This window comes from Kurthia huakuii LAM0618 (assembly GCF_000505545.1).
Classification (GTDB): domain Bacteria; phylum Bacillota; class Bacilli; order Bacillales_A; family Planococcaceae; genus Kurthia; species Kurthia huakuii.
Window position 1 is genome coordinate 228,648 of sequence record NZ_AYTB01000008.1, and the last position, 57,671, is coordinate 286,318.

Annotated in this window: 60 protein-coding genes, 1 riboswitch and 1 other annotated feature (1 of these 62 only partly in view); of the genes, 12 read left to right on the forward strand and 48 right to left on the reverse strand. The window is 40.8% G+C overall.

Annotated elements, in window-relative coordinates; translation table 11 throughout:
* Positions 1–353: 353 nt before the first annotated feature.
* From V514_RS0105525 to phaQ, 3 genes are all read right to left on the reverse strand, one after another.
* Positions 354–1,643, reverse strand: a complete 1,290-nt coding sequence (locus tag V514_RS0105525; RefSeq protein WP_029498847.1) for a dicarboxylate/amino acid:cation symporter — start codon at positions 1,641–1,643, stop codon at positions 354–356.
* 249 nt (positions 1,644–1,892) lie between these two features.
* Positions 1,893–2,414: a PhaP protein gene (locus V514_RS0105530; protein WP_029498849.1), complete on the reverse strand. Its 522-nt coding sequence runs from the start codon at positions 2,412–2,414 to the stop codon at positions 1,893–1,895.
* A gap of 64 nt (positions 2,415–2,478) precedes the next feature.
* Complete coding sequence (phaQ, locus tag V514_RS0105535) at positions 2,479–2,877, reverse strand: poly-beta-hydroxybutyrate-responsive repressor (RefSeq protein WP_029498851.1); 399 nt, start codon at positions 2,875–2,877, stop codon at positions 2,479–2,481.
* A 172-nt stretch (positions 2,878–3,049) separates the two neighbouring features.
* Here phaQ and V514_RS0105540 point away from each other — a divergent pair, with 172 nt between their 5' ends.
* Both V514_RS0105540 and phaC read left to right on the forward strand, forming a co-directional pair.
* Positions 3,050–3,562 carry a PhaR gene (locus V514_RS0105540; protein ID WP_029498853.1) on the forward strand — a complete coding sequence of 171 codons (513 nt, stop codon included), beginning with the start codon at positions 3,050–3,052 and terminating at the stop codon, positions 3,560–3,562.
* 139 nt (positions 3,563–3,701) lie between these two features.
* On the forward strand, positions 3,702–4,808 hold the full coding sequence (phaC, locus tag V514_RS0105545; RefSeq protein WP_235073128.1) for a class III poly(R)-hydroxyalkanoic acid synthase subunit PhaC: 1,107 nt from the start codon (positions 3,702–3,704) through the stop codon (positions 4,806–4,808).
* A 151-nt stretch (positions 4,809–4,959) separates the two neighbouring features.
* On the opposite strand, the gene V514_RS0105550 is transcribed toward phaC, so the two are convergent.
* Positions 4,960–5,994: a DctP family TRAP transporter solute-binding subunit gene (locus tag V514_RS0105550; RefSeq protein ID WP_029498855.1), complete on the reverse strand. Its 1,035-nt coding sequence runs from the start codon at positions 5,992–5,994 to the stop codon at positions 4,960–4,962.
* 104 nt (positions 5,995–6,098) lie between these two features.
* Here V514_RS0105550 and V514_RS0105555 point away from each other — a divergent pair, with 104 nt between their 5' ends.
* Positions 6,099–7,676, forward strand: coding sequence for an ATP-binding protein (locus V514_RS0105555; protein ID WP_035944432.1), 1,578 nt, complete (start codon positions 6,099–6,101; stop codon positions 7,674–7,676).
* 9 nt (positions 7,677–7,685) lie between these two features.
* On the forward strand, positions 7,686–8,357 hold the full coding sequence (locus V514_RS0105560) for a response regulator (RefSeq protein ID WP_029498857.1): 672 nt from the start codon (positions 7,686–7,688) through the stop codon (positions 8,355–8,357).
* 501 nt (positions 8,358–8,858) lie between these two features.
* On the opposite strand, the gene V514_RS0105565 is transcribed toward V514_RS0105560, so the two are convergent.
* The 4 genes from V514_RS0105565 to V514_RS0105580 are packed head-to-tail and all read right to left on the reverse strand — an operon-like array spanning position 8,859 to position 12,171.
* Positions 8,859–10,160: an NAD(P)-binding domain-containing protein gene (locus tag V514_RS0105565; RefSeq protein ID WP_029498858.1), complete on the reverse strand. Its 1,302-nt coding sequence runs from the start codon at positions 10,158–10,160 to the stop codon at positions 8,859–8,861.
* Positions 10,161–10,163: 3 nt separating this feature from the next.
* The gene (arsC, locus tag V514_RS0105570; RefSeq protein WP_029498860.1) at positions 10,164–10,577 is read right to left on the reverse strand and encodes an arsenate reductase (thioredoxin); all 414 of its coding nucleotides are present in this window, start codon (positions 10,575–10,577) and stop codon (positions 10,164–10,166) included.
* An 11-nt stretch (positions 10,578–10,588) separates the two neighbouring features.
* Positions 10,589–11,875, reverse strand: a complete 1,287-nt coding sequence (locus tag V514_RS0105575) for an arsenic transporter (RefSeq protein WP_035944327.1) — start codon at positions 11,873–11,875, stop codon at positions 10,589–10,591.
* Entirely contained in the window at positions 11,866–12,171 is a 306-nt protein-coding gene (locus V514_RS0105580) for an ArsR/SmtB family transcription factor (protein ID WP_029498863.1), read from the reverse strand. The genes V514_RS0105575 and V514_RS0105580 overlap by 10 nt, the downstream gene beginning before the upstream one ends.
* A gap of 276 nt (positions 12,172–12,447) precedes the next feature.
* On the opposite strand from V514_RS0105580, the gene V514_RS0105585 reads away from it, so the two are divergent.
* Genes V514_RS0105585 through V514_RS0105600 form a run of 4 tightly spaced genes read left to right on the forward strand, consistent with a single transcriptional unit; the run spans position 12,448 to position 16,369 of the window.
* On the forward strand, positions 12,448–13,491 hold the full coding sequence (locus V514_RS0105585) for an iron-siderophore ABC transporter substrate-binding protein (protein WP_029498864.1): 1,044 nt from the start codon (positions 12,448–12,450) through the stop codon (positions 13,489–13,491).
* A complete protein-coding gene (locus V514_RS0105590) occupies positions 13,491–14,522 on the forward strand; it encodes a FecCD family ABC transporter permease (protein WP_029498866.1) in 1,032 nt (343 codons plus the stop codon). The genes V514_RS0105585 and V514_RS0105590 overlap by 1 nt, the downstream gene beginning before the upstream one ends.
* A complete protein-coding gene (locus V514_RS0105595; RefSeq protein WP_029498868.1) occupies positions 14,519–15,550 on the forward strand; it encodes a FecCD family ABC transporter permease in 1,032 nt (343 codons plus the stop codon). Before V514_RS0105590 ends, V514_RS0105595 begins: the two co-directional genes overlap by 4 nt.
* Entirely contained in the window at positions 15,551–16,369 is an 819-nt protein-coding gene (locus V514_RS0105600) for an ABC transporter ATP-binding protein (protein ID WP_029498870.1), read from the forward strand. It abuts the gene before it with no gap.
* A 144-nt stretch (positions 16,370–16,513) separates the two neighbouring features.
* Here the strand turns inward: V514_RS0105600 and V514_RS0105605 are convergent, their stop codons facing one another.
* The 6 genes from V514_RS0105605 to V514_RS0105630 all read right to left on the reverse strand — a co-directional run bounded on the left by V514_RS0105605 (position 16,514) and on the right by V514_RS0105630 (position 19,004).
* Complete coding sequence (locus V514_RS0105605) at positions 16,514–16,864, reverse strand: hypothetical protein (RefSeq protein WP_029498871.1); 351 nt, start codon at positions 16,862–16,864, stop codon at positions 16,514–16,516.
* The gene (locus tag V514_RS0105610; RefSeq protein ID WP_029498872.1) at positions 16,854–17,135 is read right to left on the reverse strand and encodes a type II toxin-antitoxin system RelB/DinJ family antitoxin; all 282 of its coding nucleotides are present in this window, start codon (positions 17,133–17,135) and stop codon (positions 16,854–16,856) included. Before V514_RS0105610 ends, V514_RS0105605 begins: the two co-directional genes overlap by 11 nt.
* 248 nt (positions 17,136–17,383) lie before the next feature.
* Entirely contained in the window at positions 17,384–17,617 is a 234-nt protein-coding gene (locus V514_RS0105615) for a hypothetical protein (RefSeq protein WP_029498873.1), read from the reverse strand.
* Positions 17,618–17,622: 5 nt separating this feature from the next.
* The gene (locus V514_RS18825) at positions 17,623–18,081 is read right to left on the reverse strand and encodes a GrpB family protein (protein ID WP_327059461.1); all 459 of its coding nucleotides are present in this window, start codon (positions 18,079–18,081) and stop codon (positions 17,623–17,625) included.
* A gap of 339 nt (positions 18,082–18,420) precedes the next feature.
* Positions 18,421–18,804 carry a hypothetical protein gene (locus V514_RS0105625; protein WP_029498874.1) on the reverse strand — a complete coding sequence of 128 codons (384 nt, stop codon included), beginning with the start codon at positions 18,802–18,804 and terminating at the stop codon, positions 18,421–18,423.
* Positions 18,801–19,004, reverse strand: a complete 204-nt coding sequence (locus V514_RS0105630; protein ID WP_029498875.1) for a helix-turn-helix transcriptional regulator — start codon at positions 19,002–19,004, stop codon at positions 18,801–18,803. The genes V514_RS0105625 and V514_RS0105630 overlap by 4 nt, the downstream gene beginning before the upstream one ends.
* Positions 19,005–19,497: 493 nt before the next feature.
* Between V514_RS0105630 and tnpB the strand changes: the two genes are divergently transcribed.
* A complete protein-coding gene (tnpB, locus tag V514_RS0105635; protein WP_029498876.1) occupies positions 19,498–20,643 on the forward strand; it encodes an IS200/IS605 family element RNA-guided endonuclease TnpB in 1,146 nt (381 codons plus the stop codon).
* Between the two features lie 309 nt (positions 20,644–20,952).
* Here the strand turns inward: tnpB and V514_RS0105640 are convergent, their stop codons facing one another.
* From V514_RS0105640 to V514_RS19655, 8 genes are all read right to left on the reverse strand, one after another.
* Complete coding sequence (locus V514_RS0105640; RefSeq protein WP_029498877.1) at positions 20,953–21,642, reverse strand: ZinT/AdcA family metal-binding protein; 690 nt, start codon at positions 21,640–21,642, stop codon at positions 20,953–20,955.
* Positions 21,643–21,779: 137 nt separating this feature from the next.
* Positions 21,780–22,907 carry an IS4 family transposase gene (locus V514_RS0105645; protein ID WP_029498878.1) on the reverse strand — a complete coding sequence of 376 codons (1,128 nt, stop codon included), beginning with the start codon at positions 22,905–22,907 and terminating at the stop codon, positions 21,780–21,782.
* 278 nt (positions 22,908–23,185) lie between these two features.
* Entirely contained in the window at positions 23,186–23,455 is a 270-nt protein-coding gene (rpsN, locus tag V514_RS0105650) for a 30S ribosomal protein S14 (RefSeq protein ID WP_029498879.1), read from the reverse strand.
* Positions 23,455–24,354: a CobW family GTP-binding protein gene (locus V514_RS0105655; protein ID WP_029498880.1), complete on the reverse strand. Its 900-nt coding sequence runs from the start codon at positions 24,352–24,354 to the stop codon at positions 23,455–23,457. Before V514_RS0105655 ends, rpsN begins: the two co-directional genes overlap by 1 nt.
* Positions 24,347–25,537, reverse strand: coding sequence for a GTP-binding protein (locus V514_RS0105660; protein ID WP_029498881.1), 1,191 nt, complete (start codon positions 25,535–25,537; stop codon positions 24,347–24,349). The genes V514_RS0105655 and V514_RS0105660 overlap by 8 nt, the downstream gene beginning before the upstream one ends.
* A gap of 60 nt (positions 25,538–25,597) precedes the next feature.
* Entirely contained in the window at positions 25,598–25,747 is a 150-nt protein-coding gene (rpmG, locus tag V514_RS0105665) for a 50S ribosomal protein L33 (RefSeq protein ID WP_029498883.1), read from the reverse strand.
* A gap of 96 nt (positions 25,748–25,843) precedes the next feature.
* Positions 25,844–26,035 carry a hypothetical protein gene (locus V514_RS0105670; RefSeq protein ID WP_029498884.1) on the reverse strand — a complete coding sequence of 64 codons (192 nt, stop codon included), beginning with the start codon at positions 26,033–26,035 and terminating at the stop codon, positions 25,844–25,846.
* 69 nt (positions 26,036–26,104) lie between these two features.
* A complete protein-coding gene (locus V514_RS19655) occupies positions 26,105–26,497 on the reverse strand; it encodes a LysR substrate-binding domain-containing protein (protein WP_051392433.1) in 393 nt (130 codons plus the stop codon).
* Here V514_RS19655 and V514_RS0105680 point away from each other — a divergent pair.
* On the forward strand, positions 26,382–27,071 hold the full coding sequence (locus tag V514_RS0105680; protein WP_029498887.1) for a DUF2332 family protein: 690 nt from the start codon (positions 26,382–26,384) through the stop codon (positions 27,069–27,071). The two genes, V514_RS19655 and V514_RS0105680, sit on opposite strands and share 116 nt — an antisense overlap.
* A 150-nt stretch (positions 27,072–27,221) precedes the next feature.
* Here the strand turns inward: V514_RS0105680 and V514_RS0105685 are convergent, their stop codons facing one another.
* From V514_RS0105685 to V514_RS0105695, 4 genes are all read right to left on the reverse strand, one after another.
* On the reverse strand, positions 27,222–27,413 hold the full coding sequence (locus tag V514_RS0105685) for a hypothetical protein (RefSeq protein ID WP_029498889.1): 192 nt from the start codon (positions 27,411–27,413) through the stop codon (positions 27,222–27,224).
* Between the two features lie 54 nt (positions 27,414–27,467).
* Positions 27,468–28,001 carry a Na+/H+ antiporter NhaC family protein gene (locus V514_RS20600; RefSeq protein ID WP_235073131.1) on the reverse strand — a complete coding sequence of 178 codons (534 nt, stop codon included), beginning with the start codon at positions 27,999–28,001 and terminating at the stop codon, positions 27,468–27,470.
* Positions 27,938–28,786, reverse strand: coding sequence for a Na+/H+ antiporter NhaC family protein (locus V514_RS20605; RefSeq protein ID WP_235073133.1), 849 nt, complete (start codon positions 28,784–28,786; stop codon positions 27,938–27,940). The genes V514_RS20600 and V514_RS20605 overlap by 64 nt, the downstream gene beginning before the upstream one ends.
* A 112-nt stretch (positions 28,787–28,898) precedes the next feature.
* Positions 28,899–29,813 (reverse strand): NADP-dependent oxidoreductase, encoded by a 915-nt coding sequence (locus tag V514_RS0105695; protein ID WP_029498894.1) that lies wholly within the window; start codon positions 29,811–29,813, stop codon positions 28,899–28,901.
* 378 nt (positions 29,814–30,191) lie between these two features.
* Here V514_RS0105695 and V514_RS0105700 point away from each other — a divergent pair, with 378 nt between their 5' ends.
* Positions 30,192–31,373 (forward strand): hypothetical protein, encoded by a 1,182-nt coding sequence (locus V514_RS0105700; RefSeq protein WP_035944439.1) that lies wholly within the window; start codon positions 30,192–30,194, stop codon positions 31,371–31,373.
* A 54-nt stretch (positions 31,374–31,427) separates the two neighbouring features.
* On the opposite strand, the gene V514_RS0105705 is transcribed toward V514_RS0105700, so the two are convergent.
* The 17 genes from V514_RS0105705 to V514_RS0105785 all read right to left on the reverse strand — a co-directional run bounded on the left by V514_RS0105705 (position 31,428) and on the right by V514_RS0105785 (position 48,738).
* Positions 31,428–31,856, reverse strand: a complete 429-nt coding sequence (locus V514_RS0105705; RefSeq protein WP_029498897.1) for a GatB/YqeY domain-containing protein — start codon at positions 31,854–31,856, stop codon at positions 31,428–31,430.
* 12 nt (positions 31,857–31,868) lie between these two features.
* The gene (locus V514_RS0105710; protein ID WP_407636643.1) at positions 31,869–33,176 is read right to left on the reverse strand and encodes an MFS transporter; all 1,308 of its coding nucleotides are present in this window, start codon (positions 33,174–33,176) and stop codon (positions 31,869–31,871) included.
* A gap of 58 nt (positions 33,177–33,234) precedes the next feature.
* A complete protein-coding gene (locus V514_RS0105715; RefSeq protein ID WP_029498900.1) occupies positions 33,235–33,822 on the reverse strand; it encodes an anthranilate synthase component II in 588 nt (195 codons plus the stop codon).
* Positions 33,819–35,216, reverse strand: a complete 1,398-nt coding sequence (trpE, locus tag V514_RS0105720; protein WP_029498902.1) for an anthranilate synthase component I — start codon at positions 35,214–35,216, stop codon at positions 33,819–33,821. Before trpE ends, V514_RS0105715 begins: the two co-directional genes overlap by 4 nt.
* Positions 35,217–35,301: 85 nt before the next feature.
* Positions 35,302–35,513 (reverse strand) — a binding site (T-box leader).
* Between the two features lie 43 nt (positions 35,514–35,556).
* Positions 35,557–36,315: a hypothetical protein gene (locus V514_RS0105725; protein WP_029498903.1), complete on the reverse strand. Its 759-nt coding sequence runs from the start codon at positions 36,313–36,315 to the stop codon at positions 35,557–35,559.
* Positions 36,316–36,328: 13 nt separating this feature from the next.
* Complete coding sequence (locus V514_RS0105730; protein ID WP_029498904.1) at positions 36,329–37,813, reverse strand: S8 family peptidase; 1,485 nt, start codon at positions 37,811–37,813, stop codon at positions 36,329–36,331.
* A gap of 55 nt (positions 37,814–37,868) precedes the next feature.
* A complete protein-coding gene (locus tag V514_RS0105735) occupies positions 37,869–38,582 on the reverse strand; it encodes an ECF transporter S component (RefSeq protein ID WP_029498905.1) in 714 nt (237 codons plus the stop codon).
* Positions 38,572–40,245, reverse strand: a complete 1,674-nt coding sequence (locus tag V514_RS0105740) for an ABC transporter ATP-binding protein (protein ID WP_029498906.1) — start codon at positions 40,243–40,245, stop codon at positions 38,572–38,574. The genes V514_RS0105735 and V514_RS0105740 overlap by 11 nt, the downstream gene beginning before the upstream one ends.
* Positions 40,182–41,099 carry an energy-coupling factor transporter transmembrane component T gene (locus tag V514_RS0105745; protein ID WP_029498907.1) on the reverse strand — a complete coding sequence of 306 codons (918 nt, stop codon included), beginning with the start codon at positions 41,097–41,099 and terminating at the stop codon, positions 40,182–40,184. The genes V514_RS0105740 and V514_RS0105745 overlap by 64 nt, the downstream gene beginning before the upstream one ends.
* 8 nt (positions 41,100–41,107) lie before the next feature.
* On the reverse strand, positions 41,108–42,091 hold the full coding sequence (locus V514_RS19660) for a DUF4430 domain-containing protein (RefSeq protein WP_029498908.1): 984 nt from the start codon (positions 42,089–42,091) through the stop codon (positions 41,108–41,110).
* Between the two features lie 63 nt (positions 42,092–42,154).
* Entirely contained in the window at positions 42,155–43,705 is a 1,551-nt protein-coding gene (locus V514_RS19665) for an Ig-like domain-containing protein (RefSeq protein ID WP_029498909.1), read from the reverse strand.
* A gap of 108 nt (positions 43,706–43,813) precedes the next feature.
* Positions 43,814–43,998: riboswitch (cobalamin riboswitch) on the reverse strand.
* Between the two features lie 134 nt (positions 43,999–44,132).
* Positions 44,133–44,285, reverse strand: coding sequence for a hypothetical protein (locus V514_RS0105760; protein WP_029498911.1), 153 nt, complete (start codon positions 44,283–44,285; stop codon positions 44,133–44,135).
* 174 nt (positions 44,286–44,459) lie between these two features.
* A complete protein-coding gene (locus tag V514_RS0105765) occupies positions 44,460–44,918 on the reverse strand; it encodes a threonine/serine exporter family protein (protein WP_029498912.1) in 459 nt (152 codons plus the stop codon).
* A gap of 12 nt (positions 44,919–44,930) precedes the next feature.
* The gene (locus V514_RS0105770) at positions 44,931–45,677 is read right to left on the reverse strand and encodes a threonine/serine exporter family protein (RefSeq protein ID WP_029498914.1); all 747 of its coding nucleotides are present in this window, start codon (positions 45,675–45,677) and stop codon (positions 44,931–44,933) included.
* Between the two features lie 86 nt (positions 45,678–45,763).
* The gene (locus V514_RS0105775) at positions 45,764–46,528 is read right to left on the reverse strand and encodes an SDR family NAD(P)-dependent oxidoreductase (RefSeq protein WP_029498915.1); all 765 of its coding nucleotides are present in this window, start codon (positions 46,526–46,528) and stop codon (positions 45,764–45,766) included.
* A gap of 12 nt (positions 46,529–46,540) precedes the next feature.
* Positions 46,541–47,563 carry a CaiB/BaiF CoA transferase family protein gene (locus V514_RS0105780; RefSeq protein WP_029498916.1) on the reverse strand — a complete coding sequence of 341 codons (1,023 nt, stop codon included), beginning with the start codon at positions 47,561–47,563 and terminating at the stop codon, positions 46,541–46,543.
* A gap of 8 nt (positions 47,564–47,571) precedes the next feature.
* Positions 47,572–48,738 carry an acyl-CoA dehydrogenase family protein gene (locus V514_RS0105785; protein ID WP_029498917.1) on the reverse strand — a complete coding sequence of 389 codons (1,167 nt, stop codon included), beginning with the start codon at positions 48,736–48,738 and terminating at the stop codon, positions 47,572–47,574.
* 156 nt (positions 48,739–48,894) lie between these two features.
* On the opposite strand from V514_RS0105785, the gene V514_RS18845 reads away from it, so the two are divergent.
* On the forward strand, positions 48,895–50,952 hold the full coding sequence (locus V514_RS18845) for a sigma-54-dependent Fis family transcriptional regulator (protein WP_029498919.1): 2,058 nt from the start codon (positions 48,895–48,897) through the stop codon (positions 50,950–50,952).
* A gap of 19 nt (positions 50,953–50,971) precedes the next feature.
* Here V514_RS18845 and V514_RS0105795 read toward each other — a convergent pair whose 3' ends face one another.
* From V514_RS0105795 to V514_RS18855, 5 genes are all read right to left on the reverse strand, one after another.
* Positions 50,972–51,172 carry a hypothetical protein gene (locus V514_RS0105795; RefSeq protein WP_029498920.1) on the reverse strand — a complete coding sequence of 67 codons (201 nt, stop codon included), beginning with the start codon at positions 51,170–51,172 and terminating at the stop codon, positions 50,972–50,974.
* Between the two features lie 142 nt (positions 51,173–51,314).
* Positions 51,315–51,572, reverse strand: a complete 258-nt coding sequence (locus tag V514_RS0105800) for a hypothetical protein (protein WP_029498921.1) — start codon at positions 51,570–51,572, stop codon at positions 51,315–51,317.
* A gap of 64 nt (positions 51,573–51,636) precedes the next feature.
* On the reverse strand, positions 51,637–52,380 hold the full coding sequence (locus V514_RS0105805) for a tyrosine-protein phosphatase (protein WP_029498923.1): 744 nt from the start codon (positions 52,378–52,380) through the stop codon (positions 51,637–51,639).
* Between the two features lie 67 nt (positions 52,381–52,447).
* Positions 52,448–52,840 carry a response regulator gene (locus V514_RS18850; protein WP_029498924.1) on the reverse strand — a complete coding sequence of 131 codons (393 nt, stop codon included), beginning with the start codon at positions 52,838–52,840 and terminating at the stop codon, positions 52,448–52,450.
* Positions 52,841–53,151: 311 nt separating this feature from the next.
* A protein-coding gene (locus tag V514_RS18855) for a metallophosphoesterase (RefSeq protein ID WP_029498926.1) crosses the window boundary here: on the reverse strand, positions 53,152–57,671 show its 3' portion. 124 nt of this gene lie beyond the right edge of the window; only the last 4,520 of its 4,644 coding nucleotides appear in the window; the start codon falls outside the window, past its right edge; the stop codon is at positions 53,152–53,154.

Here is a 57,671-nt window from a genome sequence, read left to right on the forward strand (position 1 = left end):
TTCAACTTTATATAAAATGCGACACGTTGCAATCTACCGACTAGTAGTTGTCTATAGAAATGGCCTATTATCGCCCAAAATGGGATGAAAATCGGTTTGTAACGGGCATTTTTTGTCCGATTTCGGGTAGTGCGTAATACAAAAATGTAGTAATTATCGTGATTCATGTAGTAATCATCTGTGATAAAAGGACACTGGTGCGTAAGATTATTATTTTCGTAAGCTGATACACCTAGTGCTGTCGCATAGTTAGAAATATGTTGTATCGAAAACACGCTTTTCGACGTCATAGCTAATTTGTCATAAGCAAAGAAAAAAACCTTCCGCCATTTTGCGAAAGGTTTTTTGTGTAGCTATACGTGCTCGTGACGCAAGCGTTTTTCTTCTTTTAATTCAGCGACGAGGACATCATGCTGTTTCGGGTCGTATTCGCCTTCCCATTTTGCGACAACGATTGTTGCAACAGAGTTTCCAATAATGTTTGTAATCGCACGCGCTTCTGACATAAAGCGATCGACACCGATAAGTAGGGCAATCCCTGCAACCGGAATCATCGGGAATGCAGCGAGTGTGGCGGCTAAGGTAATGAAGCCCGAGCCGGTTACGCCAGCAGCACCTTTTGATGTAACCATTAAAATAAGTAGTAAATAGATTTGTTGCCAAATGGATAATTGAACGTCGTATACTTGCGCGATAAACATCGCAGCCATTGATAAGTAGATGGCCGTACCATCTAAGTTAAATGAATAACCGGTTGGAACAACAAGACCAACGACTTGTTTCGAACAACCGAAACGCTCTAATTTTTTCATAATAAGTGGTAATGCCGATTCTGATGAAGATGTTCCTAATACAATTAATAATTCATCTTTAATATACGCAAGGAATTTGAAAATATTCACTTTGGCATAACGTAGCACTAACCCTAAAATGATAATAACGAATAAAGCCATCGTAATGTAAACACCGAGCATTAGTTTACCGAGGTTCCATAATGATTCCATACCGAAATTACCGATCGTGTAAGCCATCGCACCAAATGCAGCAAGTGGTGAGAATTTCATGACCATGCCGACAATTTTGAAAAAGATTTGCGATGCTTGTTCACAAAGTGTAATGACGGGTTTGACCGGGTCGCCAATAGAAGCGGCCGCAAGACCAAAGAATACCGCACAAACGAGTACAGGAAGTAATTCACCATTGGCGATCGCACCAAAGAAGTTTTCCGGTAAGATGTTCATAATGAATGCTTGAATGCCGTGATCTTGGTTTTCAGCTGCCGTTGTGTATTGACTAATATCGGCACTATTGTCTAGCGCGGATTTATCAATGCCTTCACCTGGTTTAATAAGGTGTACGACGATAAAACCAATTGCGAGTGAAATCGTTGACATGACTTCAAAATAAATTAATGCCTTTAAGCCGATACTACCGACTTTTTTCATATCACCCATGCTACCAATACCTGTTACAACTGTTAAGAAGATGATTGGTGCGATGAGCATTTTAATCAATTTAATGAAAATATCTGCTAAAATTTTCAGCTGTGCGCCAAAGCTAGGGAAGATTGCCCCTACAAGAATCCCTAGAATAATCGCCAGCACAACTTGAACCGTTAAATTGCGTAAGTTGAACTTTTTCATCCTTAAAACCCCTTTGTATGTATTTAATAAAACGCTTACAAGTCATAATGTAGTACGAATTGGTAATGTTGTGAATATTGTGGTCATAATGGTTTTTTTGGTCTTTTTGGTCTTTAGACTTTTTGGAAAATAGATTTATAGTATGAACGACAAAAAACCCTCACTAACAAATAGATTTCATTCGTTAGCGAGGTTATATAATAGAAGAAAATAAAAAGAACCTGTATCATAACAGGTTCTAATAAATGCTTATTTTACGATAGGAACCGCTGGAATTGCCGGGATTGAATCAAGTAAATTTTTGTGGTTTTCTTTTAATTTTGCTGTTAAGCCTTCAATGTTTGTTAATGCTTTTTGGCGCTCTGATTTTTGTTCAGTAAGCGTTGCATTGATTGCTTTTTCCCATTCTGTTTGTGCGTTGCGGATGTAATCTACTACCGCTTGGTTTGGTTTCCAAGATAATTCTTGCGCTTGTTCTGTTACTTCTTTTAATGTATCGAACCAGGCAGATAATTGTGCAGATTGTGCAGGTGTTGTAATTGCTTCAAATGATGTAGCAACTTGTTTGTGCCAATCTTTAATTGCTTGGTTTGATTGCTCTTCAACGTTTTTGTATGTTGTAAGCGCTTGTTCGAATGCTGATTTTTGTGTTTCAAATGCTTCTACTGCGCGTTTTTCAGTATCCTCTTGTACGGTGTTGATTGCTTTTACACTGTTTAACCAGTTGTCCCAAATAATATCTACGCTTTTTGTTAATAGTTCGTTTGCCATGTGTAATTTCCTCCCTAATAGTGATCATGTTTTTGTGTCAAGCATGAGCGGGGAGTCTTGGCTGCTAATCATTGATGTCATCCGCTTCATCCGTCTTTTTATTAGCTGGCGTGCTAGCGAAAAGGAACGGATTGTACAATTTGAAGAAGTTCGTTAAGAGTTTTTGGTATTCGTCAAATGAACCGGCCCACAAATCTAAGTAACTTAGACCTTCTTCTGTAATGGCGTAAATACGTTTTGCTGGTCCATTTTCATCGGTATTCCACTCGGAAGTGACAAGCTCGTCTTTCTCGAGTTGCCGTAAAATACGGTAAAAATTCCCTCGATCAACGGAATCAATACCAAATGTCGTCAGCTTTTCCATTAGTTCGTAGCCATACGCGTTAATATCACGCAGATGGAGTAAGATTACCGGCACTAAAATATTTTTTGGTGCGCCAATTTGTGGTTTTTTTGAGTTCACTGCTATCACCTATCTTCAAATTACTTATAAGTGTAATTTACACCTATGTGCAATTTGTGTCAAGTGTTTTAAAAAACTTTTCCCAATCAGTAAAAATAATTGAAATAATTGAATATTATGGTAAAGTGAAAAATGTAAAACGATTTTATTGATAGATAGAGGAGGAATTTACGTGACGAATCAACCATTTGATGCGTTCGGTATTTGGAAAGAGATGTACGACCGTACAGAGAGCGCCTTTCGCGACTCGATCCAATCAACGCTTGAACAACCCGCATTCGCAGAAGGGTTAGGCCAAGTACAGAAGCAATATTTACAATATCAAGGGCTAGTGAATGGCATGACAGAAGCCTACTTAAAACAGGTGAATGTCCCAACACGCGATGAGATTGCAAGCATTGCTTCACTAGTTATTAATGTGGAATCGAAATTAATTGATTTAGAAGATCAATTAGATGTGCAAGATGAAGTTAGCGATACACAGGCAAAAGAAATAAAACAATTAAAAACGACTGTAAATCGTCTAGATAAGAAGTTAGATACGGTCATTGAATTGTTAACAAAACAGTTAGAGGCTGCGGCGACACCAGCAGCACCTCAAAAGCCGGCGACACCAGCACCGAATGCACAAGTAAAAACAGTCGCAACACCTGCTGCTAAAAACACACCGCAAGCAAAAAAATAACACCCTATTACAAATGGTTGTGACATTTTCTTCAACTTAGAACTGCGCCTAGAATAAATGAAACCATTTTGGATATCCTTCGTATTTCCGCCATAGGATATTGAAACATACTACTTATTTTTATATTGGAGGTTTTGTTGTGAGTAATGGAATACCGACAGCACCGTTTGATCAATGGATCGAAGCGATGAAATTACCGAAAGAAGCCGTAGTGCCACAGGATTTGAAGAAAATGAAACGTTTTACTGAGGTTGTTACGACTGAATCAGAGCCACAAGTAGGCCAAACACCGAAAGAAGTCATCTGGACAAAAAATAAAGCGAAATTGTATCATTATGCGCCACATACGAAAAAAACGAATAAGGTGCCAATTTTATTCATTTATGCGTTAATTAACCGCGCGTATATTTTAGATTTATATCCAGGAAACAGCTTAATCGAATATTTAGTGAATGATGGGCATGATGTTTACCTACTTGATTGGGGTACAGCAGGGCATGAAGATCGCCACATGAAGCTTGACGATTATATCGTCGATTACATTCCGCGCGCCGCGAAAAAAGTTTTAAAAGATGCGGACGCGAAAGAATTAACAATTTACGGCTATTGCATGGGTGGTACGATGTCAACGATTTTCACATCACTTTACAATGACATTTTACCAATCAAAAACCTTGTATTAATGACATCGCCAATCGATTTTGAAGATGCGGGGCTTTATACAAACTGGTTAAATAAAAATACATTCCAATTAGATAAAATGGTCGATACATTAGGCAATATCCCATTTGAAATGATTGATTATGGCAACCGTTTACTAAGTCCAATCTCAAACTCTGTTGGGACGTATGTAGGGCTTGCTAGTCGTATTGAAAATGACAATGCCGTGTTAACATGGAAATTGATGCAAAAATGGTTAAATGACGGCGTGCCATTCCCAGGGGAAGCATATCGTCAATGGATTCGCGATTTCTATCAAGACAATAAACTCGTTAAAGGTGAATTAGCCGTACGCGGGCAAGAAGTGAAGCTTTCAAACATTAAAGCGAACTTATTAAACATCTGTGCAACACGCGATAATATCGTACAGCCAGATCAAATTAAGGCGCTAAATGAGCAAGTATCAAGTAAAGTAAACACACTTCACGAAGTACCAACAGGTCATGTATCGGTTTGTACGGGCCGCTATGCACAAAAGGAAATCTATCCTTATGTTAGTAAATGGCTAAAAGATCACTCGAAATAATAAAAAAGCGTCCGAGTCACTGCGATGGCTCAGGCGCTTTTCTTTTTTTCTTATTAGTTATTTGGTTATTGCAAAAAAAAGAGAACTTGGAATAATCCAGCTCTCTTTTTTAAATTCATAAAAATCAAATACTTCTTCACTTCATATTTTTTCAATGTACTTGTTGTTCAATATCCGTCAAAATCTTATGATAGCTTTGGGTATGAAAATCATCATAGAGTGGTTGCAAGGTTTTCTGCCAACGTGCTTTTTCCTGTGCTGATAGCGCGTGAAAATACGTGCCATACGCCACCATTTTTTCATAATCATCCTCATTCATTTTGCGCGCCATGCGTTCATTCCAGGCACTTGCTTGCTCCATTGAAGCGGCAATAATCCCTTTAGATTCCGCCGACAAACCATCCCAAAATGATTTATTCATCAATACACCATAGCCGAGAATGCCGTGATTCGATAACGTAATATACGGCTCCTTTTTATAAAAACTTTTTGAATAAATATTTGATAATGTATTTTCTTGTATATCAATGCCATCTTGTTCAAGAAGGGTATTCACTGCATCAAATGACACGTCTTGCGGGGTAGCACCGAGTAGCTTCGCTTGCATCTCAAGTATCGAACTCGACATTGTGCGCATTTGTTTGTCATTGAAGTCTGCAGGCGAGAGAAGCGGGGACTCTTTTGCAATCATCTGTTTAAATCCATTTTGCCAAAAACCGAGCCCTTTCATTCCTTTTGCTTCAAGCGTTTCGAGTAGTTCCTCACCAACTGCCCCGTGTAATACGCGTTCGATTTCCGCTTCGTCTTTAAATAAAAATGGTAAATCGAGCACGCTCCATTCCGGTACATCATTAGAAATCTTTGAATACGTGGGCGCAATCATTTGAACATCATTGCGCTGTAGAGCGGCCATTTCATTTTCATCGTTATACAGCATGCCGTTCGGATAAAGCTCGACATGAATTTGACCGCCTGATTTTTCTTCGACTAATTCTTTAAAATACAACGCCGTCCGACCCTTTGGCGTATTTTCTGCGACGACATGACTAAAGTGAATTGTTAATTGTTCATCGAGGCCTTGTTGTTCACTATCTATATAAGGCGTATGCTGTGCTAAATTAGGTAACATAAACATACCGATAGCAAGCATTAAAATGGCCAATGCCGAGATGATATAGGTACGCATAAATTCCGCTCCTTTCATTCCAGTGGTTATTTTACCATATGAAACGTGCTAAAATAGAGTCGTTTAGGGAGGGGCTGTAGAACGTGGAACGTAAACGAGTATCAATGACCGGCAAAATTACGGCCTTAACGTTTTTTATTATTGTTTTTTCATTTTTAATTTCAGGGTTGTTTGTGATTAATAATATTTTAAATTCAGAAGAAGAACGCATTACAGAACAAGCGATGCTCGTCGCGCAAACAGTCGGTAAGCTACCAGAGTTGCCGGTAGTACTTGAGGCGCAACAGTTAACGAATAAGCAAAAGGCTGCTACATTAAAAAAGACCGTGCGTGATGTGCGAACGACGAATAAAGCAGACTATATTGTGGTGCTCACGATGGACCGCGTGCGCTTGAGTCACCCAAAAGAAGCGCTAATTGGCGTAAAATCGCAATCGAATGATTTAGATGATGCCTTTACCGAACATTATTATACGACGACAGCGAAAGGCGATTTAGGGACCGTTGTGCGCGCATTTGTACCTGTGATGAATAACAAGCATGAACAAGTAGGCGTTGTGCTCGTTGGGTATCAACTGCCGACATTTGTGGATATTGTTGCGAACTTGCGTAATGAAATTATGTTTGCGACGTGTTTATCATTATTGTTTGGGACATGGGGGGCCTTTTTATTAAGTCGCCGGATGAAGCGGGAGTTATTAGATTATGAGCCACATGAAATTGCGAAACTGTATATTGAGCGTTCGGAAACATTTAATGCGATGCATGAAGGGGTTATTGCGATTGACAATCATTTTATTGTGACGATTTTTAATACGAAGGCCAAGCAAATTCTCGGTGTAACCGACGATGATTTACTCGGTCAAAATATATATGATATTTTACCGGACTCGCGCTTACCGGAAATTTTAGATTTTAATCAGCCCATTTACAATAAGGAGTTATTAATTAATCAACATACGATTTTATCCAACCGTGTGCCAATTGCAGTTGAAGGGGAGACAGTAGGGGCGATTGCGATTTTCCAAGATCGTACCGATGTAAAAAAGCTCGCCGAGGAATTAACGGGCGTGAAAGAATTTGTTCAAGCACTACGCATTCAAAATCATGAACATAAAAATAAAATGCATACCGTTGCAGGGTTGATGCAGTTAGGAAATTACCGCGAAGCATTGCAATACATTCAAGGTGTCAAGGAAGAGCAAGACCAATTGCAAACTTTCTTGCATGAGCGCATTCAAAATCAAAATTTAGCTGGTTTATTATTAAGTAAAGTGAATCACGGGAAAGAGCTCGGCATTATTGTTGAAATTGATGACCAGAGCTCACTTGAATATTTACCGCAAGCACTCGATTTCCAAGATTTTGTCGTGTTACTTGGCAACTTGATTGAAAATAGCTTTGATGCATTGCAGTTATCGCCGAGTGACGACAAGGAATTGCTGATTAGCATTGACCAAAACGATCAAGTGCTAACGATTTTAGTCGAAGATAACGGCATCGGTATGAGTGAAGCACAACTTGCGCGTATTTTTGATAACGGTTTTACGACGAAAAATTCACAAAATCATGGCATTGGTTTATATTTAATTCAAGATATTATAAAAAAAGCACAGGGCACGATTGAGGTGGAGAGTACACCAAATGCTGGCACAAGTATTGTCGTGACGTTTGAAATGTAGGGGGTAACCATGTTACGCGTATTATTAGTAGAAGATGATCCGATGGTTCGACAAGTGAATCAGCAATTTATTGAGAAAGTGAAAGGCTTTCAAGTCATCGATACCGCAAAAGATGGTGTTGAAGGGGTAGAGAAGGCGAGTGCATTACAGCCTGACCTCGTGTTTATCGATGTTTATATGCCAAAGCAAGATGGCGTTGAGAGCTTACGGCAAATTCGTGAAAGACAAGTGCCGGTTGATGTTATTGCCGTGACAGCTGCCAATGACCGCGACACGATTGAGAAACTTGTCCATCTTGGCGTATTTGATTATATTATGAAACCTTTTTCGTTTGAACGCATGAAAGAGGCGCTTGAAAATTATGCGACGTATAAACAACAATTTGCGGCAAAAGAAGCATTGTCGCAGCAAGAATTAGACCAGTTGCTACATAAATCACATACCGTGGCCTTATCGAAGGAATTGCCAAAAGGGCTTAACAAAGCAACACTTGAGAAAATTGTGACGTATATCGGCACACAGGAAGCGGCGATTTCTGCAGAGGAAGTAGCGCATGGTGTCGGATTAGCGCGTGTGACCGCACGTCGTTATTTAGATTTTTTAGAAAAGCAAAAACTTGTCGTCATTGAAATTCAATATGGTGGTATTGGGCGGCCGGTGAATCAATATCGCTTGCTGTAATTTTAGTATTTTTTTGATATGAAGTGCTAAAAAATACGGCATTTTAACTTTTTAAGCGCATAAAATTATTATTTATATGATGAAGTACAAATCTTTAATTCTGTATGTAGAAGCGGCATTAAAGGATCCCAAAAAGACTCGATTACGGGTCTTTTTTTATTTATTGGATTTGTAATGGCACCGGCGTCGTGCTATAGAACTATTGCTATTTGTACAGTGAAACATCATCACCATACATCGCGAGTGAATGTGTTAAGAAGCTCCAATTATAAGGAATATTAGTGGCGGCATTGTACGAAGCGGAAATTTGGCGTATGTACATAAAAAACGGAAATTTCTCGTCATGCACTGTTATTTACATAACTTCCTCTAATATATATTATGTAAACTACATTCAAAAGACAATTCGTAGTATGTATATCGGCCGCTCCCCGTTCATTATTAGTCATCGCACAAAAAAACAAGGAATCACAAATGTGATTCCTTGTTTCACTTTAACATTTAACAGCATCCACCCGCTCCGCTATTACAGACACCTGTTTGAGGCAATGTAAGTTGCACAGCAGCGGCCGCCTCAAAATCTCCGGCTAAATAAGCGACAACAGACCTTACTTGCTCATAACCTGTTGCCATTAAGAATGTCGGTGCTCGGCCATATGATTTGGCGCCTACAATGTAAAAATGAGGCTCTGGTTGACGCAGTTCTTTTTCGCCGTGCGCTTCTACTGTACCACAACTATGCAAATTCGGATCAATCAATCCCGCAAGCGCTGGCACAGCCTCGGTAATCGCATCCGCTTCGTAGCGCAGTTCCTGATGCATCTCAAACTTCGGCCGACTTCCGGTATTAACAATTAGACGATCAAAGCCGCGTAACTTTTTCTTACCATCCTTTAACGTAATACCTTCCGAGTCGTTATAAAGTGACTCCACCATAAAATCGGTCACTACTTCAATCGTCTGTTGCTGAATTAGTTGCGCCATTTGAAGTCCTAGCTCCCCACGTGCCGCTAGTTCATCTTGTGCTCCCCCACCTAATGCATCTTCTACACGTTTTTTTCGTAAAACCCATGTAATGGTCGTTTGTGGATAGCGCTCTTTTAACGCCACAAGCTGTAAAATCGACTGAATAGCTGAATGACCGCCACCAATAACCGCTATAGCTTGATTGGCATAGGTCGTTTCGTTTGCGGCGATATTTGGAATATGATAATCAATACGTGGTGCTAATGCCTGTTCAGCCGGTAATAATACACCATGACTTGCGGCTGGATTTGGCTGACCCCATGTGCCAGTCGCATCAATTACGGCACTTGCTTTCATCGTTTTTAAGCCCGTTGGTGTTTGAACAAATAATTGAAAGACTTGACTATCGCGTTTCGTAGATTTCATACGGTCCATTCTCTGACGCGTAATCGCAATTACTTCATGATGCGTATACAGTTTATCGCTAAATAATGCCGCAAGTGGTGCCAAGTAGTCCTCGACAAGCGCCTTCCCTGTTGGCAGTACATCAGGGTCAGGTGCTACCCATGACGTTTGCTGTAACAATGCTTGTGCCGCCGCATCTATATTGTATTGCCACGGAGAAAAAAGACGCACATGTGCCCACGATTGCACGTTTGCCGCAAGCTCCCCCTTTTCGACAATAAAAAATGGTAATTGATGTGCTGTTAAATGCGCTGCTGCCGCTAAACCAATAGGACCTGAACCGATAATAGCGACTGGCAACGTAGTATCGCAACACCCCGATGAAGGGTCACAGCACGCAGTCGGTTGATTTAAAATTGTTAATTGTTTCATATACTACACTCCTGTTTTTGCAAATTGTTGAATACGTCGTTGAATCGCATCGCGCACTTGTTGGAAAATGAGCCATTGTTCCGCTTCGCTGCCGGTTGCTTTCGCCGGGTCGTCAAAACCCCAATGAACACGCGTCACATGCGCAGGTGTGACCGGGCATTTATCCGCCGCATCCCCGCACAATGTCACAATAAGTGTTGCTTGCTGTAAAATCGCCTCGTCAATGACCGATGATTGCTGCGCCGAAATATCAATGCCAACCTCTGCCATTGCCTTAACAGCCTTTGGGTTTAAACCGTGTGCTTCAATCCCGGCACTTTCAACGTGCCAATCCGGTAAATACCGCTTCGCAAAGCCCTCTGCCATTTGTGAACGGCATGAATTTCCGGTACATAAAAAATAAATTGTTTGTGTCATCCCTGTGCTCCTTAAAACCATTTTAATGATAGATAAAGTCCGATTAATGTAATGAAAAGAATCGGCACCGTTAATAAAATCCCTGTTTTAAAATACGTGCCCCATGAAATTTTGATGCCTTTTAGTGACAAGACATACAGCCACACTAATGTTGCGAGCGAACCAATCGGCGTAATTTTCGGACCTAAATCCGAGCCGATAACATTCGCATAAATGAGTGCCTCCCGCGTGACGCCGGTCGTATGCGTTTCGGCAATGGCGAGCGCATTAACCATGACAGTCGGTAAATTATTCATAATCGATGACAAAATCGCTGCTAAAAAGCCCATGATGACGGTCGTTATGAATAAACCATGCGTTGCGGCCCATTCGATAAACGTAGCCAATGCCTCGGTCAGCCCGGCATTCCCAAGACCATAAACGACAACATACATGCCAATTGAAAAGACGACGATATTCCACGGTGCCCCTTTTATAACAGCTGTTGTTTGAACAACGGAACTTTTCGTTGCTAGTAGGAAGAAAATAATGGCGATGCTTCCAGCAATAAACGAGACGGGAATCGCTAACGCTTCACTACTAAAGTAGCCAATCACAAGCACAATTAGTACGAGCCATGATAATTTAAATAACTTCGGATCACGTATCGCAGCGCGTGGCTCTTTTAACATCGACGCATCATATGTACGCGGAATATTTTTTCTGAAATAGAGTAATAACACGACAATGGTTGCGATAATCGAGAATAAATTTGGCAACAGCATACGCAGCGCATATTCCATAAAGCCAATGCCAAAGAAATCGGCGGATACAATGTTGACAAGATTACTAATGACAAATGGCAGCGACGTCGTATCGGCGATAAAACCGCTTGCCATAATAAACGGGAAAATCATTTTTTCACTAAAGTTTAAATGACGTACCATCGCAAGAACGATTGGCGTTAAAATAAGCGCCGCGCCGTCATTCGCAAATAATGCCGCGACAACCGCCCCGAGTAAGCTCACAAGCACAAACATTTTGATGCCGTTCCCTTTTGCGATACGTGCCATATGAAGTGCCGCCCATTCAAATAGCCCGATTTCATCTAAAATTAACGAAATAATAATGATGGCGACAAATGATAGCGTGGCGTTCCACGTAATACCAACAACCGTCCACACATCATTCATCGTCACTACACCGGCTATGAGTGCAAGAAGTGCCCCTGCCGTTGCCGACCAGCCAATATTCAATCCCTTTGGCTGCCAAATAACAAAAATGAGTGTCACAATAAAAATACTACTCGCTAACAGCATGATGAACCCTCACAATGACAGCGGTTATCACCCGGTAATTGCGCGATGACCGCTTGTACGACCGGTGATAGGGACTCAGATAAGCGATAATACTTCCATGTGCCCTCTTTGCGTTCTAATACAATGCCCGCTTCTTTTAATTTTTTCAGTTGTTGACTAACCGCGGGCTGTGAAATGCCTAATACATCGACAAAATCACACACACATACTTCGCCGTCTGTTAAACAAGCGAGTAATTTTAAGCGATTCGCATCAGCGACTGCCTTTAATTGACGTTCCAATTGTAAAATGTCCATAAAACCCTTCTCTCTAAATAAGTATTCGCTTATATAGTAGCGCTATTATCGCCATTTGTAAATAAGTGATTCCTTATATAATGAAAAAAAGGATGGATATTTGCTGTTTTATATGGCTGTATTCGCTGTAGATAAATGGATATGTGCTTAAAAATAGTAAAAATACAACGATTTTAGCGTGCCACACAGCATTGACATGATCTTCTTCGCACTATATATTTCATTTAGTGAGAATTATTCTCAACTAAAATACATAAATAAGAGAGGTTAATACAGATGAAAAAATCGACGAAATCATGGCTTCTATTCATGATGGCTGCCCTATTTGCGCTTGTGTTAGGTGCTTGTTCATCAAATGAAGCACCTAAATCAGCGGATGACGCCAACAAAACCGCTTCAGATAGTCAATATCCAATCAAAATTAAACACGCACTTGGCACGACAACGATTGACAAAAAGCCACAACGTATCGCAACAATCGCTTGGGGAAACCAAGATGTGGCGCTCGCATTAGGTACGGTGCCAGTGGGCTTCTCTGCCGCAAACTACGGCATTAAAGATAATGACACAGGGATGCTTCCTTGGACACAACAAAAAGCGGCTGAGCTTGGTGAAAACAAGCCAACGATTTATCAAGATACCGACGGCTTAGATTTTGAAGCGATTGCTGATTCACAACCAGATGTTATTTTGGCCGCTTATTCAGGTTTAACACAAGAAGATTACGATAAATTAAGTGAAATTGCCCCCGTTGTTGCGTATCAAGCACAACCGTGGGTAACATCATGGCGCGATATGATTAAATATGATGCGCTGGCAATGGGCATGGAAAAAGAAGGTGCGCAATTAATTAAAGATACCGAAAAAACAATCCAAGATGCCGTCGCAAAATATCCAGCTATTCAAGGCAAACAAGCTGCTTTTGTTGCCTTTGATGCGAAAGATTTCTCTAAATTTTACGTTTATACAACAGCCGACCCACGCGGTGAAATGCTGGAGGAATTAGGTATGACTTACCCTGCAAGTATTCAAAAACAAGTGAAGGATGACGCGAGTTTTTATATTGAGCTAAGCGCTGAAAATGCCGATGCCTTAAACGACGCTGAAATTTTTGTAACGTATGGGGATGATACGACATTAAAAGCATTACAAAAAGACCCTATTCTCGGTAAAGTACCGGCGATTAAAGCAGGTAATGTCGTTGTCGTAGAAGATAATACACCGCTCGCTGCAGCTGGGACGCCAACCCCGTTATCGATTCCTTACACAATTGATGACTATGTATCGAAAATTGCCGAAGCGGCAGAAAACGTTCAATAATGACGTCGCTCGCTCTTAAAAATAAGCAAATGCTGCTGCCAAAACATCTCGTCGTGGTAAGCATGCTTTTGCTTATTTTATTTCTCAGTAGTATCGTGCTGTCTGTTGCGTTTGGGTCGCGTGCTGTTAGCTTTACGGGCATTATCGATGGGCTTTTCCATCCGGATGTGACGTCTCACGAAGCGACAGTCGTTCGTCAGCGGATAGCACGCACAATTTTTAGTATTATGTGCGGTGCGGCATTAGGTGTTTCAGGTGCCTTAATGCAGTCCGTTACACGAAACCCAATTGCCGATCCAAGTATTTTAGGTGTCAATACCGGCGCTTCCCTATTCGTTGTATGCGGTATCGCTTTTTTCAATAGTAGCGCGGCGAGTGATTATATTTGGCTTGCGATTATCGGTGCAATCATCACGGCGATTTTCGTCTTTAGTATCGGCTCGTTGGGCGCAAGCGGTGCAACGCCGCTCAAACTCGTATTGGCCGGAGCTGCGACAAGCGCCATCTTATCGTCGCTTGTAACAGCGATTATGATTCCGCGTACAAATGTCATCGATGAATTTCGTTTTTGGCAAGTTGGTAGTGTCGGTGCTGGCAATTGGACATCGGTGCAGTTATTATTGCCGTTTCTGCTCATCGGGATATTGCTGGCCATTTGTACAGCCCCTGCGTTAAATGCGTTAGCACTTGGCGATGAAGTTGCGACTGGGCTCGGCGTTCGTACGGGGATGCTACGAATGATTGCTGCCTTTGCCGGTGTGTTATTATGCGGGGTTGTGACGGCACTGGCCGGACCCATTGGCTTTATCGGTTTACTTGCAACGCATTTAATTCGCCTTGTTATCGGTGCAGACATTCGCTTTATTGTGCCACTTGCGGCGCTCGCCGGTGCTAGTATTTTGACGATTTCTGACGTTTGCGGGCGCTTCCTCGGTAGCCCTGGCGAATTGGAAGTCGGCATTTTAACCGCCTTTATTGGCGCTCCTATTTTAATTTTAATTACAATGAAAGCGAAGATGCGTGCCATATGATAAATCCAACAATTCAGCAAATGATGACTACTCGTAAAAAACGTCGCGTAAAATTTATAGGGACAACGCTACTCCTAGCTAGTATAGTACTCCTACTTTGTGCGGCGATGATGATGCTTGGCAATACAATTTATCCGGTGCAAGAGATTATCCGCGTCTTAATGGGCGACGTAATCCCAGGTTCCTCTTTTGCGATTAATGAAATTCGCCTACCACGCATGCTTGCGGGCCTTTTTGCTGGCTTTTCATTTGGTGTCGGTGGCTACATTTTTCAGACGATGCTCCGTAACCCACTCGCCAATCCAGATGTTATTGGTGTCACAACAGGCTCAAGTGCCGCTGCGGTATGCTGCATCGTGTTATTCCATGCGAGCAACCTCGTATTATCACTCTCATCGATTGCTGGTGGCTTAGTAACAGTGCTCATTATTTATGTATTATCAAAACAAAACGCGTTCGCAATCGGCCGTCTCATTTTAATTGGTATCGGCATTCAAGCCATGCTTAGCGCAGCGATTTCGTATATGATGCTTATCGGCAAAACGAATGATTTACCGACTGTCCTACGCTGGTTAAGCGGTAGTTTAAATAGCGCGAATATGCCGATGATTATGTCGTTAATGCTCTGTATTTTTTGTGCGATGCCGATTGTTTTGTATTGCTCGAAGCGGCTTTCGATGCTTGAGCTCGGTGAACAAGCTGCGACCGCACTCGGCGTTAACACGAATAAAACGCGCGTTGTGTTAATTATTTGTGCCGTTATGTTGATTGCGCTCGCTACGGCGACAACAGGCCCCATCGCATTTGTTGCCTTTCTTGCCGGACCGATTGCACAGCGCATTGTGGGCTCAGCATTTTCCAATATACTCCCTGCTGGGTTCATTGGCGTTATTTTAGTGCTTGGCGCGGATTTAATCGGCCAATTTGCGTTTGAAACGCGCTATCCAGTTGGTGTTATTACGGGAATTGTTGGTGCACCGTATTTAATTTACTTACTGATTCGCATCAATCGAAAGGGAGTTATTTAAGTGACAACACATCTATTTCAAACGGATAAACTACAAGCAGGCTATGCTAATAAATTGATTTTAAACGAAGTGAGCTTAACCATTCCAAGCAATCAAGTAAGCATTATTATCGGTGCGAATGGTTGCGGGAAATCGACGCTTTTAAAAACGATGGCGCGCCTTATGCAGCCGATGAATGGACAAGTTATGCTTGATGGCAAATCGATTCATCAGATGCCGTCAAAGCAACTTGCGCAAAAAGTAGGGTTATTGCCGCAATCCCCGATTGTACCAGAAGGGATTACGGTAGCAGATTTAGTCGGGCGTGGCCGCTTCCCGCATCAAACACTTTTTAAAAGTTGGTCGTCAAAAGACTATGAAGCGGTAGCTAATGCACTTGACATGATGCATATTACGGAATTTGCGGATCGTTCTATCGATGAATTATCCGGTGGTCAACGTCAGCGCGTTTGGATTGCGATGGCGCTTGCACAACAAACCGACATTTTATTTTTAGATGAACCTACGACCTATTTAGATATCACGTATCAAGTCGAAATTCTCGATTTATTGACCGACCTCAATCAACAATATGGCACGACAATCGTCATGGTACTGCATGATATTAACTTATCGGCGCGCTATGCCGATTATTTATTCGCTATAAAAGAAGGAAATCTAATCGCTGAAGGGAAACCGACTGATATTGTGACACCAGCGCTTATTAAAGAAACATTTGCGCTTGATTGCCAGATTATCAACGACCCGGTTTCTCACACACCGCTTATCGTGCCGGTTGGGCGTCATCATCAAAATCATTTTACTCGTTTGTCTAAATAAAATTTAAAAAATCTACGACCGCTGTTAAATCAACGGTCGTAGATTTTTTTGAGGAATGCTTTTAGTCCTAACTGTGCAGTCAAAACGCGCTATATTCCCGCTTCTTGACCATACAAAAAAAGTCCCTATTTCTAGGGACTTCAACTATTGGCGCATTGTTGCTATACGTGCGGGGTAACTCTCTATAAAGTCTGCCAGGTCATTAACTGCGCTTGGCGGTAATGTACCCACTAAATCAAAGCTAACATCTGAAATATCCATTGTTCTTTTTGAGTCAATATCTATCCAACTTGCTTTCGGTAGACCCGCGCCTCGCCAATCAACTATTTCAAAATATTGCGCTCTGATATAAGCTGATTTGGACGCATATTTAGACGAAATTGAAAAGAATGTTACTTCGCTTTCCATTATGGATAATATGAAAACAGGTCGTCTTTTTCCACCCTCTGCCCCTTTGAAGCTAACATAACAAAAGCCGATATCACTAGTATTCATCTTCTTCTAACCAATCCTCAAATTCTGCCTTGTTCATCTTCACACTAGGAATATCTGCTGTTACAGCTAATAAACGCGCGTTCGCTTTGTCTTTCTCCGATGCTTGTAGTTCAAACGGGATTTTCCCTTGAATGACAAGTTGTTTATAAAAAGCTGTAAGTGCAGCCTTTTGAGTCAGTCCAACGGAATCAAGAATGATGTCTGCTTGTTGTAACAATTCCGCATCAATTTGTACCTGTAAACGTTTTGTTCGTTTTTCTATAGTTGCCATAATTAACACCTCACTAATAATACTCATCTATAACTCATATAATACTCTATATTTACCCTTATAACATAACAAATACACCTATGAAGTTAAGACAAGCTGAATGTTCAACCCATCTCCTGGTGTACATTTGAACGACTCATATCGCTACCGTTATACAAACATTACCAAAGTGCTGTTTAGGAAACAAAATCAACCGAATTCCGTAAGTCCTGATAACGCTTTTTCTTGAGTACTTTCACTACCCGAAATTATATGTATGAAGGTGAATAAATTCTGTCTGTATCTATCACATAATCAACTTTAATATCTTTTGAATAAGGGACTTGCTCAAATTTATGAAATTCGCAAAAAATAGTAGGAAGATTACGAGTGTCCAAGGTCAATTCTTTTGTTTGGAGATACATTTGTTTCAAATGTTGTTTTGAGCATTTTCTTCCTGTAAGAATAGCTTGGTTAAAGTAACCATCAATTTCAATAATCATACCTATCACTCCTGATTGCTAGCTTGGATTTTTATCTTAGCTATTTCGATAATCGTTCTGATAAACGGTTCTTTTTTCTTTGTATACGTTGGTCTATCGAATTTATAATTAGAAGCAAGTACTTTTTTTAAGGCAGCATATTCTTTAGCTACATCGGGATTTAGTCTAAGATAATCTCGAAATAACAATTTTTCTATCCACTCGTTGCTATTAAATTTACAAATATGCAGGTGGCAAGTACCCTGTCCCCATAATCCCTTCCTAAAAAATCTTCTCTCTTTAAACTCAGGTTTATGTACATATTCATATTCAATTTCACTAAGGGGAAGAATAAAGTTAGATATTTCCTCTAAATCTTGCACGCCCACAAGGATATCAATTACTGGCTTAGCTTTTAATCCGTTTATAGAAGTGCTACCAATATGTTCAATCCCTAAAATTTTATCACCGATAACATTAGCAATTCGTTTTTTTCATATTTAAATTCATTTTCCCATTTAGGATTATACTCACTGAGAGTAACAATTCGTTTCGTCATTTTATTCCCACCTATAAAATTATGGTTTTTCAAATTCTATAAAATCAACACAAAAAATTCTGCAACAAATTTGTTGCAGAAGAAATCTTCACAAACCATTATTTGGGTACGTTATTTGATTTATTTATGTATACGTTATAAATCCTTATTCCACTAAAAAACCGTTTGCTTAAATACATTTAAGAACTTCTGCGTTAGTGTTTCTCAATTTTTAATGTTATATTTTCTTCGCTTTTTGAATAAGATTGTATAGATTAATTATTCATTAAATTAATCTTGAATAAATAACCATTGTTAACGGAATTGCTGTGATCATAACGCAAAATAAAACTAATAGAACTTGCGTAGCACTTAAAACGAGAGGTCCTAGCGAGCCAGTTAACAAAAATAGAATAAGGAATGCTCCGAATAATGTAAAGTAATTAGCTGTCATGCTACGACCTACAATTTCTTTTGCGCGCTCATCTTTCGGAAATAAATGAGGTGACAAATAAGACATCATTATTGCGCTAGTACCTAAAAAAAATATCATAATCGGCTCTGGAAACTCACCTTTTGCAATGTGTGGATAATTGAGATAAACACCTAACGGAATCATAATAATTGCTAAAAACAAGTATGTTAATTGATTTTCACGTGCTTTTTTCATTCAGAATCCCCCTCATAAATAAATACATCTTCAATCTTGCAGTTAAAAATTTCTGCTAACTTAAAAGCTAAAATGATGGACGGATTATATTTCTCTTTTTCAAGTGAAATAATAGTTTGTCTAGATACAGAAAGATTTTCTGCCAACTGGTCCTGCGTCATACTGTGTTGAGCTCGTAAAACCTTTATATTATTTTTAATCTTAAATCCTCCTTTTTGTAAAGTTAGCTTTACTTTAAGTTAAGTGTACTTTACATTTTGTATTTTGGAAAGTAACTTCCTTAATATCTCTTTATGACTTTCATAATTAATAAATAGAAACGAAACTGGGACATAACTCAATTTTTTGAGAAAAAGTAAAAATCCTATATTATATTTCTTAGATTTAGAGCAATTTAAATAGAATTAAAAGCAAAAAAATGAGCCCGGTACAATACCGAACTCATTTTATACAAGCCGCTTAAACGAAATAACCGTGTCTAACTTTTAGGGGCCACTTCACATTTGTGGCTTTTTCGTATTAACGCTCACCATAACGGATACGCAGCGGATCTATTCCGTTTTATCATTTTTTCGCAGAAGACACCCTCCTCAACGCGTGGAGCGAGTAGGTGGGGGATGAATGCGGTGCTTAAAAGTAGAAATGGAACATTTGTTTGTGTTAAACTAGAAGGCAAACAAGGAGGTGTTCGCCATGCTCTACAAAGCATACCCATTTCGTCTCTATCCGAACAAAGACCAACAAGCGTTGATTCATCAAACGCACGGTCATTGTCGTTTTGTCTATAACCATTTTCTTTCATTATGGAATACAGCATACAAAGAAGAAGGAAAAGGCTTAAATCGCTCCAGTATGTCTAAACTGCTGACAAAACTGAAAAAACAGGACGAGACAGCCTGGTTACGCAACGTAGATAGTGTGGCCTTACAAACCTCCTGTGAACAGCTCGTGGATGCATTCGGGCGTTTTTTCAAGAAACAAAACAACTATCCGCGTTTCAAAAGCAAGAAAAACGCCGTGCAAAGCTATACGACCAAAAATACGAATCACAATATTGCGATTGTCGGCAACAAAATCAAGTTACCCAAACTAGGACTCGTCAAATTCAAACAAACTCGCGCGCTCGAAGGTCGAATTATGCGTGCAACGATTCATTACCATGCGAGTGGGCGTTTTTCGGTGTCCATTACGTGCGAAGTCCCCGAATTTCAGCCCCTACCAAAAACCCATCAAGCAATTGGCATTGATTTAGGCATCACCGATTTCGCGATTCTTTCCGATGGACGTAAAGTCGATAACCAACGCTTTACGGCTAAGATGGAACAAAAGTTAAAACGTGAGCAGCGAAAACTTTCACGCCGTTACGAACAAGCGAAAAAAGACAACCAGGTTTTACGAGACTGCATGAACTACCAAAAACAACGCCGTAAAGTGGCGCGTTTGCGTGAAAAAGTGGCGTTTCAGCGAGAGGACTTCTTACACAAGTTGACGACGGCATTCATTCGTCAGTACGATGTCATTTGTATCGAAGATTTGAACACCAAAGGCATGCTGAAAAATCATAAACTAGCAAAAGCGATTCGTGACGTATCCTGGTCTTCGTTTGTGCAAAAACTGATGTACAAAGCGAAGTGGTATGGCCGAACAATCGTGAAAACCAATCGCTTCTTCCCATCAAGCCAACTATGCCATGTATGTGGGCATCATGATGGCAAGAAAGCCTTAGAAATTCGCGAATGGACTTGTTCATCATGCCACACGACACTCGACCGCGACATCAATGCAAGTCGCAACATTTTAGCAGAAGGATTACGCCTTTTTGAAGCAACCCAACCGTAGGGACTACGGGGCTCGCCTACTAATAGAAGTGAAGCCGCTGTTTCGAGCAAGGAGGAACAAGCAGGCACTGTTCGTAGGAATCCCCCACTTCAAGCGAGATCGTGAAAACGCTAAGTGGGCTAAGTGGGGGTAGTTCAATCCTTATTAATATGCAGGCCATGAAAAAATTCCGCCGATTATAATAACAAAGAGGCTTTGACATACGTGTAAAGACAGCCTCTCCTATGAATATACGAAAAACCGGAATCGCGCTGTGGCACGGTTCCGGTTTTTCGTTGTGAACGCTAGTTTTGTCCTAGCCTCATTTTTCTAATGTGCGATCATTTCATGTGCAATATCATGCCCTGATAAATCAGCTGGATAATACGTCGGCCAATTGTCCATTTCCTCTAATAATTTTGCGCGGTCATCGCCAAAATAAAGATGGAAATGAGATGATTTTTCGTCATGAATAATATGGTCGCTAAATTGCACATATTTCGGTGCAGTGGATGCGTCATCAACTTGCTTGAAAATATAGCGCACGCCGCGATTTCCTTTTTCATACGTCAAAATTTCATAGCCATCCGCCTCGTATGTACCCGTCACTTTCTCTTTTCCTTTATAAAAGGTCATTGTATTCGCTGTAATATCAATGGCTGTGACATCGGTTTTATAGCCCACTTTATAATATTTTTTGTAGGCTGTAGCGGTCTTATCCCCGTCCTCTGCCTTATGTTCAAACACTTCGTCTAGCGTCCCATCTTGCAAATACGGATAGACCGATTGCCAATTATTCGCCCAATTTGTTAGCGGACGGTCTTGTACATCTCCATCTTCAAAATAGCCTTCATAGATTTTTTGAGCTGCTTCACTTTTTTCATCATGTGCGTGTGTCTCTTCCTTTTCAGTCGATTGTGCAACCGTTTTTTGCTCCTGTGTCTCGGTTTTTTCCTCCCCACATCCCGCAAGTACGAAAGCTAATGCTACTACTGCTGTTGCTGCTCTCCACTTTTTCATTTGTTCCACTCCTTAAATCGTAATTGTTACGTTTTATAATATATCGTAATGATTACGATTTGTAAATAGGCAAATTAAAAACCACTCATCTCTGAATGGTTTAAAAGCTAAATAGCACACGTGTTGATTAACCAAAATCACCCAATATCTAGTTGATAAAGTTCACGGTGGAATTCGACTATTTCTTTCAATCCAATTCGCCATTCAATCGGCAGGGTATCACAAAGAAGCTGGCGTGTGAAACCAGCGAAAGACAGGCGTTTACAGTGCTTTTTCTTGTGTCCTTCCGTTTGTAAAAATTTCAATAATACGTAGGCAATTAACGCCGCAAATAGTTGGCTATACACCGCATTTTCAGTCGTGCCAAATAAAACAGGCACATTTAAGTTCTGTTTGATCCAACGAAAGAACGATTCAATTGCCCAGCGCTCTTTATACATGCCAGCGATTTCTTCTGCCGTTACATCGCGAAGATTTGTCACAACACGGACAACATCTCCTTCGTAATCTGTAAATTCTACGATACGATGGCGTGCGACGGTTTGTTTTTGCGTTGTACCAAGGATACATGTAAAATCAGCGACTACATTGGAACCTGCGACAGGGGCTCTTTTTAACGATTTCTTTCGACTTACATGAATATTTTCCTTCAAACGAATGACGAAATCTTGTCCGGTTTGCGCGTAACGATCGACCTTATCCATTGAAAAATAAGCACGATCTGCCACGAGAATAAAACGCTTGTCCTCTAAGCTCACGCCAATCGGACCATCATGTTTTAAGCCCGTTGTTTCCACGACTTTCAAGGGCATCTCAGTCGTATTTGTGAAGCTAACGTGCAACTTGATGCCTGAGCGCTCACCATGATATAAAGCCCATGGTAAACGCGTTTTTCCAACGGTAATCGTTGTCGAATCAATCGCTAGTAAGTCTTTTTTAAGCTTTAATTTTCGGCGTGTCGCTCGGTTTAAACGTCTAACAATGACGTCAAAAATACGCTTCACAATATGGTGATTCAGCTCGCCTAAGCGTTTCGAAAGCGTAGAATAATCCACAGATTTCAAACCCTGTGCTGAAGCCACATCCGCTGCGTGACGTAACCTTTTCCATTCGAAAGCCGCTGCACCAACTAAATAAGCTAAAAGTGTAGGTACATCGCATTTACGAGCTGTATCTTCAAAACCATATTCAACAAGAATTTCGTTGATTTCTTCCTGTGAAATAAAGTTTTGAAGTAACATGAAAATCGTGGTATTCTTAGCCATGAGAGATTCCTCCTCGTAAATGTTGGTGTGGTAACTTACATTTTACATGGAATCTCTCTTTTTTATTGCATTTTATTGGTAAAAATTAGTTAATCAACAGACGTGATACGCACCTTCTCAATATCGTAGTGTAATCGATTTAAATAGCTAAAAATTTGCATATATCCCCCTGTTAACATTTATTCATTAGCAGTGTATCATATCGTGTAGTTGCTATAAGGGAGCTACTAATTAAAAAACACTTCTAAGAAAATTCTTTAGAAGTGTTTTACGTTCTATTACCAGCTTGCTTTTTTAACCCCTGGAATTTGACCTTTGTAAGCAAGCTCTCTGAATTGAATGCGTGATAGGTTAAATTTGCGCATATTACCACGTGGGCGCCCCGTTAATTCACAACGTCTTGTAAGTCTTACTGGCGATGCATCACGCGGTAATTTTTGCAATGCCTCGTAATTATGCTCTTCTTTTAATTGTTGACGCAGTGCTGTATATTTTTCAACTATAGCTCGACGTTTTTCATTGCGTATGATTTTTGATTTTTTTGCCATTATGTAGCCTCCAATTGTTGTTTTAATTGCTCAATTTCTAAATCTTCTCCGATAAAAACGAGTGTTGTTGGGAACTTGACTTCCTGTGGAAAATATAGGGGAACACCAAATGAATACTGAAATAAGGTTGTTTTTTCCGGATACTCATCTACTGACACAAAGCCCTTTATACGAAATACAGTAGCGGGTAACGCTCTTACAAATGCATCAAGGGCCCGCTTTGAGATAACTTTTTTAAATGTATAAACAAAGTGATGCACATGTAAATGATGCTTCATATGCGCCTCCGTTGCACGTCCATTTGCATGTGTAAAATAGTGTGTATCAAGAGGCATACGACCATGTGTGGTCATGCGCCACTGTGCATTTGGCTGAATCATTTTAATATCTTGTACGATTGTTTCAAATTGTTGTTGCGTAATTAAATCCGCTTTGTTAATTAATACTTGGTCTGCATATTTAATTTGTTCATCCATTAATTTTTGAAGCGGTTTACGATAAAGATGTTTTTTACTCCAGCGTTCACTATCTACTACTGTAATGACTTTTTGAATTGTCATATGCTCAGCAATTACGGGGGATAAACAAGCATCAATAACTTCAAGTGGATGTGCGATTCCAGAACTTTCGATATAAATCACATCAGGTTTTTGCTGTTGATATAGCATTAAAATTGCGCGCTCTAATTCATCCCGTCCTGTGCAGCAAATACAGCCATCCGTAATCTCTGAAAGATGTGTATCCGGAGACAATAGCTTACCATCAATCGATACCTCACCTACCTCATTCATGACGACCGCAACATGCTGTTGATCTTCTTGTGCTAATAGATGTTTTAATAACGTTGTCTTTCCGCTTCCTAAAAAACCGCTCAGTAGCACAATACGTGTTTTATTCATGTGCAACATGCCAATCAAATGGATTTTCAAATGTGGACCAATCCGCATCCATTTCCTTCGCCGTTAGTAAGCATGCATCTAGTTGTTTCGTAATGGCTTCTTGCTCTAAATCCATACCAATGAATACTAATTGCGTCTTTCTATCTCCAAACTCCGGGTCCCATTCTGCTAACACTTCAGGCTCCTGCGCCATTAATTGTTGCTGCTCAGCTTTCGGTAGAGATGCTACCCAATACGTTAATGGTGACAATGTTGCAGACGAGCCTGCCTGTGAAAATAATAGCGCCATATTAGGATGCCCAGCGCTCCAAATAAAGCCCTTTGAACGGACAATCGATAGTGGTAAATGATCTGCCCATTTTTTAAAGCGCGTCGGATGGAATGGTAAAGTACGTGTATACACAAACGAACCAATGCCGTATTCCTCTGTTTCCGGTGTATGATGGGTATTATTTAGCTCTTGTAACCATCCTGCCGCTGCTGAGGCTTTTTCAAAGTCAAATCGACCAGTATGTAAAATAGCACTCGGATCAATTTCGCCATATGTAGTACGAATGACTTTGGCTTCTGGTTGTAAAGATTTTAATACACGCTCTAATTGCGCTAATTGCTGTGGCGTAACTAAATCACATTTATTAATGACGAGCACATCACAAAATTCAATTTGATCGATTAATAAATCGGCCACATCACGGTCATCCTCATTCCCAGCCGCTTGTTGACGTGCAAGTAAGCTCTCTCCCGATTGAAAGTCTGTCCAAAAACGATTGGCATCGACAACGGTTACCATCGTATCAAGCACACAACTTTTCGTTAAATCGATATTTAATTGTTCATCACTGTATGAAAATGTTTGTGCAACTGGAATTGGTTCGCTAATACCCGTCGATTCGATAACAATATAATCGATATTTCCTTTATCTACGAGACGCTGTACTTCCAGTAATAAATCTTCACGCAGTGTGCAGCAAATACAGCCATTTGATAATTCTACGAATGTTTCATCGGTACGCGAAATCCCACTTCCTTGTGCGACTAGTGCTGCATCAATGTTAATTTCGCTCATATCATTCACGATAACTGCGACACGTAAGCCTTGTTCATTTTGTAAAATATAGTTTAACATCGTTGTTTTTCCCGCACCTAAATACCCACTCAGTACCGTCACCGGAATTTTTGTCATGTTGTCGCCACTCCTTAATCGTAATTATTACGATTTATTTTTTTGTAAAATTTTTTATCGCTACTTTGTTTCACGATGTAATGTGACGCGCCCTAATCTCGGAGAATATTTTCGTAATTCTAGACGTTCTGGATTCGTTCGTTTGTTCTTTGTCGTTATATAATTGCGATCTCCTGTTTCTGTACAAGCTAATGTAATGTTTACACGCATACTAGACACCTCTTTTTTAAATAGTAATGATTACGTTTTATGATTTTACGCTTCTATTTTTTGTTTGTCAACGGCAAATTTAAAATAACCATCGATTTATGTTAAAGAACTTCGCAAACTATGTAAAAAAGATTGAATATTTTGCTGATTACGGTTGTAGGAAGCAAATATATTTACCTCGTAAAAATTTGCAATATCTCCTATAGTTAATGCATTTAATTCATTCTTCATTAATTCTTTTTCTACTAAAAATTCTGTTAATAAGCCAAGGACTAATTGGTCTTGCATTAATTGAATAGCAAAAACACTATCTTTCCCCCCTGTAAAGGAATGGATTGGATACTCATTTTCTAGCCATTACAGCACTGAGACATGCTCATTTAAATAACCGATAGCAAGCTCATTATTTGTAAATAAATGATGTAAGCGCGCATCTCTTGTTTCGCCGGCCATTGGTAGATTAGGTGAATAAATTAATTTTAATGGTGCACTAATAAGTTTTTCTGCATGACTGTCTTTTTGCTTTGTAGGATTTAAGTCTATGACAATATCCGCTTTTTTAGATTGTAACAGCTCAGCTCCATCATGCTGATTAAGCATCAAAATTTCAAACTTATAATTTCGTGCTTCCAATGTGAAACGATGTAATATCGATAAAATAAATGTCGATGCTAGCGATGATGACAATGCAATCACGATCGGTTCTTTTTGTGGAATCGCTGCAAAATCTCTAAAGCCTTTAGCAATCATTGAAATTGGAACAAGTGCCGGACTCTTATTGAATCTCGAACACTTTTATTATCCTATTGAGCAGCAGCCATTCATTCAGTTTGGACAATTTAATAGTCCACTAAAAATCTACGCAAAAAATTTAGGTAATCCATTAAGCACACTACCTTCTCTTTCCATTGTCGATACACAGGATGAGGAACAAGCTTTATGGCTTGAATGTCTAATATGGCCTGAATTAACGCAGCGCAAAGAAAATCTAAAAACAGCGATTCAATTAAATAGGCATGTTAAGAGTCAATTAATAGAAGGAGACTTCAGACCACTATTGCCTCTCCTTCTAAAAAAGGCACTGCAGGAAAACACTCAAATTATCATTTTCCATACGCATGTAGCGAATCAATTTCCACCCGCCCTAAAAGAAGAACTGCTTCACTTATTGCAGACTAATAGTATGGAACAGCCTCTATATCACGTCTACATTAATCTATTTGATACACATTTGCATGTAGATTCTATCTATCAAGGTGAAATCGTCTCGGAAAAAATTTTAAGAGAAATTGATGGGCACGGGGAATATTATGTTTGGCGTTAAAATACAAAAAGAGGCTGGGACAAAACACGTCATCTTCCTTTTTTAGTGTTCGCAACGAAAAACCGGAACCACGCTACAGCGCGATTCCGGTTTTTCTTATGCTCATATGAACGGTTGTTTTTATACGTATATCCCAGCCTCTTTTTTGTGCTATCGTTCCTTATTCGGTGCATCATTTTTAATAACAATGCCTCCAATTAATAATAAAACGATGCCGATAATACCACCGATTAATTCTACCGTACCAAATTGATCGTGGCGGATATAATTCACAACAAAATTACCACCAAAAATAATAAGCATAATTAGGCCAAGTGAATTTAAAAATTTCTTGTTCTTCATGTTGTCACCTCATCGTTTTCTATTGTACTAAAGATAATGAAAATGACAAACGATTTACAGTGGCTTCAATGCGGGTATTGCACGCTTTTTCATATAAAATGAACGAATGATTCCAGCAAGCGGTAATAAGTATAAATAACATGCAAATAAAATACTTGCTACCGGTGCATCAACAGCCGCTAATGGCACTGCACAGGCAATAGACCACGGTACAAGTGGTGGGATGACAATTGCCGTATCCGCTAGCATACTCGCTGTTTTTTTATCATCATGATAAATGTCTTTATTTAATTGATAGGTTAACATAACGGCGAGCGTCTGATTACATGAAATCATGACCGCTACAATCGCTACAATCGTTCCGGTAAAGAAATTGGTCGTTTTATGTGCCAATGCCTCTACACTATGCTGAATGCTTTCTAGCATATTCGTGCCATTGAAAATGCCAAAGTAGGACGATGATAGGCAAATGATAGCGATAACATTCACCATCGATAAAATGCCTCCACCATCAAGCATCGCACCTAATTGTAGATTATCTGCGATATAGCCGCTCCAAAGTGTTGCTGCAATATCAGTGAACGACATTTTTGAACAACAACACAAATAATAATTCCTGACAGAATACTAATGAGCATTGTCTGTTTAATTTTTATTTTCAATAGCAGCAACACAAAAATAAGGGCAGCTGGTATTAACGTATAGCCATTTAACACAAAGCTATCAGCGAAAATAGCTGTAACATGCGTAGTTTTTGCCTCTGGCGTATGAATGAAACCTAATACGATATAAATCGCACTCGTCAGCGCAAACGGAATGGCTGCTGTTTTAATCATTTGGCGAATATGCTCAAATAATTTCATATGCGTCAATTCGCAGACAAGCAGCGCACTTGTCGACATCGGTGAACAACGGTCGCCAAAGTAAATACCTGATAAAATCGCACCAGCAACAAATAAGGGGTTTTCCCCCATTACATTGCCGATTGTCATACAAATAACACCAATCGTTGCCACAGTACCGAAAGCAGTACCCGTTAAAACGGATACAAGGCAATTGAGTAAAAAGACGACAATAATAAAAATCGCCGGCACAAGGAATCCCGTTGCAACATCAATAATCATTGGAATGGTCCCAGCTGCACGCCAAATGCCGGTCATCATGCCAATAAGGATAAAAATAAATAACATGCCTTTAATTTGACGAATGCCTTGCCATGAAAAGCGCAGCATCTCATGTACAGCATGTCCTTTTTTTAAGCCATACATAAAAAAGAGCATATAGCCAAACACAAGTGCCAGCAAAATCGATTGATTGAATGCGACACAAAGCAATAAGCTACATGCAAATAATCCAAAAACAACGAACTCCATCTCTCACACAGCTTTCTTGCATTTTTTTCTGACGTAAGTTTAACGATGTCACGTCGCTTGTGCAAGGCGATGTGTGTGTTTGTTGCAAATTAAGTCATAATTCATACAATTTTTAGGATTCGCGCACCTGAAGTAAAACCTTGCCGTCATGGTTACCTGCCACCAGCATGTCATGTGCTTCACGCGCACCGGTTGCTGTAAATGGTAAAACTACAGGCTCACGTACTTGAAGCGGCAGATCGATAAGTGCATCCATCGCTTCCTTGTCGGTCATATCTTTTGTACGCTGTCCGTCAATAAGTTGAACTGAGCGTGTTGTATGTGGTAAGCCTGTGAGCCCAACAAAGCGTGCACCATCCTTTGCATAGCGAATACCCGCTTGACCTCCCTTACCAAGTAAGGACGCATCAATAATAATATCCGCTATCCCGTCGAAGGCAGCTTCATCTTGGTGATAATCGGCAAAATCATCTGCACCAAGCCCGCGTACATACGCTTCATTGCGCGCACTCGCGACCGCAATAATATGTAAGCCCATTTCCTTTGCTAATTGAATGGCAAAGCTCCCAACGCTCCCCGAGGCGCCTAAAATAGCGACCGTTTCACCCTGCTGTGCTTTTGCAAAGCCATGCAGTGCCCAATAAGCCGTGACAGCCGTATGCGAAAAACTTGCGGCCTGTGCTGTCGTTAAATATTCAGGCTTTAAAAACGTATGGCTCTGCCCAGCCGCAACATATTCACCATAGCCGTTGCGTGCCGTTTTCGCAATTACAATATCATCTATTGAAAATGCTGTGACAGCTTGCCCTACTGCAACAATTCGCCCTACAACCTCATTCCCTGGCACATAAAATTGTGTTAATGGCGTATTCGCAAAATCGCCGCGACGCACCTCAACATCATATACATTCACCGCTGTATAAAGCGTTTCAACCAATACTTGCTTTTCTTTTGGCACAGGTACCGCGATATCGCGCTCCTCTAGTACCGATGCATCTCCATACGTCTCAAATCCAATTACCTTCATGTTTATCAGCTCCTTGCTGTTCTCTTTCCAATTCATGTAAAAATTAAACCATTTATGCTTTAGCCTATGCTAGCTCGGGTACTAATAACTAGATAGGAGCATTCCTGTTAGAAGGATTTTCAAGTCTCTGAAAATCCTTCTAACAGGAATGCTCCTTTGTAAAGAATAAATAAATGAATTTTTCATTAGTTCACCTCATCCTCTATACTATCAAATTACAGACAAAAAAGTGCTTAAAATCCATATATTTGAAAAAATAAAAAGTAAAAAGATAGCAGGTTCTTCCCTGCCATCGCAACCGCTCCTTTTCAGATTTCGCTTTTTTTAGCCCGCTTCTGTATAATAAGAAAGACTACATAATTGAAAGGTTTTGAGAACATGTCAAACGTTGAAAAACTACTTTCTGGCGCGCGCGACCTCATGCATCAAGCGCGTTTGAATCAAGCTATTAATATGTGTACAGCGGCGATTAAAGAAGAGCCGGGCAATAGCCAAATCTATCGCCTACTCGGAGAAATCGCTTATGCAATGGACAATAAAAACTTAGCGATTGCAGCCTATTTATCTGCACTACATATCGAAATTGCGAAAGTCGAGCATTACGGCTTAACCGAGCAAACCTTACCAATGTATGAGCGCATTCCAGATGATTTAAAGGCGCAACTTCCGGTCAAAGGAGCTTTCCTTCTTTATTACGATACGAATACATTGCGTAATTTAGCTCATGCGGTTGCCGATTTTGACGACAATGCGTTAAATGAAGAAGCACAGCTACGCCTCTACAAGCAATTGTATCGTTACAGCTTAATGCAAAATGTTGAGAGCTACAAAGCATTATTAGCGGAAAATGATTTAACAGAAGCGGATTATATGGATGCTGAAGAGTCCTTTTATATTCCAATCGGTAATGAGCTTGCACAAGCATGGCTGCGCTTTGATGAAATTGGTAGCTTAGACGTTGGGCGCCTGTATTTCGGTACAGAGCCTGCCGGTAAAGAGCAAGCGCCACCGAAAACTGATGAAAATTTAGAAGCGGTCAATAAATTATATGGCACGTTATTTAGCCAATTGATGCAATTCGTCGATCCCGATAGCGTTCAAAAGGAATATACGGCGATGCTAACGGGCGAAAAAATGACGATGACGGGGAAAGAAGCGGTTTATGAGCATTCTTTACTGCAAAAAATGGCGTCGTTAACAGCGAAACAAGGGATGCTTCTAGAGCTTTTAAAAGAATTTGTGCGCACAAAAGAAGCATATACAACCGATGCCCTCGATGAAAAATTAGCAGAAGCTGAAAAACAAAGTATGTCGTCGTACAATCAAGTTATTCCGATGCTAAAACAAATGTATCAAGGCTCCGAACAAGAGCGCGTCGCACAGCTAGAGCGCGACTACAAATTATATTCATTCACAAACAGTCTCTTAATGGACCTTGTGATGATGTTAAATGATAATAGCGCACTTTTAACGCGTCTAGCAATCGTATCACCAGAAATAAATGCCAATATCGTGCAACAATATTGCGGGTACTACTTAAGCGAAATGTTTCCAGCCTAAACAAAAAGAGAACGATTCCTTTTAACAGGACGTTCTCTTTTTGTTTTGCGGTAGTTAAGAAATAAGTGCTTTAACGACTTTTGCCATCGTTTTCCCATCTGTTTTACCGGCTAATGCAGGTTTCGCAATTTTCATCGCGACCCCCATATTCATACCAGCTGTAATACCTGCGGCTGTTAGAGCATCTGCCACTTCTTGTTCAGATAATTGCTGTGGTAAAAACGCGGTTAAGATGGCTAGCTTGCGTTTTTCATTCGCAATTAAATCATCACGACCTGCTTGCTCTGCCCCTTCTAGCGCTTGTTCTGTTTGTTTTACTTCGCGCTGGATAATCGCGATCTCATCTTGCTCTGAAACGGGTGCTCCTTGTTCTTTCGCCTGTAAATCAATGGCTGCCTTGACAAGTTGTAGCACTCCTTTTTTTAATGAATCTTTGTCACGCATTGCTTGTTTTAATTGTTCAAATACAGCATTTTTAATCATGCCAATCATCTCCTATGATTCTATTGTAGCACTTTTCGGTACACGCACAAAGAGATGTACAACTAAACCAATAATCGTTAGTACAAGTAATGAACCAAGTGCCGCGCGACTTGCGACTGTTCCATAGTCTTTTAGCAATAAGGTAATCGTGCCATAAAGTGCAGGGCCAAAAATTGACGACACCTTTCCCGAAAATGCAAACAAACCAAAAAATTGTCCTGTTTTTTCCGGTGGTGATAGCTGAATAATAAGCGTGCGCGATGTTACCCAAGTCGAACCGAGTGACACACCAAACAATGAGCCGGCAATCCAAAACATCCATTGTGCGCTAGCAAATACCGCAATTAATAGTGCCGCAATCATAATAATGCACACAAATGTCACCGCGCGCTTTGCGCCAACAGCTTTCGTAATATTGCCAAAAACGAGTGAACCGATAATCATTGAAATCGTACTCACTAAATACAATGAAATAAATTGTCCTGATGTAAAGCCTACTACAATGGTCGCATACACCGCCATCATCGCAATGGCTGTTTGCAGCGCATCGTTAATGAAAAAATACGCAATCATAAACGTGAAGATGGCCTTGTGCCGCTTCATATCTTTTAATGTCGCCACAATATCTTTATAACCCGTAAAAAATGGCAGACGCTCGGCTTTTGGCTTTGGCTTATCTTTTAGCATGAAAAATAAAGGCAACGAAAATAGTAAAAATAATAGTGCGGTTGGAATAAACGTATCGACATTGCTCCATTTCAATGAAATTGGATACACCGATAGCCCGATTAATGTCCCGACGCCGCCAAGTGCGACACCGTAACCCGAAATAAGCGGGATTTCTTTTTCACTCCCGAGGTCTGGTAGCATCGAATCATAAAAAACGAGACTCGAATTGTAGCAAAACTTCGCAAAAACATAGGCGATAACAACAAGTGCCAAGCTCATCGGCACACCAAATAATGTGCTATCAAACGTCATGTTGCCAAAGACGCCCATTAATATCGTAAACCCTACCGCAAAAAGCGTAAAATTCATCGTATAGCGTTTTTTCAAACCGGTACGATCGACGAGTACACCATAAAGTGGGGAACAAATGACGAGTAAAATACTCGCAATCGCATTGGCATACGAAATAAATGTACTCGCTACTTGCTGCTTCACTTCATCGGTGCCGAGCGTATCATTCATATAAAATGGGAAGAAAATCGTATTAATATTCGACGAAAAAATCGTATTCGCCAAATCAAATAGTGCCCATGCGAAAATTGGCATTGATAAATAAAGCTGTAGTGCCTTACGCGGCTCTTGCTGTTGCATTAACATCACTCCCTTTTCGGCCTAAAAAGAGGTTGCCCAAACGGACAACCTCTTCTCTTTAAATGTGAACATGGCTTACGCGCTTTAAAAATGCTTCGACCATTGCGGCCCCTTCACCCGTTCCAATTGATTCTGGGTGATACTGCATCCCATAAAGCGGATAATCGCGGTGGCGAAGTGCCATAATTTCACCGTCATCTGACGCGGTCGCCGTAACGATTAATGATGGCGGTAATGTTGCTCGGTCAATGACTAATGAATGATAGCGCATAACTTGTGGTGCTTCGGAAACATTCGCAAATAAATCTTCGCGTGAGTGAATCGACAGCGTTGAAAATTTCCCATGCATAATTTGACCAGCGCGGACAATACTTGCGCCAAATGCTTGTCCAATCGACTGATGGCCAAGACAGATACCTAATATTGGAAACTCCTGATACAGCTCGCGAATGACTTCAAGTGTCATCCCGGCATCATCCGGTGTCCCCGGCCCAGGTGATAAAATAATCGCTTCTGGCTGCATCGTGCGAATCTCATCAAGCGATATGGCATCATTGCGCACAACTTGTACTTCTTTCCCAAGTGCCGCAATTTGTTGATATAAGTTGTACGTGAATGAGTCATAATTATCAATTAATAAAATCATGCGTCCTGCACCTCCAATAATGCCTTTGCTTTGTTGATGGTTTCTTCGTATTCGTTTATTGGAACCGAATTATATACAACGCCGGCGCCGGCTTGGACATGTGCCTTGCCTTTTGTGACGACCATCGTACGAATAGCCAGCGCCATATCTAAATCACCTGATATAGATAAATACCCAACCGCCCCGGCATACACACCTCGTTTTGCTGATTCTAAACCGTTAATAAGCTGCATCGCGCGGATTTTTGGCGCGCCCGATACCGTCCCTGCCGGTAGTGTCGTCTGCAACACATCGATTGGGTGCACATCGTCGCGCAATTCGCCGGTTACTTCAGACACGATGTGCATGACATATTTATAGCGCTCAATGTGCATATATTTATTGACGTTTACCGTCCCGACTTTTGCGAGGCGTCCGATGTCGTTGCGTCCTAAATCAACAAGCATGCGGTGTTCTGCAAGCTCTTTTTCGTCATGTAATAGCTCGGTTTCAAGTGCTGTATCTTCCGCTTCGGTTTTTCCGCGTTTACGCGTCCCCGCAATCGGATTTGTTGTCACAAGGCGGTCATTAACTTTTACAAGGCTTTCCGGTGACGTCCCTAAAATCGTATAGCCATCAAAATCTAAATAATACATATACGGCGATGGATTGCTGAGGCGTAGCTTACGATATAAACTCATTGGATCCCCGTTAAATGGTGCTGAAAAACGTTGCGACAACACAATTTGGAAAATATCCCCGCGCTTAATATGCTCTTGGCCTTGCTTGACCATATCACAAAAATGTTCTTCGGTAATTGATGATGAAAAGGTTAAATCCCCCGGCTCTTGTGGTGCAATTAGCATTGGATGCTCGATTTGATGAATCATACTATCGACGATATGCTCAAGCTCCGTTGTTGTTTTGCCTTCGTTAAATAAATCGATAGCGACAACCGATAATTTTTGCAATAAATGATCAAACACAATGAAGCGGTCAAAAAATAGTAAATGCATATCGGGCATCTCTAATTCATCATCTAATACGTCGCCGATTTGTTCGTGATAAAATGCTGTTTCATACCCAATATAGCCAATCGCCCCACCATAAAATGAAAATGGTAATTGCCCTACATTTCCTGGAATCAACTGCCGCACGACATCAAAGGCATTTGCTGTTTGTTGCACACGCGTCCCGTCCGCTTCAACAACGACGACTTCCTGTGCTGTTGAAATTAACTCTTTCACCGGATTCGCCGCCACAAATGAATAGCGCCCGCTTTCTTCATGCTTCGCGCTTGATTCAAATAAAATCTTTTTCTTGCCGTACAACGAATGATATAGCGAAATCGGTGTTACCATGTCTCCTGGAATATCTTTCTGAATAAAAACAAACTGTCTCTGCTCTACTGTCATATGTTTCCATCCTCTCTAAACTGTCTCTGCTCGTTCATAGAGAAATCCATAAAAAAAGCCCTCTACAGCATTCATAAAGAACGCTATAGAGGACGAATAAAATCCGCGGTACCACCTCGATTACAGCTACTACTAGCTGCCACTCGTACATAACGGTGTACTTGCCGGATTTCCCTACTGTCATTCAAGAAATCACTCCGAGGCCCATTCCAAGCAGACATGCTCTTAGGCTTACACTATCCCTAAGTCGCTCGTAGTCATGTGATTGCTTGTACTTTCCCTCATCAACGTGTTCAAACTATCGTGATTGTTGTCATTATACAAGAAATTGTCAGACATTTCAATCTAATTTAGCATTTTCTGGTTGACGACAGAATTTCAACATATAGTGCACATAACGACGATTTGTCGTAATTTGATGTGTTAATGACTCGGCAATGACTTCAAAAAATTCGTTGCCGCGATCTGTGCCGCGCAGCTCGCGTTTCGTACGGCGCTCATCTGGCCAGCGCCCAACGATATAATCTTCCTCTTCTAATTCCCATGACACATTGTATAAATAGCCATTCGACGGTGCCCAGCCATATTGACTTAACATTTGCTTTTCCACTTCGGCCATCGAAAAAGTTGTGCGCGTTTGCGCCATGCGGAAAATCATAAAGCGCACGACATCTTTAATCGAAATGAGCTTTGAGAAATAGCTACGAAACTCTTCCGGTAATAAATGATCCGGGCGCGGTGGCTTGTCACCATTTTTTGTGAGCTCATAATAGAAGCGGTCGAGCACAAGGACGATTTCATAGAAGCGATTGTAATAAAGTTCGCGGTAGCGCTCTAGGCGAACGCGCCCCATATCCGTAATCGAATAACACACTTTACGGCCTTCTAAATGCGATGATAAGGCCCCTTCCGCTTCGATATTTTTTGCGACGCGTGCGACATATTCATAGCCGACAGAACGTCCTGGAAATGTATCTAAAAAGCTAAAATAAACTTCGCGTGGATATTTTGGTCCTTTTTGCACTTCATACAAAAAATACAACGCAATCGTATCTTTGACGCTAAAACCGACTGCTTGTTGGAATGTTTTCTCCTTCACCGTCGTATCCCCCCTAATAAGTTGCTAATTTGGCCGTCACTTTTGTTGACGCCAACCCACTTGTATCGTAAAGTACGACACTCGCTTTATATGCTTTTTTAAGCGCAAGCTTTTTTGTCGTGAAGCTAGACGACGTGGACTTTCCGACATATTGGCCGTTAATGTAAATTTTAGCATATGCATAGTCTGGTATGTCAGTAGCATCCCATGATATGCGAGCCTTTTGATTCGTAGCAAGACGGAACTGAATATTTTTCGCTTGTGTTGGTGGTGTAGAATCTTTTTGCGTCACAAACGTAAATTCTTGAGATTTTGACGCATCGCCATTCGCATTTAATGCGCGAATTGAAATAAGTTGTACTTCATCAGCCGTTAAATTTTTCAACGTATAACTTGATTTTGATGTACGTGCGATTTCGTTGCCATGTAAGGAAATAATAATGGAATCCCATGTGTCATCTGCTGTTTTCGCAAACTTCAACGTGGCGCTATGATCGGTAACTGCTGTGACTTCATAAGACGCTGGTAATATTGACGCTTCTTTTTCGACATATGTATAGCGCGGCATGCCATAACCGAATGTCGTATCATACCCTTTGACACCTAAATCTTTTGATGACGCGATAAGTTTTTCTTTTAATTGCTGTGGTGTGCTATACGGATATTGTTGTTTTAATAAGGCAAGCATTCCTGTAATAAATGGTGTCGCAAACGATGTGCCACTTGCTTCATACAATTCGCCATTGACCGCAATCGTTGGAATATTTTCACCCGGTGCGACAAAATCGATGCCTTTGCCGTAGTTGGCGAAGGTGCTCCGTTTATTTTTCGATGAAATCGACGTTACTGCAATAACTTCATCATAGCGCGCTGGATACGTGACGTTTTTTGTATTGTTATTGCCTGCTGATGCGACAACAACAATATTTTGTGCTACTGCACGTTTAATGGCGCGGTGTAGTGATGGGATATCACTTTGCAATCCCGATGAAATTGAAATAATGTCTGCCCCGTCATCAATGGCTTGTGTAATGGCTTCGGTCAGCTCTTTGACATCGCCGTCCTCGGTACCATCTTTATATTTATAAGATGCGATTGTCACTTTAGGAGCGACGCTAAAAATCGAAAAATCTTCATTTTTCATTAATGGTTTTGCGCCAATAACACCTGCAACCCCTGTACCATGACCCGCTTCGACACGATCTAATACATCGCCTTCATTAATATGTTTTGTATAAGGATTATCGGTCGTAAAGCTATAACGCTCTTTGACATTCGATAATAATTTACTATTTTTGTTGACGCCGGTATCAATCACCGCGACGCGGACACCTTTTCCTGCATAACCATTTGCCCATGCGGTTGGAATGTGTAGCTTTTTCAATTGTTTTGTTGGAACTTCTTGTTCATACAATGGTGCTGCTTGTGCGGCAGTTCCCATTGAAGGGACTGTTAATATAGCGCACATCGCTGCTAAAGAAATGATTCGTTTTTGCATTGACAACCCTCCCTATTAGCCTTATTATACGAAATTTACACAAAAAAAGAATCTGCTAGCGTGCAGATTCTTTCACTTTATTGCCAATTAGTCCATATTTTATTTGAATACGCTCTAATTTTTCACCAATCGGCTTCGTTAACAACAATAAAAATAGAACATTCGATACCGCATACATGATTGTAAATGGCAATGCTGTACCCGCTGCTTGTACATAACGCGCCCATGAAAATACGCCGTCATACGACATGACCGTCCAAATATCCATAATAAACGAAAAGAGCACGCCGGCTATAATACCATATAAGATAAGACCGACTTTCGTTTCCATCCAAGATGTTTTGCCGAGCCACCCGGCAATATAACCGATGATTCCCCACGTAAACATTTGAAATGGTGTCCAAGGGCCTTGCCCAAATAGCATATTCGAAGCGATCGCAGATACAGCCCCAGTTAAAAAGCCTGCTTCTGGCCCCATTTTAAAGCCGGTAATCGCCGTAATCGCCGTCACCGGTTTAAAAGCAGGAACCCATGCAAATGCGACGCGCCCCGCAACGGAAATGGCCGACATGACCGCAATTATCATAATTTCGCGCGCATGTGGCTTTCGGCGCTCAAATTGCAAGAAAAACGGCACACATGCTAAAAGCACGACAATCATTGAAATAATATTGTACTTATTGTCTTTTAATAAAGTCGCCCCGATAATAAGCAAGAGTGGAATCGCGATAAAAATAATGCCAAGTGACATGAATTGTTTAGCTTTCAACGAGCGCACCCTCCTCGTAATAGTGAATCAGTTGCGCTGGTGTGACAGCACACTCGACAACATGGCGACTCATACGATGCGTTGCAGTCGTATAAAAATGATTGCCGCTATAAAATGCGACGCGATTATCTACCGAGACGATATTACCGTCGAAAAATAATGCCGCACGATCCGCAAATTCGGCTGAAAACTCGACATCATGCGTCACGATAAAAATCGTTAAGCCTTGCGCTTTAAGTTGTCGTAAAATATCAGCAAAAGCTTGTTTCGAGGCGCCATCCATGCCCTTCGTTGGCTCATCTAACAATAAAATTTCCGGTTCATTTAACAACACTTTTGCAAGCGCAACTTTTTGTTGTTCGCCACCGCTTAAATCAAACGGGTGTTGCTCGAGTATGTGCTGAATTCCAAGTTGCTCGACCATCGCCGCGATTTTCGCTTCTTTTTGTGCTTCAGGGATGTCCCAAATCGCCGCTAAATCGGCAAATTCGTTGCGTACCGTTTTTGCGACAAAAATCGTTTGCGGATTTTGTGGCAACACGCCGATAAACTTGCGGTATAACTCTTTTTGGCGATATTTTTTCAGCGCGCGTCCTTCGAGGAATACGTGGCCACGATAAAGCGGCATTAATCCGGCCATTACTTGCATGGCGGTCGATTTCCCTGAACCATTTCCACCAAGCAACGTAAAAATCTCTCCGCGGTAAAGCGTTAAATCAAATTCCTTTAAAATATCGCTCCCTTTTGCTTCATAGCGGAACCACCCTTTTTTCACTTCTAAAATCACATCATGCGCGACAGATAACGTCGGCATCTCAGCTGTTCCTACAGAAAAATGTTTCGTTAACCACGCGCGTCCTTCGCGAATTGTTAGCGGTGGTGCATCGTGTAGTTGCAAGGCATGATGAATGCGAAGCGGCGTCGGTAAACCAAACAGCATCGGATGATTTCGATCAATTGCTTGCAGTGCTGTTGCGACGTCTTTTGGTGTGCCATTGGCGATTATCTTCCCTTGTTCAAGCATAACAACGCGGTCTGCTAGTGGATAAACTTCTTCTAAGCGATGCTCGACTAATAAAATCGTTAAACCAAGTTCTTTGTTTAACTTTTGTAAGGTTTGAATAAATTCTGTTGCCGCAATCGGGTCTAACTGCGATGTTGGTTCATCTAAAATAAGAACTTCTGGCTGCATGACCATGACACTTGCGAGGTTAAGCAGCTGCTTTTGTCCGCCTGATAAGTGCATCGTATCATGATGAAAAAGCCCTTGAATCCCGAAGAAATTCGCCATTTCCGCAACGCGACGGCGAATCGTACTTGGCTCAACTCCTAAGTTTTCAAGACCAAACGCCAGCTCATGCCATACTTTATCCGTCACCAGTTGATTTTCTGGATTTTGTAAGACATAACCGATTTTTTCAGCGCGCTCACGTTCGGTCAATGTGTCAAGTGCTTGGCCGTTTAAAAAAATACGACCGCTTCGTTCGCCATGTGGTGCAAGGTCTTGCTTTAATTGTTTTAATAAAGTCGTTTTCCCACAACCCGAAACGCCACAAAAAACGACAAATTCCCCTTGTTCAATCGTTAAGTTCAGCTGTTTTAGCGCAGGTCGTTTGGCGAGTGGATACGTGAAATGGAAATCTTTGAAGTTAATGAACGCCATTTGTGTACCTCCTGTAATTCAAGTAATAACGGTAGTAGCGCTAACATGGCGTAGCTACTATATACGATAAGTTGTGGCCAATGCCATGATAGCTCACTAAATGTTGGGTAAAAATAAAAGTCATTCCAATCATGCCACGACGCGAAAAGTTGAACCGCAAACAGCGTTGTAATCAGCGCTAGGAGCCCGCCGTCACGTTTTGTAAACATAAAAATGGAAAACGTCGAGCGCCCCTGTAGCCCATACCCTCGCGCTTTCATCGAATCAGCACTTTCAATGCCGTTTTCAAGCGCCCACGATACTAAAATCGACAACACGCGCATCGCACTTTTAATGCGCTGCCACGTACTCCCGACACTTGGGTCCATGCCAATTGCTTTTTGGGCATTCATAATTAAATGGAGCTGCTGCTTAAAGCGTGGAATCAAGCGCATCGTCACTGAAATTAACAGCGCAACAGCCGGTGAAATTTTGCCGAATAAATAAATGAATTTATCGGTCGTCATCAGTTTGCTGAACGCGTTAAACCAAAAGAGTACAGCTAACAGCATACAACTCATTGCCAAGCCATAAACGACTGCTTCAAGTGTAATCGGCTGATAATTCACGTAAAACAGCACGATTTCCCCGTCATGACTAATTAATGGATTGATGAGTGCGGCAATTAGAGCAAATGGCACAAACCATTTTAAAGACGCCATAAATGCGCGTGCATCAATGGCAACATTTAATAAAACGGCACAAATGATTGAGATAATTAGCAACACAGGATGCATATAAAACATCGTCAATCCCGTAATGACCGCAAAATAACTAAATAATACGATTGGATGTAATGTATTTAAACTATACATAGCGCCACCTACTGATCTGCAAGGCCAATATCGCGCCCTAAATTCGTCGTATAATGCCACGTAATTTTATCGCCATCTTTTATATCATATGCTGATGCCCCGACACCAGGTGCTTTACCGTTAACGGCAAACATCCAACCAGATAAGCTACCCGCTTGTTTTTCATAAATATGATTAATGCCCTCAACATAAACAGAACCGTAACCCGATTCGCCTTCGCCTTCATATTCGAAGTGAATACTATGCTTTTGCAGTGCCTTTCGCGTTGCCGTCCAGGCGCTATCTCCTTTTTCAATCGTGTATGTGCCTGCTTTTAAAATAATGCCGTTTGATGGAACATATTTCGTGCTTTGTAGCGCTTCTGGTAAGCGCTTGAAATGTTCTTGTTTAAGCAATGTATCAACGCGCACTGACACCGTCACCGTTTCTTTTTTATCTTCTTTTTGTGGTGTTGTTGGTTTCGGTTTGGCGGTATTATCAGGCGTTGGCTTTGTCACCGGTGCATTTGTTGTTGGCGGCTTCTGATTGCTTGTTATGTTATCCGCTGGTGCTTGCTGTTTATCGGTTGTATCAGCCGCTTGCGTAGGTGGGTTTTCAGTCTGTGTAGCGGTTTCAGATTTGGATTCCTGTTGCTGTACCGTTGTTTCTTCTGTCGCTGGCGTATGCTCCTCCTTTTTCATAGTCGGTGCGGGTGTCGCTACTTTATCGCTATCTTCTACAACTTTTTTTTCATCTTTTTCAACGTGCTTCTCTACAGTTTCTTTGTCATCATCGGGATTTCTTGTTCGTTCATCTTTGGTTGTTTCTTTCTCATTCGTAGTCTCTGTCGGCTGTTGCTGTACCGAGCTTGTCTCATTTGTAGATGATAAAGCAGTGGCTGCTTGTTCGCTTTCTAAACGCGCTTTTTCTTTTTCATATTCATCAACAGATTGTACGTTACACGCGCCAAGGAACATCGAAGCGGCAAATAATCCCGCTAATAAGCGTTTCATGTAAAACCCTCCTTATACGTCAAAAAGGGTGCTAGAAATTCTAGCCCCTCATGACAAACCCTCTTATTTTACGCGTACTTTCAATGTTTTTGATGTATTGCCTGCCGCATCTTTCACCGTTACTAACAAGGCTTTTTTCGCTTTTTGCTTTGGAATTTTCACGCTGAATTTCCCTGTTGATGAAGCTTTGGCGTGATATTTTTTGCCGCGTACTTGTACGCTTACGGTCGCGCCTTTTTCAGCTGTGCCCGTTACATATTTCGTACCAGCTTTTACCGTATTTACTTTTGCGACAGCCGGGGCCGTTTTATCGGCTACGGTAATGGTTTTAACTTTTGATGTATTCCCCGCTGCATCAGTTACCGTCACGACTAATTTTGTGCCCGCTTTTTGTGGCGCAATTGGCACCTCATAGCGCCCAGTGCCATCGACTAATTTCGTTGCGAGCACTTTTTTACCAGACTTCACCGTCACCGTTGCATATTTTTCAGCCGATCCTTTTAATGCCGTTGATTTATCAGACACTGTAGATACTTTTGCGACTGCTGGTGCCGTTGTGTCATAGTTGAATATCGTTGCATCGACAGCAGATAAGTCATAATAAGGTGTTGATTGTTCATAAGCTGTTAGTGCTTGTGCTGCTTGTAAGTTTGAAATTTGGTTGACTGTACCTTGTGCTGAATTTTTAAAGGCGTGTAGCGTTTCATCATAACTTGTTAATAAATTTGAGACAGTCCATGCGCCATTTGCCAATACAAATTGCTCATGTTGCTGTGGATCAATACCAAGTGAACGCTGCGCGATAATTAATTGCGACACGGATTCAGGGCTATCGCCTTTTGCCCATTCGCTATAGAAACCAGCATTGTCACTTAATTGAGCTTGCATAAAGGCCAATCCACTTGAAATAACTTCTCCTACAGCTAATTGTGCTTTATAAGGTGCAAGCGCTGTAATGGCCATTGCTGTTGAGTCAACATCAGCACCTGTTGTCCACTCGCTTGAAGAGCCCCATGAGAATCCGCCTTCTGGATATGCTTTGCTTACAAGATATGCAACAATTGCTTCACGTGAGAAATCCGCTTCATTCGCTTGTGGTACAGCATAATCATTTGCATCTAGCGCTGTTAGCATCCAGTAGTAATCCATTTCTAATAATGCGAATGCTGCATCGGCATCGCCTTTTACTTTTTGTTGTTGCGCATAAGCGACCATTTTGTCCACTAAATTAACGCCGCCTACATTCGTTGCATCTTTACCGATTGCCGTAACTGCAAGCACAGTCGTTGCGTATTTACTAACAGAAGAAAAGTTTGCGAAATTGTTTTTCGCTTCAGCTTCTACTGCTTTGTAATATGTATCATAATAATTTTTCGCTACCGGGAAATTTGCTTTTGCTAATGTTAGTACTGAGCTCCCGAAATCGATTGTTGGTGTTTTTGACATCGCATACGTAAATGCTGCGGCATCGTTTAATGCTTCGTTGTACGATACCTCAGTTGCTGTATTACTAGCGATTGGTGTTACTTCTTGCGCTTGTGCACTCCATGCGGGTACAACACTTAATGTTAGTGCTGCGATTACTGAAGATGCGACCCATTTGTTTTTAAACATTAAAAAAATCCTCCCCTGATTTTTTAGAATTTTCACGCAACAATTCTCAGGGAGGACAAATTTATAAGATAAACTAAAAAAGCTTTTAAACAGTACTTCCCCTCGAAGTTTGTTAACGATGTAGAAGCAGGTCTCCTGGCTCGTGTTCATCTTACTCTAGCGGCTTCTCATTGCTTTATCGCAAGCAACAATGCTCAAAACTATTTCATCACACATACAGTAGCGGGGCTGCGTTGGCTTTTCACCAATCTTCCCTATTATCCCAAACGGGCACTTCTACATATTCAATTGTTCTATAGTATTCCATAAAAATGTTCGGAAGTAAACGCTTTTTTCAGAAAAATAAATAAAATCGCCTAACTTCGACTTATTTTACGAATGAAATAAGAAGTAGTTAGGCGAATAGATAGATTGTAGTGTCCGCGCACTAGACGGCGACTTCACGTTTTTTATGCGTATTGTAGGCATTTAATTGCTCCTCTGTTAAGTTTTTTACGTATAAGTAAAAGTTCATCGATTGTAATCCGTGTTGTTCACAAGCCTCACAATAAATTTGATACCCTTCGCGATACATGTCCATCTCTACCAATCCTCTCTGAATGCGTTGTTTGTTATATAACAACTTTTGTTTATGACAATAATATATAACAGTTTGAAACAGACGTCAATAACATTTATCAGAAAATTTAAAAATAATGCAAAAACGAGCTTGAATAATGAAAAAAAGAGCCTGGCAGCAACGCCTAAGCTCTGATTAGTTTAATGTTTTAGCTTTTTTGAAACGTGCCATCATTTTGCGATACATTTGTACGAGTACTTCCGCAATAACAAGGCCCATCACAATCGCGCCGGTAATAATGCCGGTTTTTAAAAAGAATTGTAATGATTCATTGTATTCGTTTGCGACAACGTGACGCATTGCCTCGTAAGCCAAGCCCCCAGGTACAAGCGGAATAATCCCACCTACTACGAAAATTAACATCGGTGTTTTGTGTTTGAATGCTTGATAATGCGCCACAATCGAGATGATGAAAGCGCCACAAAAAGATGCGGTGACACTATCTACATCTTGTTTGATTAATGCATAATAAATCAGCCAACCAATCATGCCAACGAATCCGCAATGTATTAGCGTTGATTTCGGTGCGTTGAAAATAATCGCAATCCCATACGTTGCGACAAACGCACAAACGAGTTGTAAAACATAATCCACGATAAACGCTCCTTAAAATAAAATGAGTACAAAGGCGATTCCTGATCCAATGGCGAGCGCTGTTAGCGAAGCCTCTGCGCCTTTTGTGACACCAGATACGAAGTGACCCGCCATCATGTCGCGTACAGCATTGGCGATTGGAACACCCGGTACAAGCGGCATGACCGCACCGATAATAATTTTATCTTCTTGCAAGCCAAGTCCTAATTGGAGTGCGAGTAATGTCAGGAGCCCCACGACAATGGACGCCGAAAATTCAGCGAAAAATTTCACTTTCGTAATCGCGTTCATACGCAAGCATACCCAGTGCCCCACCCCACCAGCAACAGCAGCGGCCGGCATATCCCATACCGAACCCATAAATAAAATAACGAAGCATCCACTCGCAATCGCCGCATAAATGACTTGTGCGAGCTCGGATCTAAATAAATTTTTATTTTCAAGCGCCTTCAGTTGATCATACGCTTCTTCAATTGATAGTTGATTTGCCGTTAATGCGCGAGAAATCGTATTAATTTCGGCAATCTTTGATAAATCGGTAGCGCGCCTTGGAATTTGTGCGATGCGTGTCGGACTCTCATGACCAGCAGAAAAAATAATGCCGGTTGGTGTCACAAAGCTTTGTGCATCTTGGTATCCTTGTGAACGCGCCATGCGTAGCATCGTATCTTCTGCTCGATACGTCTCCGCACCACTTTGCATTAGTAAGCGTCCTGCTAGTAAAAAGCAATCCGCCGCAAAGACAGATGAAGTATCCATCTTGTCCCTCCCTATAAATAAAAGTAAGGAGCCCAAAACGCTGGCTCCTTAACATTATAGTAGTTATTTGTGCATTTGATAAGTCATTATTTTGCCGGCATACGCGTCGCAGCATCCAAGCGAATCAACTCAGCATTTAAATACGCACTTTCAATCATATACTTAACTGTAAACGCATATTCTGAAGGGTCACCTAAACGCTTCGGATACTCTGGAATTTGGCGTAATGAAGCAAGTGCATTTTCGGGCATTCCTTGCATTAGCGGCGTTTCAAATAATCCCGGCGCAATCGTATTAATGCGAATATTTACGCTTGCGAGGTCACGTGCAATTGGTAACGCCATGCTCGCAATCGCCCCTTTACTAGCGCTATAAGCAGCTTGCCCCATTTGGCCATCAAATGCCGCAATCGAAGCAGTATTAATAACGATGCCGCGGTCTGGTTGCTCAGCTGTTGGTTCATTTTTCGCCATTTGCTCAACAGCTAGACGCAACACGTTAAATGTGCCAATTAAATTAATATCAATAATTTTTTTGAAGAAATCCAGCGACATCACCCCTTTGCGTCCGAATACTTTCGCGGGTGGGCCGATTCCTGCACAGTTAACGGCAATATCTAAGTGACCATGCGTTGCCATAATGGTATCAATGGCTTGCTGCACGTCCGCTTCACTTGTGACATCAACATTATGGAATGTTGCACCGATTTCTGCAGCTGCACGTTGGCCGTTTTCTTCATTTACATCAAAAATTTGAACATGTGCACCGTTATCTGCAAGCATTTTGGCTGTTGCAAACCCTAGACCTGAAGCGGCCCCTGTGACGATTGCTACTTTATGTTGAATAATCATTTCTAAATCCCCCTATTTCTTTGTAAAACGTAATGGTGATACGAGTTGCGTTTGTGCAAGAACTCCGCGCGCCTGTGCATGAGGCTGATGAACCGCTTCTAAAAACGTCAGTACAGGTGTGATGCACAGCTCAGGTTCATGCGCTAAAATGACTTGCCACGCCGCAAAATCTTTTGCGCGTATCGCTTCGGCAACGCGTTGTTTTTTCAGCGGCATTGCCACGTCAAACCAATCTGGAATTGCTAGTACTTCTGCTAGGCGCTGTTGGAATTTGATTTCAAGTGTACCAACCGCGACATAACGTCCATCTTTCGTTTCGTAATAATCATAAAAACTACCGCCATTTAATTCTGCTGCTTCGGGTTCGAGTGTTTCGTTTGTAGCTAGTTGCATTGGTCCAAACAACGGATGAAGCGCCAATGCAGCATCCAACATACTAATATCTATATGTTGTCCAAACCCGGTTGTCCCACGTTCAATGACTGCTGCTAACAATGCAATTATCGCATGGAGTGAGCCACCTGCAATATCAGCTAGCTGCATGCCACTCGCAACAGGTCGTTCACCCGCGCGGCGTAAGCTATTGGCTACACCGGACAATGCTAAATAATTAATATCATGACCAGCGTGTGTCGCAAGCGGCCCAGTCTGTCCATAACCGGTAATCGAGCAATAAATCAATTGCGGAAAACGAGCGTGTAGCGTGTCGTAATCAAGACCGAATTTTGCCATTATACCTGGACGGAATTGTTCGATAATAATATCGTACTCGAGCAGTAGTTCATCAATTTGTTGCAGCCCTTCTGCTGATTTCAAATCAATGACTTGCTTCTTTTTCCCACGCTGCAAATACGCATAACTAGCTGATACACCACTTTCTAGTTGCGGTTGTAGGTCCTTTACGACATCTGCTTTATTCGGCGCCTCTATATGTAATACGTCAGCACCTAAATCAGCCAACATCATCGTCGCAAATGGTCCCGGTAACAACGTTGAAAAATCGAGTATGTTTAAGCCAGCAAGTGGTCCACTCATCACCCCACCTACTTCCCTAAAATATCATTGGCAATAATTTGTTTCATAATTTCGGACGTCCCGCCGTAAATACGCTGTACGCGAGCATCAACAAATGCGCGCGCAATCGGGTATTCGGTCATATAACCGTAGCCACCAAATAATTGTAGACAGCCATCAATCACTTCGCCTTGCGTTTCAGAGCAAGTTAACTTCGCCATACTTGCGGTTGCGGTATCAAGCGCTTCTTGTTCAATCAATGTCATACACTCATCGACAAATGCACGATGCATACGTACTTTCGTTTGCATTTCAGCAATTTTAAAGCGCGTATTTTGGAAATCACTAATTTTTTGTTTGAAAGCTTCGCGCTCTTGCACATAACGAATTGTTTGCTCGAGTGCACCTTCCATCGCACCTTGTGCACACACAGCTAACGTTAAGCGCTCGCGTGGCAATTCATTCATTAACACCGCAAAGCCTTTGTTTTTGTCACCTAAAATATGCGATGCCGGTAGCACGACATCATCGAAAAACAACTCTGACGTGTCGCATGAATGTAAGCCAATTTTCTTTAAGTTTTTCCCGCGCTCAAATCCTGTAACTGTTGGATCGTCTAAAATAAACAGCGACGTCCCTTTTGACGCTTTCACCGACGTATCTGTTAATGCCGCCAACACAATAAAATCGCCTAGTTGACCATTGGTAATAAATGTTTTCGAGCCGCTAATACGATACGAATCCGTTGCCGCGTCATAGCTTGCGGTTGTTTTAATGCCTTGTAAATCGCTACCAGCGCCTGGTTCAGTCATCGCAATCGCGCCAACTAACTCACCAGATGCTAATTTCGGTAAATAATGCTGTTTTTGCTCCTCTGTTCCAGAGCCTAATACATAGTGTGCGACAATATTGGAATGTACCGATAAGTTAATCGCAATCGCCGTATACCCTAAACGCGTTAGCTCATCGATTACGAGTGATGAATAACGATACGATACGCCTGTCCCACCATACTCTTCAGGAACATCAATGCATAATAACCCTTCTTCACCTAACTTCGTCCACAATTCTCGCGGTACACTGCCAGCTTCTTCCCATTCTTCGTAATAAGGGGCAATATATTTATCTGCAAAACCTTGAATAGATTTGCGGAATAATAGTAAATCATCATCTTCTTGACGTCGTTTTGTTACCATAATCAATCACTCCTTTTCTCTTGTACTGTATATGTAGCAAGAATCGTGCCAACGAAATGATGGCACTTTGCCTAGAAAAGTGTTCACTTTCGAGCACATTTTTGTAAAGTTGTTCACTTTTCTGTACAATATTGTAAAGACGATGGAGGTGTACATATGCTGATTCGAGAATTTATGGTAGAAGATTTTCCATGTTTAACAGAAACGACAACATTGCAACAAGCCATTCATTATTTTTTAGAAGCACCTGCTAATATGTTGCCAGTCGTTTCTGAGCATCGGGAGCTTGTTGGCATTATGACGCGTAACCGGTTATTACGCGCAATCAATGAAGGGTCATCACTAGCTGAGCCGATCGCCTCATTTATCAAACGTGATGTCGTGTATTTAGAAGATGATGCGACGATTGAAGAGGCAAAAGAGGCGTTGATGTCAAACAACGTTGGCCATGCACCGATTTTAAATGCGGCGTATCAGCCTGTTGGTTTATTGTCAACGGCACAAATTTTTACAGCGTACGATCATTTATATGAGCGCTTAGAAAATCAATGGCAACTCGTTATTGAACATTTGCCATTTGCACTTGCGACATTTGATTTACATAAAACGATTTTGTCGCAAAATGGCAATGCGAAAAAATTATATAAACAATTGAGTGAGGCGGAGCGACAAGCTATATTTGCAATTACCGATGATATGCTTGAGGAGGAACTTGCGCCAATTCGTCAAAAATTGACGTTGCCATCGCGTACACTCTTAGTACAATGCTTTCCGTTAAAACGAAAAAAACAGCATGTCGGTATGGTCATTATCGTTGAAGATTGGACAAATTTAGAGACGTTAACGAATGAATTAAAATTATCGCGGGAATGGCAAGCAAAATTACAATCAACCATGTCGCTAGCCTACGATGCGCTTATTTTAACAAATGAACAAGGGCAGATTACGATGGTCAACAATGGTTGTTGTGAGCTATTTCATACCGAACAGCAACAATTGTTACAACAACCGATTCGCGCGCTATTACCTGACCTTGATTTTGCGGGCGTTTTTGATAAAGGATTGCATTATGTCAATACACCTGCGACGATTCAAGGGATGCAATGCCTCGTTACGTTAATGCCGCTTGAGTCACAACACGAAACACTTGGCATTATTTGCAAAATCACTTATCGCGGGTTAAAACAACTACAAGGTGCATTAAAACGCGTTACCGAACTTGAAAAACAAGTAACAAAATATGAAAGTGAAATTCAATCAATCAAAGGGACAAAATATTCATTTGCGAGTATCGCAGGAACATCACAAGCGATTACGCGTGCAATAACGGAAGCAACCGCAGCAGCAAAAAGTCGCTCAACGGTGCTCTTGCGTGGTGAGAGTGGGACCGGGAAGGAACTGTTTGCGCATGGGATTCACGTGGCATCTGCGCAAACAGGTCATTTTGTCGAAGTTAACTGTGCGGCGATACCAAAAGAATTAATGGAATCAGAATTTTTCGGCTATGAAGACGGTGCTTTTACTGGTGCAAAACGTGGTGGGCAAAAGGGGAAATTTGAAATTGCGCAAAATGGCACGCTTTTTTTAGATGAAATTGGGGATATGTCGCTTGATTTACAAGCTAAGCTACTACGTGTACTACAAGAAAAAGAATTTTCTCCTGTAGGAAGCGCAAAAAAAATTATCGTCCAAACAAAAATTATCGCCGCAACGAATCGCGATTTAGAGCGCATGATTGTAGACGGTACATTTCGCCAAGATCTCTATTATCGTTTAAATATTATGCAAATCCATATCCCGCCGCTTCGTGAGCGTTTAGATGATGTTCCAGCTATTGTCGAAGCCATTTTAAAAAGTTTAACGGCAGAAGGCTTTTACATACAAGGAATTATGCAAAATGCGTTGTCTTCGTTAATGCAATATACATGGCCAGGCAATGTACGCGAACTGCATAATGTATTAGAGCGCGCCGCTAATTTGGCGATTGATGGCTGGATTACGCGCGATACCTTGCCAGCACTTGGGGAAATGCCTAGAGCAATTAGTGAAAAACCTGCCGCCGTCGAATCGATGGCTACTATTTTAGCGGATAAGGAGCGGCAATTGATTGTGGAAGCGCTCGCTCGTAATGGTGGTAATAAATCGAAAACATGTAAAGAACTTGGCTATAGCCGAACGTGGCTGTACAATAAAATGCAAGAATATCAACTTTAAAAAAAGCGACCTATTAGCCTTAGGTCGCTTTTTTCGTTGAATACGCTGATTGAGAAGATGTCGCTGACTTATCTTCTTTATGATACTGAATCGATGAATGTTTTAAATAGTTCATCGCACGTTCTAAATCTTTTGCTTGTTGACGTTGATAAAGCCACATAAATAAAAGTGGGAAAATAGCAAAAATGACTACCCCTGCAATCATAATTGTTACGGTCATTTAAATCTCCTCCTTCTGTCAGACAATCATTTATGTTTAAATTTCCTCTTTTTCATCAAAAATAAACTAAAATGTTAAAATATTTTGACTTTTTGTGAAGGAATTAAAAAAAGACTACGCTATTGCGTAATCTTTTTAAACGTTATAGTTCTGCTAAAATCATCATGATAGCCGTTCCTACGATAATTAATAGTGTCATGGCCTTCCACGGTTTGAAGCGTTGTTGCCCAAATAAATAGGGAAGAGAAAATAAGCCAATCAATGCGCCAAACATCAGCGCACCAATAAAGTGAATGACCCAATTTAGTGGTGCTAATAACTCTGTCATAACCGGCACCCATAACCATGTTGTCACTCCCCAGACAACAAGTGTCACCACGCCGATAATTAGTTGTTTCATCGTCATTCTCCTTACGTATGTCATTAAAAAGCCTCTAAGTCTATTATACTTAGAGGAAAGCGCTTTATTTCGTGTAAAAGTGTCGAATATCGGAAATTTGTGCCATATCAAGCTGATGTTCTGCTAAAAAGTACGCTTCGTATGTACCGTAGCGCGTTTTTAAGGCTTCAAAAACACTCGTTAAAAACAGTGGATCACATCCAGCTAACGCTTTTAATGTCGGATGGTCGCCTAAATGACTCATCGCAAATGTATACCAATGCGGCGGATGCTGTGCAATATAAGCATTCGTACGCAAATATTCTTCCATAATCTCCGCTTCGTCAACACCAAGCAATAAATAAATCAGTGCCGCTCCCACGCCAGTGCGATCTTTACCTGCTGAGCAGTGATGTAGCAGCGGGACTTGCTTCGTTGCTACTTTTTGAATTAATACGCGGTACACCTCGTTATCAAATGGCAGTTCCGCATAAAAGTCAGCAAATAGCGCTGGTGAAATTTTATCTAACACCGCTTGATTTGAAAAAACTTGTTCCATTGACATGCTTTTCATCGCGTCGCTCGTATTTTGTCTAGCAGGAATACGAATCATCGTTGCGTTTTTGATAGTTGGTGACGGCTGTTTTTCCGCTTCGATGTCGTCGCGGTAATCAATAATCGTTGTTAAATGAAGTTCTTCTAACGTCACGATATCTTGTGGTGTAGCATCTGCTAATGCCCCGCATCGAAATAATAACCCTTCTTTTACAACATGCCCATCTAGCGTTGGCAAACCACCCATATCTCGAAAATTTGATAATTGTTCCATATTCAACACCTCCTATGTCATTTATGCCATAAGTCCCCGTTAAATGCAAAAAAAGACTAACAAAGTGTTAGCCTTTTTGATTATATAATTCTGTAAAGCCTTCTAATAGTCGTTTTTCAAAGCGTGTTGTTTGCTCTTGTAACAACATTTGATATGTTCGTAATATCGAATCATCTGCAGTGGATAATGTTGTAGCTGATGCAGACAGTAAAATAATTTCTGCCTGTGGATCTTTTTGACGAATTTCTTCTGCAAGTGCGATACCAGCGCCATTTTTTAAGTCTATATTAATATAATAGACTTCCGCGCAGCGAGTCGTTAAAAACTGTTGTACAGATGTATGTTTTCTTGTCGTTAAAACAAATTCAACATTCCACTCATATGTTTTCGCGAGGCGTTCTAATGAATTATGTACAAAATTAATAGTTGAGTAGTTGTCGTCACAAATAACGATACGCATGTTAAATTCCTCCTACGTAACCTTCTAGCATGAATTAATAATAGCACAAAGATGTCTTTTATTCCGCACAAAAAATCACTTGATTATTATAAATAATATAAAAAGATTAAAAAAATTTACAAAAACGGACTTTTGAACCTATAAAAAACGTAAAAATTCATAAAAAAAGAGACTAGGACATACGTGCAACAACACCCTCTCAGATGAGCATAAGAAAAACCGGAATCGCGCTGTGGCGCGGTTCCGGTTTTTTGTTGCGAATTCTAAAAAAGGAACAGGAACTGTTTTGTCCCAGTCTCTTTTTAAACGTCTTAGTTAATGCGGATCGAACGTACATTAGAATAATCGCTATAATAATTTTTGCCATTTTCCGTACGATAACTGCGCACTTTATACGTGTAAGTATTGCCTTTTTTAACGGTTTTATCAGTAAATTTCACCGTTGCAGCGTCCACAGTTGTTAGACGCTTAAATGTGCCACCATTACTTGAACGATAAATAGTATATTTTTGTGCGCCACTTACTTTTTTATAACTTCCTGATACAGATAAGCCTTTTTTCGTAAGTGCCGATAGTGATGATGTTGCGGTACGTGGTTTCACCGTTAATACAGGCGAGAATTCCCCTTTTAGCGCAATGCCTTTCACATCCGTTATTGCACGCACTTTGTAGTAATAATTTGTACCCGTCGTTACTTTTTTATCAGTAACTGTTGTCGCCGTTGTTGTGGCCATTTTTTCATAGTCGCCATTTTTCGTTAATGAACGGTACACTTCGTATTTCGTTGCGTCAGCTGTTACATCCCAACTTAATTTCACGCTGTTGTATGTTGTCGTTGCTTTTTTCCATACTGGTTGCATTGGTGCTGTAGTAAATTTCGCATATAATGTCGTATCTTCAGCAAAGCTCTCGTTGCGACTTACACGCGTCGTAAATGTGGCATCTTTATATAAACCTTCTAATACGGCATCGTCTTGTTTTGGCAATGGGATTTCATAACCCGACTCGGCTTTTTGACTCGCAATCGTTTGCCCATCTGCAGTTTTAATCGTAATGTTTTTCGCATAATCGATGTCATCTGCAGTTGTCCCTGTTTTAAATTTCCAGATAGGTGAACGTTTTTCGCCACCGAATTCATCGGTTGCTTTCACATACCAGCTATAATTTTCATTCGATTGCAAACCTTTCCAGCGTGCTTGAACCGTTTCGCCATCTGTTACATCATATAATTTCGCGATATTTTCATTTGTATAGACATTAAAATGAATCGCATCGGTTGCAACCATTTTTTCAGTTGGCGCGATATCGATATCCATTTCAAACTGGTCTTTTTCAGGATAATCTTCTGGATCGTAATAATTGTATTTATTTAGATAAGGTGAATACGTTTCAACGTTGATTTTATTACTAATTGGATTCACTTTTAACATACGTAGGAAGCCTTGACCACCTTCTGCCCCGCTTTGGTAATCCATTAATAATTGATGTACTTTACGATCCGTGCGTCCATCTCCGTTATCATCAATCGAGCTAATTAATGATTCCGCATCAGATAAGTGCCCAGACAGTACAGCAAGAACATTTTTATTCGGTTTTACAACGTTATCAAATAAATAATCGCCGGTATCTGTACGTTGCCCGTCCGTATCTAAATATTCATGGAAGTTTAAAATCGCTTTGCGTTCTGGGTATTTTTTCAAGACGCTATTCATCCAAGCCACTTCTTCTTCGCCAATTTCCCAGCCCATATACATCATGATGTAGCTAGTTCCTTTTTCGCTAATTAAATCATAGTGGCCGCGGTTATTTTTATATGAACCACCGTAATATGGTTTAGTCGCAAAACGAGACTCGCCAAAGTACTTACTATAATTTGTATAGTCCGATTCTTTTTGCGTCACGCTCATAACATCATGGTTCCCTGCTAATACGCCATAAGGAACGCCCGCCGTATCAAGTGTTTGCATCGCTGTATCCGCGACTTTCCATTGTTTTGCACTGTCATATGTGTCAACTAAGTCACCTGTATGGAAAACGTATTTAATATTCATTGGTGTTGCTTCTTTCGCAACCCAAGATGTCATACGTTTGTAAATATCTGGATAGCTCTTTGAGTAGTATTGCGTATCGGTCATCCAGACAAATGAATAATCAAATTGGTTTGTGCTTGCGATTTCGTCTTGTACCATAACTTGTACTTCATTGTAGCGTGTATATTGTGAACCTTTGACAAATGTATTCAATGTGAAGTTTTTCGTATCTTCGGCAACTTTCCATGTTTTTGCTTCCCACTTTGCTGTATCGTAGTTCCACACATACATCGTCACTTTACGTCCAACAAGCGATTTTCCTTCCCATTTCACTTCAATTTCATCATCCGGTGTTATCGAAGAATCTAACTGTAGTTTGAAGCGGTGATATGGGAATTTTTCTTTACTTTGCGTTGTCACATAGTTACCATCTACCGCTGCAAGTGCTTCTTTGTCGTGTACTGCGACTTCGCCAAGAGGTGCAAGTTCATTTGGCGGTTCTTTATCGGCATTGTTTTCAACAACGGTTAATGCTTGGTCTGTTGCTTTGTATGAATAGCCACGGTTGAACGCGATATTGACATTATCGTGCGTCGGATCACTAACACTTACTTTTAATAATGGCGAGGTCGTATCTGTCGTACCATTTGCTGTCGGCCCTACTAATTTCGGTTCATACGGCATTTCTTCTTGCGTTTGGAATTTTACCGTTTTCTTCGCTGTATTACCTAAGCGGTCTGTCGCTTGAAACACGAGCACATGCTCACCAGCTGTTAATGTAGCACTTGATGTATCGTATGGTAAGTCAATTGGCTCACCATCTAATGTAGCTGTCACACCATCTGTGGCATTAGCATCTTTTACTTCGGCATTGATTGTAAATGCACCTTTGTACGTTTCTTTATTAATAACCGAACTATTAATTACCGGCGCCGTATTATCAACAATTATGTTTGCTGTTTTTGTTGATTTGCCGTTTTTTGAAACAATGGTATGTTCACCATCTTTTAATGTTGTTGTATCTAGTTTATACGTTTTCGCATTGTATGCTTTTTCTGGAATTTCAAAAATAGGTTCGATAAATGCTGGTGAATCGCCGGCATCGCCAATTTCGATAATTTTTGTTGGATCCTGATAGTTTTTCGGATACAACGTCGTACCATCGCTTAACACAAGACGAAGGTTGCGCACGAGTACATCATTTAAATTAGCATCTGATGTATCAAATGCCGATTCTTTTGAGCCTGCACGAACTTGTAGCGTACGGTCTGTGCCTTTTGTGAAATATTTTGATTCGACAGGAACGGTAATGGCTGTGAAATCATCGTAGCGGTCGTCAAATGTTTTCAGTACGGTCTTCCCAATCGTTACAGCATTTTTATAATAATTGGCCGTTTTATTTGCTTCAAACGCAAAATAGGCACCTGCTGGCAACTCATAGGTCATATGCTCCGTAACATCTTTCCCATCAACAGTCATTGTCGAAGCTGTTGGTTTTTTTGAATGCATCGCTTTTAAATTTACAGTATCGGTTAAAAGCGTGCCGTTTTCGACATTCATTTGTAGCCCTGAAACTTTTTCGTTACCTAAAATTTCAATTGCACGTGGTGATGTTTTAGTCATCTTGTTACCATCTGATGCTTCTACATAATATTTAAATAATGAGTGCCCAATTAAATCTGCACGTGGAATAATCGCGTGATATAGTCCATCCGTTCCTTTTTTCATATTTAATGAACGATAATCAGCATCGCCATTACGTTTATAATAAAATGTACCGGTTTTAACATCTGTATCTGCACGCAATTCAAATGCTAAGTGGGCATCCTCTTCTGTTGAGAAGTTTTCCGCTTCGGTATTGTCATAAATAATTGGTGGATAATATGATTGTGCTAATGTAACAGCTTGTGTTGGTACTTGGAAACCTTCAACTAACCCTGGCGTACCTGCTGCTTCTTTTGCTGAAATAATACGCATTCTTTTTTTGCCATCAATTGGATAGGCATAAACAATCGATTGATTTAGTCCGACATCAAGCTTTTTCTCATCTTGATTGTAATAAGCCGTTGAAATATCGGTACGTGTATTTGTCGCTATTGCCACACCACGGTAAGAAGAGTTTGTTAAACCGCTTCCCTCGATACGCACAAGTTGTTTGCCCTCTTCAAGTGCTGTTGAATAATGTGCGTTAAAATCTTGAACACTTAATTGGCGGTTGCCATCGTTCGTAACCCAAAAGACCATTGCTTTACCAGGCTCTAAATTTAAATCGCCTTTATTTTGTACAGGCCAAATCAAATCCCCTTTAGCTCCTTTTGAAGGATAGCGGTATTGGATATTATAATCTTTTAAATTAATCGTACTTGTTGAGTTGTTGTACACTTCAATATATTCGTAGGCTTCTGTAGTTCCGACTTTTGATGTACGAGCCATCACTTCAGTAATGAGAAGCGGCGGTACTTTTTCTGCGTTATACTCAGGTTGGTTTTCATAAATCGTATATTCTTCTGAGTATTCCGAATCCCCATTTACAAGTGCTGTCATATAATACGTAATATTTTGCCCTTGTCGTAATTCAGGTGTTAAGACAACTTCATAAGCCTCATTCACTTGTTTCATTTCAAGTTGCTTCCACTCAGTATCTAATTCCGTATGATAATTTAGTACAACGTTCGAGACATTTGACGAGTTAAATGTCGTAGAAATCGTTAAATCTTGTAGTGGTCCTTTACTTTCAGCTGGTGTATGTATAAAAGAAGATGTGCTATTTGGTAAAGCACTATTCGTTTTCAATACAGTTG

What these genes read in the sequence shown, in the direction of transcription:
- V514_RS0105730 (WP_029498904.1), bottom strand. Translation starts at nt 37,813, where the DNA reads ATGCAAAAACGAATCATTTCTTTAGCAGCGATGTGCGCTATATTAACA.
- trpE (WP_029498902.1), bottom strand. Translation starts at nt 35,216, where the DNA reads ATGACAGTAGAGCAGAGACAGTTTGTTTTTATTCAGAAAGATATTCCA.
- V514_RS0105795 (WP_029498920.1), bottom strand. Translation starts at nt 51,172, where the DNA reads ATGACCGTAACAATTATGATTGCAGGGGTAGTCATTTTTGCTATTTTC.
- V514_RS0105660 (WP_029498881.1), bottom strand. Translation starts at nt 25,537, where the DNA reads ATGACAAAAATTCCGGTGACGGTACTGAGTGGGTATTTAGGTGCGGGA.
- V514_RS0105640 (WP_029498877.1), bottom strand. Translation starts at nt 21,642, where the DNA reads ATGAAAAAGTGGAGAGCAGCAACAGCAGTAGTAGCATTAGCTTTCGTA.
- V514_RS0105655 (WP_029498880.1), bottom strand. Translation starts at nt 24,354, where the DNA reads ATGAATAAAACACGTATTGTGCTACTGAGCGGTTTTTTAGGAAGCGGA.
- V514_RS0105695 (WP_029498894.1), bottom strand. Translation starts at nt 29,813, where the DNA reads ATGAAGGTAATTGGATTTGAGACGTATGGAGATGCATCGGTACTAGAG.
- V514_RS0105770 (WP_029498914.1), bottom strand. Translation starts at nt 45,677, where the DNA reads ATGGATACTTCATCTGTCTTTGCGGCGGATTGCTTTTTACTAGCAGGA.
- V514_RS0105610 (WP_029498872.1), bottom strand. Translation starts at nt 17,135, where the DNA reads ATGGCAACTATAGAAAAACGAACAAAACGTTTACAGGTACAAATTGAT.
- V514_RS0105685 (WP_029498889.1), bottom strand. Translation starts at nt 27,413, where the DNA reads ATGAAGAACAAGAAATTTTTAAATTCACTTGGCCTAATTATGCTTATT.
- V514_RS0105800 (WP_029498921.1), bottom strand. Translation starts at nt 51,572, where the DNA reads ATGAAACAACTAATTATCGGCGTGGTGACACTTGTTGTCTGGGGAGTG.
- rpsN (WP_029498879.1), bottom strand. Translation starts at nt 23,455, where the DNA reads ATGGCAAAAAAATCAAAAATCATACGCAATGAAAAACGTCGAGCTATA.
- V514_RS0105805 (WP_029498923.1), bottom strand. Translation starts at nt 52,380, where the DNA reads ATGGAACAATTATCAAATTTTCGAGATATGGGTGGTTTGCCAACGCTA.
- V514_RS0105780 (WP_029498916.1), bottom strand. Translation starts at nt 47,563, where the DNA reads ATGAGTGGACCACTTGCTGGCTTAAACATACTCGATTTTTCAACGTTG.
- V514_RS18850 (WP_029498924.1), bottom strand. Translation starts at nt 52,840, where the DNA reads ATGCGTATCGTTATTTGTGACGACAACTACTCAACTATTAATTTTGTA.
- V514_RS0105670 (WP_029498884.1), bottom strand. Translation starts at nt 26,035, where the DNA reads ATGCAAGACCAATTAGTCCTTGGCTTATTAACAGAATTTTTAGTAGAA.
- V514_RS0105775 (WP_029498915.1), bottom strand. Translation starts at nt 46,528, where the DNA reads ATGATTATTCAACATAAAGTAGCAATCGTCACAGGGGCCGCTTCAGGT.
- V514_RS0105585 (WP_029498864.1), top strand. Translation starts at nt 12,448, where the DNA reads ATGAAAAAATCGACGAAATCATGGCTTCTATTCATGATGGCTGCCCTA.
- V514_RS0105645 (WP_029498878.1), bottom strand. Translation starts at nt 22,907, where the DNA reads ATGGCTAAGAATACCACGATTTTCATGTTACTTCAAAACTTTATTTCA.
- V514_RS0105745 (WP_029498907.1), bottom strand. Translation starts at nt 41,099, where the DNA reads ATGTATAGTTTAAATACATTACATCCAATCGTATTATTTAGTTATTTT.
- V514_RS0105580 (WP_029498863.1), bottom strand. Translation starts at nt 12,171, where the DNA reads ATGGACATTTTACAATTGGAACGTCAATTAAAGGCAGTCGCTGATGCG.
- V514_RS19660 (WP_029498908.1), bottom strand. Translation starts at nt 42,091, where the DNA reads ATGAAACGCTTATTAGCGGGATTATTTGCCGCTTCGATGTTCCTTGGC.
- V514_RS0105530 (WP_029498849.1), bottom strand. Translation starts at nt 2,414, where the DNA reads ATGGCAAACGAACTATTAACAAAAAGCGTAGATATTATTTGGGACAAC.
- rpmG (WP_029498883.1), bottom strand. Translation starts at nt 25,747, where the DNA reads ATGCGTGTAAACATTACATTAGCTTGTACAGAAACAGGAGATCGCAAT.
- V514_RS20600 (WP_235073131.1), bottom strand. Translation starts at nt 28,001, where the DNA reads ATGTCGTTCACTGATATTGCAGCAACACTTTGGAGCGGCTATATCGCA.
- V514_RS0105575 (WP_035944327.1), bottom strand. Translation starts at nt 11,875, where the DNA reads ATGCTGTTAGCGAGTAGTATTTTTATTGTGACACTCATTTTTGTTATT.
- V514_RS0105550 (WP_029498855.1), bottom strand. Translation starts at nt 5,994, where the DNA reads ATGCGTACCTATATCATCTCGGCATTGGCCATTTTAATGCTTGCTATC.
- V514_RS20605 (WP_235073133.1), bottom strand. Translation starts at nt 28,786, where the DNA reads ATGGAGTTCGTTGTTTTTGGATTATTTGCATGTAGCTTATTGCTTTGT.
- V514_RS0105740 (WP_029498906.1), bottom strand. Translation starts at nt 40,245, where the DNA reads ATGGCGTTCATTAACTTCAAAGATTTCCATTTCACGTATCCACTCGCC.
- V514_RS0105560 (WP_029498857.1), top strand. Translation starts at nt 7,686, where the DNA reads ATGTTACGCGTATTATTAGTAGAAGATGATCCGATGGTTCGACAAGTG.
- V514_RS0105595 (WP_029498868.1), top strand. Translation starts at nt 14,519, where the DNA reads ATGATAAATCCAACAATTCAGCAAATGATGACTACTCGTAAAAAACGT.
- V514_RS0105715 (WP_029498900.1), bottom strand. Translation starts at nt 33,822, where the DNA reads ATGATTTTATTAATTGATAATTATGACTCATTCACGTACAACTTATAT.
- V514_RS0105700 (WP_035944439.1), top strand. Translation starts at nt 30,192, where the DNA reads ATGTCAAACGTTGAAAAACTACTTTCTGGCGCGCGCGACCTCATGCAT.
- V514_RS0105625 (WP_029498874.1), bottom strand. Translation starts at nt 18,804, where the DNA reads ATGAAAAAAGCACGTGAAAATCAATTAACATACTTGTTTTTAGCAATT.
- tnpB (WP_029498876.1), top strand. Translation starts at nt 19,498, where the DNA reads ATGCTCTACAAAGCATACCCATTTCGTCTCTATCCGAACAAAGACCAA.
- V514_RS19655 (WP_051392433.1), bottom strand. Translation starts at nt 26,497, where the DNA reads ATGATTGCTAAAGGCTTTAGAGATTTTGCAGCGATTCCACAAAAAGAA.
- V514_RS0105760 (WP_029498911.1), bottom strand. Translation starts at nt 44,285, where the DNA reads ATGGACATGTATCGCGAAGGGTATCAAATTTATTGTGAGGCTTGTGAA.
- V514_RS0105705 (WP_029498897.1), bottom strand. Translation starts at nt 31,856, where the DNA reads ATGATTAAAAATGCTGTATTTGAACAATTAAAACAAGCAATGCGTGAC.
- V514_RS18845 (WP_029498919.1), top strand. Translation starts at nt 48,895, where the DNA reads ATGCTGATTCGAGAATTTATGGTAGAAGATTTTCCATGTTTAACAGAA.
- V514_RS0105590 (WP_029498866.1), top strand. Translation starts at nt 13,491, where the DNA reads ATGACGTCGCTCGCTCTTAAAAATAAGCAAATGCTGCTGCCAAAACAT.
- V514_RS0105565 (WP_029498858.1), bottom strand. Translation starts at nt 10,160, where the DNA reads ATGAAACAATTAACAATTTTAAATCAACCGACTGCGTGCTGTGACCCT.
- V514_RS0105555 (WP_035944432.1), top strand. Translation starts at nt 6,099, where the DNA reads ATGACCGGCAAAATTACGGCCTTAACGTTTTTTATTATTGTTTTTTCA.
- V514_RS0105525 (WP_029498847.1), bottom strand. Translation starts at nt 1,643, where the DNA reads ATGAAAAAGTTCAACTTACGCAATTTAACGGTTCAAGTTGTGCTGGCG.
- V514_RS0105710 (WP_407636643.1), bottom strand. Translation starts at nt 33,176, where the DNA reads ATGCAACAGCAAGAGCCGCGTAAGGCACTACAGCTTTATTTATCAATG.
- arsC (WP_029498860.1), bottom strand. Translation starts at nt 10,577, where the DNA reads ATGACACAAACAATTTATTTTTTATGTACCGGAAATTCATGCCGTTCA.
- V514_RS19665 (WP_029498909.1), bottom strand. Translation starts at nt 43,705, where the DNA reads ATGTTTAAAAACAAATGGGTCGCATCTTCAGTAATCGCAGCACTAACA.
- V514_RS0105785 (WP_029498917.1), bottom strand. Translation starts at nt 48,738, where the DNA reads ATGGTAACAAAACGACGTCAAGAAGATGATGATTTACTATTATTCCGC.
- V514_RS0105605 (WP_029498871.1), bottom strand. Translation starts at nt 16,864, where the DNA reads ATGAATACTAGTGATATCGGCTTTTGTTATGTTAGCTTCAAAGGGGCA.
- V514_RS0105615 (WP_029498873.1), bottom strand. Translation starts at nt 17,617, where the DNA reads ATGATTATTGAAATTGATGGTTACTTTAACCAAGCTATTCTTACAGGA.